This window comes from Paenibacillus oralis (assembly GCF_003863965.1).
GTDB classification, from domain to species: domain Bacteria; phylum Bacillota; class Bacilli; order Paenibacillales; family Paenibacillaceae; genus Fontibacillus; species Fontibacillus oralis.
The window spans coordinates 5,998,084-6,055,754 of the sequence record NZ_RRCN01000001.1 but is presented as its reverse complement, the minus strand read 5'-3'; the positions used below and the strand labels follow the sequence as shown (position 1 = coordinate 6,055,754).

The following is a 57,671-nucleotide window of genomic DNA, read 5'->3' as shown; positions in this document are numbered from 1 at the left end:
CGGGCGTTCAAGAACACGACGGGGTATTCCGTCATCGAATATTTCAACAAAATCAAGGTGGATAAAGCCAAGGAGCTGCTTGCCGAGGGGAACAAAAAAGTGAAGGAAGTTGCCCGGGAGCTTGGGTTTGCGGATGAATTCTACTTCAGCCGGATTTTTAAGCGGACGGAGGGGATCAGCCCTTCGGAATATTGTGGCAAAATCGTTCATGGAGTATAAGATTATACATGGCAAAAAGCGAGTTCTTTAGTTAAGATAATCCTGCAAGATTTTTCATTGTACGTGTGTGGAATATCAGGTTATCTCGTGGAAAGAAGGCTTTGCTTTATGCCGATTTGGAAAAGAAATTTGCTTGTTTGCTGGTTCGGCATGTTCGTGACGGGGATTGGCTTGAGCCAGCTCGCCCCGATTTTGCCGCTGTACATCAAGCAGCTTGGCGTTGGCAACGCCGGGGAGATCGCGCAATTCTCCGGACTTGCTTTCGGGATTACGTTTATCGTGTCGGCGATTTTTTCGCCGATCTGGGGGCTGGCCGCCGACAAATACGGACGAAAACCGATGCTGCTGCGGGCTAGCCTAGGCATGGCGATCGTGATCGGGTGTATGGGATTTGCGCCGAATGTGTACGTGCTGATCGGACTTCGCCTGCTGCAGGGGGTGATCACGGGTTACGGCACCGCCTGTACGACGCTGATCGCCACCCAGACGGATAAGGAGCACGCGGGGTTTGCCCTGGGCACGCTGTCCACGGCCAACATTGCCGGGTCTTTGCTGGGGCCGACGATCGGCGGATTTATCGGTGAAAACTTCGGGATGCAAAACGACTTTTTTCTCATTGGCGCGCTGATGCTGATCGCCTTTTTGCTGACGCTTTTTTTCGTCAAAGAGGATTTTGTCCGGACGGAGAACAAGGTCCCGGGGATGAAGGAAATCTGGAGCGGGATTCCCGAAAAAAGCTTGACGTTGACCTTGTTTGTCACTTTTTTCATCTTAAGCGTGGCTTTATATTCGGTCGAGCCGATCATTACGGTGTACATTGAGCAGATTTCCCAAACTTCCAGCCATGTGGCGCTGATCGCCGGGGTCGCTTTTTCGGCTTCGGGTCTGGCCAATATCCTGACCGCCCCGCAGCTAGGCAAGCTGTCCGACCGGGTGGGGGCGCACAAAGTGATCCTGGCGGCGCTGATTGCGGCCGGTATCCTGTTCATCCCCCAAGCCTTCGTCACGAACCCCTGGCAGCTGACGGGACTGCGGTTTTTGCTTGGGATCGCGGCGGCAGGGCTAGGCCCGTCGGTCAATACGCTGTTCAAAAAAATCACGCCGGATGCCCTGACGGGCCGGGTGTTCGGGTTCAGTATGGCGGCCGGATACCTGGGCGTGTTCGCCGGTTCGGTGTTGGGCGGACAGATCGCGGCCTGGCTGGGTGCCGAATACGTATTCATCATGACGAGCGTTTTGCTGTTAATCAATGCGGTTTGGGTATATTTTAAAGTGTACCGGACCATGAACCGGGCCGGAATGACGGGTGTCCCGAAATAAGCAAAAGATAGGAGAGCGTGGATAATCATATGGCGGAAGCAAAAGTGACGGAAGTTCATGTTGAGAAAACGGCGCTGGTGGTGATCGACCTGCAGGAGGGTATTGCCCACCCCGGGCGTCAGAGCGCGCCTTATACGAGCGGACAGGTGATTCAAAACGCCAGCAAGCTGGCGCGCGCGTTTGCTGAGAAGGGCGGTTTTGTCGTGCTGGTCAGAGTGTCGTTCTTGGACGGCAAAGATGCACTGAAGCCGCAGACGGATATGAGCCTAAGCCCGGCGCAATATCCCGAGGGCTGGGACCGGATCGTGCCCGAACTGGCCGGCGTGAAAAACGCCCATCTTGTGACCAAACGGCAGTGGGGCGCGTTCCACGGCACGGACCTGGATCTGCAGCTGCGCCGCCGGGGCATCGATACAATCGTGCTGTGCGGAATCTCCACCTCGATCGGCGTGGACACCACGGCCAGAGAGGCGTTCCAGCATGGCTATCAGCAGATCTTCGCCGAAGATGCCATGACGGCATCGACGCAGGAAGAGCATGATTACGTCTGCAAGTACATTTTCCCGCGGATCGGCAAGGTACGGACGAGTGAAGAGATCGTTGAGGCGATGAAATAAGGAAGAAAATAAACAGCTGAAAAGCAAACAGCAGGTCGTATGGTGCGGTTTGCTTTTCATTTTTTCGATGCAATCAGCTGATCCCCCCACTTTACTTTAAAAATAGCGGCATTTTATGTTCTTATTGTCTGGAGCCAGGCATGTTCATCCCCATTAGCGGCATTTTGTGTCCTTATTTTCCTATGAATGGCCCGGAACGCGGGCATTTTCTTGTGATTCGGGAAAATAACGACATCATTTTCCTCTATTTCGCTCAAAATGGGGGATATGGCCGAAATAGCGGCATTTTTTGTCTTTATGTTTCGCTTGGGTTTTCCCCAGCAGGCCGGCTATTCGTCCGGGATATAATGTCGAAGTTTTGGAGGACGCTATTCGCGTCGCTGAACGACAAGGGGAAGAAAACAGGGATTTCATAAAAGTATTTGGCTCGGAGGAAAGCTGAGAGATAAAAAAGCCATAGCCCGCAATTGCGGGTTATGGTTTTTTACTGAGCTTTTAGCCGATTGATTTCCAGTTCGTGTTGAGAAACTTTAAAGTGAATAAATGTAACATCCTTTTGAACATTGTCTAGTTTAGTATTCATAATTTTCAGCATGGCTAAAGTATCATCAGGTTGGTCGGAGGCAAGTAGATCAAACTTGTTATGCAAGCTTTTGATATCTTGTTTGACTTCGGTCATATCCGACTTTAGGCCGGATACATTCTGCTTAACGTTAACGAGCTCTTGCTTTATGCCGGAAACTTCTTGCTTAACGCCGGATAAGTCTTCCTTCATTACGGCCATTTCTTGCTTTAAACCAGTCATTTCCTGTTTGATGTCGGTCATATTCTCTTGAAGTGGCTTAAGTTTGGCGTCCAACACGGTCTCAAGCAATTGGACTATTTGTCCTGCATCCATAGTCGAACAACTCCTTTAGGAGTATTATATCAGTTGATGCATGAACCTGTAAGCGATAGATTGTGATCATTTTGAAAAGAATCCACTTTATCCGTTAAGCATTTTAGTACATCGGTTAGACCGATGGAGGAGTATCAACACCCAAAAAATAAGCCGGCCATTTAACATGACCGGCTGTTTAAACCCCATTGTTACACAAGCACTGCTGTTCCGCTAACGGCAACCATAAGCATTCCTTCGCGGACGACTTCATAATCAATGTCTACTCCAATAATGCCTGTTGCTCCCAGACGCGAAGCTTGCTGTCTCATTTCTTCGAACGCGGTATCCCGCGCTTCCTGCAGCTTGCCTTCGTAAGCGCCCGAACGCCCTCCGACAACGTCAGTAATCGAGGCGAGAAAATCTCTGAACACATTGGCGCCCATGATTACTTCGCCGGTTACGATGCCTAGATACTGTCTTACGGGATAACCTTCAATCGTTGATGTTGTGGTCATAATCATACCGTTCATCCTCCTAAAAGAACTTTTACCAGTTTGTTACGCAGGCGGGTCGATTCAGTTTCAAAGTAAACCCTCATCAATTGTATAATGCAGATTAAGCATATTCAAATCTATATAAGGAGGAACAGCTCCTATCCGAAAAGCACATCTTCCGCTGAAGTCGTTCCCCGGCACAGTTCCATGAACGTCTCCGCGATTTGGACGGCATCCTCGTACCCCAGATTTCCTGAACTCGCCACGAGGATGGGATATTCACGGTTTTTCCGATCGCCGCGCATGTCCCAGATATAGTGGTTGCCGCTGCCGTCCATGGCAAAAGGGACCGCTCCGGGCATATACTCGGGAAATTCATAAGCCAGAAGCATACTCCTTACCTCATCGGCGTCAAAAAATTGAAAATAGCGCTCCCCGTTTTCGAATTCGCCGCCATTGGAAAAACGCAGAAAATCGAGGTAATCAGCGGGCAGGGGTTTGTTGGGAATAGACCAAAGCGCCGGATCAAACGGCCGGTACAGCGCATGCAGCGGATTTGACACTGGAAATGGATTGCGCTGATTTTCCCGGATCTCCGCAATTTCCCGCTCTGTGAGCGGCTGGTGCCAACCGGCCTGGAAACGATCCGGCTCCGCACTGCTCAGGCCCGCATGTTTTCGGTAACACACTTCAAAAACCGCTTCCCAATTCATCTCGATTCTCGTCCTTTCCTTGCTTTGGCAGCACTGCCGCCCGTCCTGATTAGAATTAATGGAATCGTACCATAGCGGGATTGAATCTGCTAGGTTTTGATCAAAACAATATGTGTATAATAAGGGGGATGAAATCAACCGAGGGAGCATGCTGTTCCTGTTTGATATTCAAATGATAGCATGTATCGGTGATCACGAACTGCTCAAAATCACCACACTGTCCGAAAAAATGAGTTTGGTCAATTACAGGCCGGTGCACCGGTTATTCTAAGATGAAGCATGAGCGAAGTTAGTGCATTCAACCCTCGATTCTTTATAGGGTGGTGTGGTAAAATAGAGGGAATAGTAAATAATAGGAGTTCAAAATATGCAAAAAAAGTTCAATAAGAAATATTGGATTCTTCTTCCTCCTTTTTTTGTAGCTGGAATACTCCTTGTAATTTATTTACCTCAAAAATTTAAGCCCCTAGCATTGGTCGTTTCTCTCTTATTTTGGGCCACATATTATACTTGGACCTATATGGCGAAGAATAACGAAGTGCAAAAAAGTAAGTAAGCAAAAATTGAAAACCTCATTGGTAACAGGGTAGTCTCATAAGAGTCATTGAAAATGGCTCAGGGATTGCCCTTTTTCTATAAATTAGCTACTTTTGAGGCAGCACCCGAATATCTAAAAATGATTAATCCGAAAAAATTGTTCCGATCCTGCTACAAAACATAAAAAAGGTTCGTCTTTCTAATAGCTGCAGCTGAAAGGAGGCAAATACGAAATGAGTATTCCGGAATCCTCGGCATTCCGTAACATATTTTTTGCGCATTATCCAACCGTACACAGAAAACTGACCGCCCTCGTGCGTGATGAAGCCGCCGCCGACGATTTGGCGCAGGAGGTATTCCTCAGGCTGTACAGGAACCCGCCGGACAACCCGGAAGCCTTGGGGGCATGGCTGCACCGGGTGCTGACAAGAATCGGATACGATTACCTGGAGAAAAAAGCAAGAGAGAGAAAGCTGCAAAACAAGCAGGAAATGATGTACGAAGGGGAGGCCGCTCCTGAATCCGGAGAAGAGGCGCTTATGCGCCAAATGGATCAGGAAGAAGTCCGGGCCTGGCTGGACAGACTTCCCGAACGGGACCGCCAGGCGCTGCTTCTCCGCTATTCGGGCTACAGCTACGCGGAGATCGCACAGGAGCTCGATGTCAGGCAGCCGCTGATCGGCAGTCTGCTGCAAAGAGCGACACGCAAGCTGCAGGCCACGGCCACCAAGGCCATGGCCCGGCAGGATTAACCATCAGAAAGGATTGAAAAAATATGACGAGCAATCCGCATAATTCCGGAGAGGATAAAAGAACACACGAAGCTTGGGAAAGGCTGCAAGTGAAACTGGGAGCGGAGCCGGTAAACGACAAATGGGAGACATGGGACACGCAGGGGAAGCAGGACGGTCTGAAGCTAGCGGATTCTCTTCCGGCGCCAGCGGTTTCGGACGCAGCTTCCAATGAGGCATCTCAGCTGACAACAGAAGCTCCGGCTCCGGCTCCGGCAAAAGCCTCCCGCCGCCGGGCAAGCCGTGCCCGCAAGTGGGGAGCGGCCGCAGTGGCAGCCGTCATCTTCGGCGCTGTTCTTGCCACCCCTATGGGAAATAACGCGCTCGCGGCGATTTTGAACCAATTCCGGGTGCAGGAGATCGCAACGGTTGACAGCGATACGCTCGAAAGCCTGTTTTATCAGCTGGCTCCGGGCGAAACGCTCAGCAAGGACAATACATTTGGGCAATTTTCAACCACGGGAGGAACCGTTCAAGGGGAATTTACCCGTGAGCAAGCGGTTTCCCGGCTGGGGTATCAGCTTTTGTCCCCTGATCTGACAGGCGGCGAAGAGAAAGTCTACATTAGCCCTTCAAACGAAATCACAATGAAGATGAATGTCAAAGAGTTGAATCAGGCCATGCAGCGTGTAGGCGCAACGAAGCTGCTGCCGGAATCGCTTGATGGAAAAGCGATCACCTTAACCCTTCATGAAAGTGTGAATTACGATTTGAATACAGATCAGGGGAAATGGGCATCCCTGGCACAGATGCAGGCGCCGGAAATTACGGTGGATCCGTCTGTTGATGTGGAAGAAGCTTTAGAGGCTGTGCTGCAGCTGCCGATTTTGCCTGCCGATCTGAAAAACCAGCTGCAGCAGACCCGCATCCTGTCAGGATCGATTCCAATGCCGTATATCGTTGATAGAAGCGCCAAAACCGATGAACTCACAATTGGCGGCACCAAGGTGCTTGTTGAAGAACGCGAGTACAGCAGCATGACAGACACTACGGCTATCTGGATTAAAGACGGACAGCTGTTTCGCTTTGAAGGCGGTTCTGCCTACGCAACGGAAGCCGACTTCATGAACAAATTGAAGGAGCTGGTTGGGGCATGACGGAGGCGGCTATCGACGCTAACGGGTTGACCAAGGAATACAGCAACGGGCGCGGCTGCCGAAATGTCACCATCACGGTAGGAAAAGGGGAAGCCTTTGGCTTCCTCGGTCCTAACGGTGCGGGTAAAAGCACGTTCGTGAAAATGCTGGTTGGACTGATCCATCCGACGGCCGGCGAGGCGAGCATCATGGGCGCGCCCATTGGTACGCTTGAGGCGAAGCGGCAAATCGGATATTTGCCCGAGCTGTACCGGTATCAGGAATGGCTGACCGGCGAAGAAGTTGTCCGGCTGCACGCGCGGCTCTGCGGCTTGGACAAGCAGGAGACGAACCGGAGAGTCCCTGAGCTGCTGCACAGGGTGGGTGTGGGCAACCGGGGGAAGGACCGGGTTAAGCACTATTCCAAAGGCATGCAGCAGCGGCTAGGCCTGGCTTGCGCTCTCGTGAACGATCCGGCGGTAGTTTTCCTGGACGAGCCGTCGTCCGCCATGGATCCTGTCGGCAGAATGCATGTCCGCGCGATCCTCGAAGAACTGAAGCAGCAGGGGAAAACGATTTTCTTGAACTCCCATCTGCTGGAGGATGTGGAAGTGCTGTGCGACCGCATGGCGCTCTTGAATAATGGGCAGGTGCTCCGTCATGGACGGGTATCCGAAGTACTTCAGAAGCGAGTCTGCTGGCGTTTTAAAGTCGGCGGATTTTCGCCTTTTTTGCTGTCCTGGCTTCATGAAACGACAGGCTTCAGCTTTCGGGCTGCTGCCGGTGATAAAGGCGAAGCCGGCATGACCGGCGCCGGAAGTGCGGGTGATACTGTGTGGCTTGAAGCGGAGCTGGAGAGCGAAGAACAGGCAGGCTGGGTAAATACACTGCTGATCGGACAAGGGATGACGCTGTATGAAGTCACCAAAGTCCGTGAACGCCTGGAAGAGTGGTTCATGGAAGCTGTTGCCGGGCTCAATCACAGGGGGGAACAGGAATGAGAATAATTTGGGTTATGACCTGGAAGGAGCTGCTGCGCAAACGGGTCCTGCTGCTGACATTTTTAATGACAGCCGTATTTCTGATCGGATTTTGGTTTATTGCCGGAGCCATCGGGGACAGGGGAACTATAAACGCAAATAATAACGAAGGACTAATCCAGCAATATACGACCGGGATGTTCATTCTGATGCTCGGTTTTTTCTTCGCCAGCTTTGTGCTCGCCTTTTTGGCTATTTTCAGTTCGTTTTCCGCGATTGCCGGCGAGGCCGAGCAGGGGGTGATGCAGGCGATGCTGCCGCGGCCGATTCCGAGGTGGAAATGGTATACGGGCCGCTGGCTCGGTTACGTTTCTCTGGGCGTGTTTTATGCCCTGATTCTATATAGCCTGATTTTATGGATCACCGATATCCATGCCGCAATTCCGCGTGACCCGGTCGTACTGATTCAGTCTTTCCTGCTTTTTGCCTCGGTTGTTCCTTTGCTCGTTACCGTGTCCATGTTTGGCTCAGGCTACCTGTCCTCCGTTGCGAACGGTGTGGTGATGACGATGCTCTATGGGGCAGGCTGGCTTGGCGGTATGATCGGCAAAATCGCCGGTTCGCTCCATCTGGAGCCGCAGCCATTGCAAACCTTGAACAATGTGTCAGGTGTTCTGCAGCTGATTATGCCGGCCGACGCGCTGCAGCGGAAAATGCAGGTGGTGCTGTTCAGCTTCGAGGATATCAGCGGACTTATACCGATGGGCGATACTGGACCGTTCGGTATCGGCGAGATTCCCTCGACAGCCTTTTTGGTCTACTCGTTACTTTACACCGTTTTGCTCTTTTGCCTTGGGCTACGCCGTTTTGTCCGCAAGGATTTATAACTCAACTTTCGGTGCGACCGGCCACTTTATGAATAAGCTCCAGGAGTTGTTCGTTTTTTATGGGAAGAAGGACGGGCAAGTGGAATCAACTGTAAAAGTGCATTCTGTTTTCCTTGAAATGCCATTTTAGAGCGATTGAAATGCAAAAGTACATCTCATTTAGGGCTATACGATAAAAAAGTAACTTTTGACCGGAAATGAACTGCACTTTTGCATTTGAACCACCAGTTTGAAGGAGTTTCGACAAAAACCGCATGCACTTTTGCATTTCGTGGGATTTCCCCCTCTTCCTTATACTACGTAACGTGGCAGGGAGGAAAGGAAATAAATTAGCTGTTCCCAAAAGGGACGGACATATGAAAAGAAGCACCGTTAACCTGTAGCAACCAGGTCTCGGTGCTATTCTTATGCGTAACCGCAATTATGCTATAATAACGGAAAAGTAAGCGAGGTTATGCTGTGGTGTCCACCGGTTATTCGAACTATAGGGAGAATTAGGGTTGGGGGACTAATACAGAGATTAAATGACAAAGGAGGCGGTAACCGCTCATCTACAGGAGAAGACGAGAGAGGAAGAGTGGGAATTATGATCTTCAATAAAGATCGGATGGACAAAGATCACGTACTCAAAGAGTTAGATTCGCTGGGATATTCGGACAGGATGAAAAGAATAGCACTCCTGGGTCGTCATCATAAGGAGGATAATGCGTATTCAAATTTACTCTTGTCCTTGCTGGAAGGCGGCAGTGCCTATGAGGCGCAGCTTGCCTTAACCGGTGCGAGTGTTGTTAACGATGCCGATATCGTTCTACTTGCCTTAAAGCACCCTAAGGCGGGTGTAAGGAATCGGGCGGCAGGCCTATTAGCTAAAGTGGTTACAGCTCGGGATATCGATATTGAACGTGAAATCGTAACGATGTCGCATGATTGCCGTCACAAACTGCTGCGCAGTATCGCAGATACATACCGTCAAGATTGGGCAGAGCGCCTGTTGCCCCTCGTATTTACCCGCTGGGGAGGGAAAGAGGCCTCGCTTTTACTATCCGCATGTGGTGAGGAGACGGTTCGCAACCGGCTTACGGAATTAGGGTATGCCCTACGAAATTGGCGGACATTAACGAAACGTCACCCTGACCTCGTTGCAGTGTATTTTCAAACATCTTTAAAAAGTGCGCCACTTCGGGAAAAGGGTAATGTGTGGTGGAGGTTCTCTTCCGCTATTGAGGTGCTTAGTATTTTAAGACCCAATCTCGTTCTGGAATGTGCCCTGAAGCATGGCCCGATGGATACGATCCATCCTGTGCTGAAACAGCAATTGGGCAGTTTAGTTCAAGTCAATTCCGATGCCGTATTTGAGCTGCTGACGCGAGAGGGATCACGAAGCGATCTAATGGCTCATGGCGTACCGGAAGGTGTTCTGAAAAGAAAAAGCTTATTATCCATAGATCAATGGACGAAGCTAGCCACCTTGCTCGCGGATCATCCCCTGCATGTGGCAGCGTTGCTTGATACCCTTGCACCGTCCCTTCGTGGGATGATTTTTGAGGCTGCCTATGAGGAAGATAAACGCAAGTTGCGCATTTTCCCGGAGCAATTATTGGATGTATTGCCGCATAAGTTGCGCGACAGGGAAGCAGCCCGTATGCTGGGTTTTCGAGAAATAAATGATCATCGGGACAAGATGTTAAGCATTGCAGCGCGTCGTTTGATTATCCATTCAAGAGAGAAGTTGGAACAAGAAACCTATGTGTCCAATGCAGACGACCGTGCCATGGCCTATGCCCAACTGATTAAGAGTACAGCCCTATCCCGGCGCGGGATGGATGAGACTTTGCTGTTTTTGACGCGGATCAAAAATGATCAGGATGTTGTGCGTGGCGCTGTAATGGCCGAGCTCTCCAACTGCCCAACGCCTATCTTTAAAGAGGATCACGTTGGCGAGCTAACTTTGCTGGTCGACAGTGTGATTGAAGCCAGGGACACTTCTTATGGGACAAGGGCCGCTATGGAGAAATTAGCTTTTGCCCTTCTGCGAGATCATGCGCCCGAGCCGGGGAGCGGGCTTTTTAAGTTCGCTTTGAGAACGTTTGAAAGACTGGCTAAGCGAGATGGACAGTTTATGTTGCCCTCCATGAAGTGGGAAAACTTACCGGATAGCGCGGCAGAAATATTATTTGATGCGATTTATTCCTTGGGCGTGGAGGCCAATAAGCGAGAAAACTACAATTTTGTACTGCAAATGGCGGGCTCGTTCGGAAAAAAGGGGCATCGTCTGCCTAAGCTTCAACTTCTGTTGGAGGAACCGGTAAAGGCGAAATCGGTGTCCCCACAAGCCATTCGCCATTGGCTCGCCCCTTATCAAACGCGGGACAAAAGGGTCAAAGAATTGTTGGCCAGGGATAAATCGTTTATTTCGTTTAACGAAGTATTTATGCATCTGCACCAAAAACGCCAAGAATGGCTGGATCCGTTTATCTCGGGGGCTGTAATTAAAGGAAATCACTTGTCAGGTAAAACCATTTATCTTGTCCCCGCTATAGATGGTTTTCATCGGTGGTTGCCGCGTCAGCAAAAGGCGTTAGGCGCTCTGCTGGAAAGAGTTGCATTAGATGCAAAACGCAGTTATTATGAACGCTCGACTGCGATTAGGAGTTTGGCAAGAATGCCCGATTTCTGCTCCGCTAAGCTGCTGGAGCTGTTACAGGATGAGGAAGTGCCAGTAGTGGAGGCTGCACTTTATGCACATTCTCTATTAGAAGAACCCGAGAAGGCACTCCCCATTCTATTGGACCATTTAGATGGAGACCGGGCTCGTGTGGCCATGTACGCCATCCCCAGATGCATTCGCAGAGTAAAGCCGGTTTTATTGACTTCCATGCTTACAGAACTCTTAAACCGGGATAAATTGAAAATTACAGTCAGAAAAGAGGCCATTCGCCTGCTGGGCGCTTACAAAAGCGGTGATAGTATGTCGCTGCTGATTCGTGAATTTGAGAAACCCAATGTACATAAGGATGTTATTATCGCCATAGGCCATGCCGCCAGACAATGGCTTGATGATGAGAGTAGCTGGGCCATTATGAGATCCATGGCTTCTTCCCTACACAGCGATATCGCAAGAAGTTTGCTTAACCAATATCCCGATGAGCTTCCTATAGATGCTCGCCCGAGGTATCTACAATTGGTTGTTGAAGTAGCAGGTCATGCTGATGCGGCTGTGGGAAGAGATGCTTTCCATTCGATGACTCGTTGGGCCCATGGAAGTGAAGAGATCATCGCGGCTACCGCTGCAAGGGCAATCGTTAATCTGGAGGATAGCTCCAGATGGAAGGCTGCAATGGATGCCTTCATTGTGGTTTGCCGTGATGGCAAGGTGAATGAACAGGTAATAGGGATTTACAAACAATTGGCTGGCACTGAGGTTAAGGATGAGTGGAATGCCGCTGCCGAGAGGGATCTTCCGCATCGCCAACGTCTACTGAGATTGACAGATAAACTAACCTCCTTACCCCAAAACGCACGGCGAGCGCTTGCTCCATTATATTTGGGGATTATTGACTGCCTTGGGCCAAATGAAACCATGAAGCAAACTGTAATCAATTTGTATTTGGCGGTAATCGATTGGAACCACGTAGAGGAAGCCGTTGCTTATCTAAACCGTGTTATTCATTGTTTGACCAGACAGCCGCATCTGTTGAACTATACTTACAGGCAGGTTGCTCAAGATTTGAAAGCCAGCAAGGGGCATTGGAGACCGGAAGCGGTATTGGAAATTGTGGATACTATGGGGGCTGAGGATTGTTTTGAGTCTCTGTATATTGGGCTTTCTTTGCTTGAGGTTGCTGGAACGGCGTTATTGTGGAGTCCGGACTGTGCCAACCGTTTAAAGGCCTATCGGAATCATGAGAATGCGGCGATTTGCTCACTTGCCTTGGACATTTGGACAGCCATCGAGTAACACTAGGTGCGAATTCCCAAGCTCACATGATTTCCTAGAGCCAATCCCAGGATTAGCGGAAATAAACTTTGTGATATAATAACGACCAGCAATGCGAAACTAGAATAACAGGCAGGGATGCATATGAAATTGGAGCGGTTGATCTCCATCATCTACAAGCTGCTGAATCACGAAGTTTTGTCTGCCTCCATGCTGGCTGAAGAATTTCAAGTTTCCCAAAGAACCATCTATCGGGATATCGATGTGATCTGTGCTGCGGGTTTCCCGGTTGTATCGTATCAGGGAACGAATGGCGGATACGGCATAATGGACGGATATAAAATGGATAAAAGCCTGCTCGGTTCTTACGATGTCAACGCCCTGATTACCGTGCTCAGGAGCCTTTCCACCGTGTTTGAAGACGAGCGTGCGCAGGGGACCATCGAACGGCTGCAGACGATTGGACCGGAGCATCGGGCCACGAATCTGTCCGTGGATTTGGAAACCCGCCAAACGGAGCCCGATGCGCTTCGACACTTACGCACGGCCGTTACCCGGCGAAATATCGTCCGCTTTGATTATATCAATGCAAACAATGAACGCACGACTCGTGATATGGAACCGCTGCGGCTTCATTTTAAACATCGTAATTGGTACGTTTATGGGTTTTGCCGAACACGGCGGGATTATCGGGAGTTCCGGCTATCCCGGATGTTGAACTTGTTTCTGACTCAGGAAACTTTTGAGCCGCATGACGAGATGCCGAATGAGGCTGCTAATTCAAACAAAAGATGGCAAGGCCGGTTGGAGGAAGTGGTGATCCGGGTGGGGCCGGAGGCTTTGGCGGAAGTCATGGATCAGTTTGGCCAGGCTGATAAGCAATTTCATGACGATGGGAGCATGACGCTGCGAATTCCTGTTTATCAGCCGCTCGGCGCACGATGGCTTTGGGCGATTCTGCTGAGTTTCGGCAGCGGGGCCGAAGTCCTCGAACCCCCTGAACTGCGAAGCATCCTAAAAGAACAGCTTCAAAATGCGCTCAAAAATTATGAAGAAGTATGACACGCTGTTGTCATACTTCTTCTTTTATTATGGTATCAGAAACTACTTCAAATCTATTGAAATCAAAAGGAGACGATACGAATGACGAACCATCCAGTAGAAATGTATAACTACCATGCCTGGGCCAACCAAACGATTATGGGGAGAATCAAGGAACTCCCGTCCTCTGTGCTGCGTCAAGAAGTGAACACCTCATTTCCCACGATCGCCCATGCCCTTAGTCATATCTATGCGGTGGATAAGACGTGGTATATGGTTCTAACTGGCACGGAAATGCCGGAGGCGCTGCAAACATGTTTGCCACTCCATGAGACCATCCTGGATTCTGTGGATGAATACGCCAAAGCCTTCGATGAGTTGGCTGAACAATACAAAGCATGGTTGCGAAGCCAGGCTGACTTGGAGCAAACGATTCTGCTTGACAACCCGTATGCCGGAATCCGTCAAACACGCTTATCGGAAATTGTGCTGCAAGTGGTCAATCACGGAACCTATCACAGGGGCAATGTTTCTACCATGTTGCGTCAGCTCGGTCACGCATCCACCATGAACGACTATGCTCTTTTTTGGTATCAGGAACCCGCTAAGTAATTGCTGTCACAGCCTAGTCCTCTTGAGATGACTGGGCTTAATCGCTAAGATGGTTATACAAGGAGAATGTATTTTATCTATGGAAATTGAAAGTCTTATTCCAGTAAAATCGAGAGAAGATTTAAGGATTTGGCTACAGGAGAATGGTAAGACTGAAAAATCCTGTTGGGTAGTCGTCTGTATGTTGCCAACTCCAGGCACGCTCTTATATTTGGAAGCGGTCGAGGAAGCTTTGTGTTTTGGCTGGATCGATGGAATCAAAAAGAAAATATCCAAAACTGAGCTGGCGCAGAGACTGTCTCCCAGAAGCAAAAAAAGTTCATGGACTGAATTAAATAAAGAACGTGTCCGCCGCCTCGAAAAGTTGGGGTTGATGACAGACGAAGGAAGAAAGGTGCTTCCTGATATGGATCACGATTCTTTTAAAATAGATCCGGCTATAGAAAAAAGGCTAAAAGATGACGAGCAGGTCTATGAGAATTTTTTGGCATTTCCGGCCCTTTATCAAAGAGTTCGAATTGACACGATACAGAGCTATAAAAATGATAGCAAATTATTTAAGAGCAGATTAGACAAATTTATAACATACACGAAGGAAAATAAAATGTACGGTCAATGGCATGATCATGGGCGCCTGCTGGATGATTAAGATACGCTAGGTTTTGATCTTGCCAGGGGCTGTAGAGGTGGAGAGTTAATGTTTGATTTTGGCCGTGTTGGAGAAGACCCAAGAATCAATGGGTTAATAGGATTAGATATATTGATTCCCGGCCGTTTTATTGTTGATCTTCCTCGTATGCAGATTTATTCTTCGACCTCAAACAATGGACAGGACGATTCCATTCTTTCTAAATAAAAAGCAAAGGCGACGTAAGGTTTGGTCGTCTTTTTCTTTTTGCCGTAAAATGATCTAATGTACCGTGTGTGTTGACCTTGTTTGGTTGTAAAAAAGAAATTAAAGCAGTGATAATATGAGGGAATAGCATGGATACAAATCGGCGTTAGCTGGCTGATCCCAAGAATCCCCTGCCTTTAGGCAAAAGGGAGTTGGTAAGGAGGTTATCGTTGAAATACTTTACCAAACAAATGTATGAGCAAATGCAGATACGCGGTTATCTCGTTTATCCGGAAACGGAACAGGATTTGGAAGAAGATAAGGCTTGGTATCTGGAGAACGGCAGGGATTATGAGGAAGAGGAGTATCAAAAGTTTTGTAAGAGAAATTCTAATTGATTCTTAGTCCGGAGTTGCATTAGACAAGCGGGTGGAAGGAAGCCTAAATAGAATAAAGGAGTATTCCCATGACCAAGGTGTTAGTTGTTGACGATGAAGCGAGCATTTCTGACGCCGTCGCTTATGCGCTCAGGCGGGAGGGGTATACGGTGGAAACGGCGGCGGACGGGCAGGAGGCGCTGGCCCGTGTCGATGTGTTCCAGCCGGACGTGATGGTGCTTGATGTGATGATGCCGAAGCTAAGCGGATACGAGGTATGCCGCAAGCTTGAGGTGCGGGAGTCGCGGCCGGCGGTCCTTCTGTTAACGGTAAAAAACGATATCGTCGATAAGGTGCTTGGCCTCGAGCTCGGCGCGGACGACTACATGACCAAGCCATTTGACATGCGGGAAATCATCGCCCGGGTCAAAGCTTTGTCGCGCCGCGGGCCGATGGCGAAGGAGCGGTCCGCCGAGGCTGGGGGGCAAGTGCGGTTGGCCGGCTTGACGATCAACCTGCTCAGCCGCACGGTGCACGCGGATGATCCGGCGGCGGAGTTCGAGCTGACGCCCAAGGAGTTTGACCTGCTGGCTTTATTGGCGCAGCATCCGGAGCGGGTTTATTCCCGGGAGGCGCTGCTGGAGCAGGTGTGGGACATGGACTTTGCCGGCGGAACGCGGACAGTCGATATGCATGTGCAGCGGCTGCGCAAGAAGCTGGGGCGTTGGCACGAGGTGATCCAGACCGTGTACGGCATCGGCTATAAAAGCACGGAGAAAATCCCATGAAGCGGCGAACCTGGCGGTTTGGCCTAAAGTGGAAGGCCGCTGTGCTGCTGGCCCTGCTGCTGGCTTCCGTCATCGTGGTGCTCAGCCTGCTGGTGCTTGCCGGCATCCGGGAGGACCAGCGGTTACGGTTGGAGCAGTCGCTCGCCCGGGAGGCGGAGGCCGCGAATTTGCGGGTGCGCCAGGAGTCGATGACAAGCGGCGCGAAGACTCCGGGTGATTTGTTGACGCAAAGCGGCCAACGGCTGGCCGTTGATCTCGGCGCTCAAAGCAGCCTGCCCGTGACTCTCTATAAACCGGACGGAACGCTCGCCGGCACCTCGCTGCCGTTCCAGCCGAAGGCGGACGTGCAGGATGCCTTGGCCTATACGGCGCAAGGGAAGGCGGCGTATATCACCAAAGGGGAGCAATTGCTGTATTTGGCGCCGCTGTACCTTGCCAATGATGAGCGGATCGGGACGATTCAGTTCCACGTGTCGCTGGCGGAGCAGCATGCTTTTTACGATCGGATAAGAAATTTGTTTTGGGTCACCGGCGTTTTGGTACTGGCGGGCGGGTTTCTGCTTGGCTACCTCTACGTGTGGCGGCAGGCCCATGTGATCGGCCGGTTAAACGGCGCCGCCCGGCGGATTGGGGAGGGAGGGTTTCTTTCCGCCCCCACGGTGCGCCGGAACGATGAGCTCGGCGAGCTGGCGCAGGGCATTTACGAGATGAGCGAAAGAATTTCCGCGTCCCTCAGCCAATTGACCGCCGAAAAAAGCAAACTGCTCGAGGCGATAGCCCGCTTGCGGGAGCTGGAGCAGCAGCAAAAGCTGTTTATCGGAAACATCAGCCATGAGTTAAAAACCCCGCTGACCTCGATTCTCGCTTATGCCGACCTGCTGGAAATGTATCGGGACGACCCGGCGCTTCTGGAGGAAGCGCGGGGGCGGATCGCCCAGGAGGCGGAGCGGCTGTACGGGCTCGTCGAGAAGGCGCTGAAGTTGTCCGCGATGGATGTGTATGAGTTTGAGACCCGTGCGCAATCCATAGATGTAAAGCCGCTGCTGCAAGAGGCGGCCGCCCGCCTCCAAGCCAAGGCGGAGGGATACGGCATCGAACTTGTAACAGCGCTGGAGGAAGGCACGGTGTGGGCTGATCCGGAAAATCTGATGCATATGATGCTGAATTTGCTGGACAACGGGATAAAATACAACAAGCCGGGCGGCAAGGTGTTCCTTTCCAACGAGGCGGCACGGGGGGCGAAGGGACAAGGCCGGATGAAGATCACGGTCCGGGATACCGGGATCGGTATTCCGGCGGAGGAACGCAGCAGAATCTTCGATCCTTTTTATACGGTCAGCAGCGACCGGTCCAGAGCCCACGGGGGAACGGGACTGGGACTTCCGCTCGTGCGCGGCCTTGCCGAAAAGCAGCATGGTACGGTTGAGCTCGCCGAAACGGGGCCGGAGGGCTCCGTGTTTGTGATCACGCTGCTAATGCAGCGGCCGGAACGGCCGGAGACTATAACCGCCGACGTAAGCCCAGACTTGGAATAGAGTCCGGGCTTGTTTTTTTGCAGTTTACAGGATCGTTACAAGTCGGATATTTTTCGGAGATATTCTCTTTCTATACTTAAGTCAACAGGGCAAGCCAAGGCGGACCGATTCAATTCAACCGGTCTTTGAGCAAAGCGCCTGTGGCAGGAACGCGGGAGGTACCTGTGATGAGACACAACATTGGGACGTATGGCATCAAGTTTATGACGGCAATGGCGTTGTCCTTCGCCTTGACGGCTTGCCAATCGGCTGGGGGCCGGCTGACCGTAGTCGATCCTGTCGCAAGTGGATCCGGAGAGCAGGCGGGTCAGGACGTAGCGCCTCCCTCTGAAGGTAAACGGAAACTGACCGTCGTAGAGTCACCGATTCAGCCGTCCGGCCGGGAGGTGTCGGTAACCCGCACCCACCGGATGGAGGCGGCCAGCATTGAGGCCTGGCTATCGGAGGACGAGATCAGCATCCAGACGACCAAGCTGGTGAAACCGGGAACCGCCACGGAGGATCCGCAATATGAGTATGAGGCTTCGATCGTGAATATCAACACCGGCCAAAGCCGCGAAAATACCGGGGAAGGAGGAGCACAGGTGGACGGATACATGCTCGTTAAAGAAAACAATTCACCGGGCGGCCGGTACAGCTTCATCCAGAAATGGAAGGACAAATACACAGCAGACAATTTCGTGAAAAACCGCGCTACTGGCCAAACGATTCAGATCAAAGGCGATAACTATTTGGAACTAGGCGGTTGGCTGAACGAAGAGACGTATATTCTGGCGGCCGGCTCCATGAGCGGGCGCGGAGAAATCCGCCAAGTCTCGGCGGTGGACGGGAAGGTGACCAAGGTTCCGCTGGAGGATCGGGATGTCGAGACGTTTACGCAATTTGGCGTCAGTCATGGCCGGATTTATTATACCGACAACCGTCAGGTGCTGAAGGTGTTTGAACCAGGGCAAGCGACGCCGGTTAGCCTGATACAAGATGTTTGGAATTTTGAAATCTCGCCGGACAGCAAATATATTTCCGTATCCACGGTTGCCCAGTTGGGCGGGGGCCGGGGCAGCGAGCTGTTGATTTACGATTCCGCCGGCAGTCTCCAGGGTTCGCTCATCGGCAAAGGCGACCTGATCTCCGATATTTCCTGGTCCCCGGATTCCGCGAAGCTGGCGTTTGATGTCTACACCGAGGAGACGACGGGCATGAACGGGGTGTACATTTTCGACACCTATTCGGGTATGGTTTCGCCGCTTGCGCCGTATTATGCGTCCGCCGAGCCGGTCCCCCATCCCGTTTACCCGTTAACTTGGAGCCCGTCCGGCCAGCGGCTGGGAATTACGGTGGACGACCCGAAATCGCTTATCGTCACGCAGGTTATCGATTTTAAATAGAACAGAGAGGATTGGATACAATGAACAACATGAAAAAATCAATCATAGCTATGGCCGTGCTGGGCATGACCGTTACGGGCGCAGCCGGCGTATATGCAGGAACGCAGCTGCAGAAAATTACGGCGTATCTGAATCATCAAATCGGTATCCAGGTGGATGGTAAAGCCTATTCTCTGACCGACCATCAAGGCCGCAAATTAACGCCGATCACCTATAACAACACAACGTATCTGCCGGTGCGGACGATCGCCGAGGTGCTGAATATCCCGGTTTCTTATAACGCTGAAAAGCATCAGGTGCAAATCGGCGGCGGAAATTCCGAAGAAAGCGGTACAAACATAAGCTTGACTAAGGTGAACTACACGAAAGCTCAACTCAAGGAGATCACCGATGCGTTTGCGAAATTTGAATCCTTCGAGACGCCTTATGCACCTATGCAAATGGTTAAAGGAGATGCTTTCAAGTCGGTCGGCGCCTCGGATGACGGGGTGAACCTCATCTTCAACCACATGACCGTAAATGTTTCTCCCCGGGATTATGCTTATCTTTACGAAGGTAAGACGGTATCCTTGGCGGGCGGAGTTGAAGCGAAATGGTATACGCCGGATGAGACGCCTAACTTAAGCTTCAAGCTGGACGACCGTTTCGTTACGCTGAGCTCGCCGGATCATACCTTAAGCCAGGCGCAGCTCGAGCAGGTCGCCGTTACGGTAGGTAAGCTGAAATAAATAGATGGCCGAAATGATAGTTCAAAGGCGACTCAGTCCGGAGTTGCCCTTTTTATTTTTCCGCTGACAAAAAAGTTCAGTTCGACAGGTTTCCAGATTATAGTATAATGGCTAATGTGGCAAAAGAACTCTGGTTATGAGGTGTTTGGTTCGTGTTGGACAAATTAATAGATTATTTAATGTTTTCTCCCGTTTGGTCATTGGCTATGGTTATTGCATTTATGGCCCTCGTTTGGCTTTATAAAGAATTTAAAGGCATGATGGAAGAGAACAATCGGGCCAAGTTGTCGCTGATTCTAAAGCGGATGGAATTGTACGCCGGGGTTGAGGCCGCGATCGCGCAGGCGATCAACAAACCGGAGGATTCGCAGGCCAAGCTGCATTTGTACGTAAAGTTAGGAGAAGCGAGCTCGTATTTTACAGGGGAGACCCGCCAAGTTCTGAGGGATTATTATTCGGGGGAAGATGATTTTGTCCTTGCCACCCTGCTATCCCTCATCCAAAAGGAGATCGACCGTTTAGATCGAGTCAAGGAAAAACTGTCTCCATTAACGATGCCTACGGATGTGGTCGAGACGGTCTCCAAATTGTTCAGCCCGCTTAAACCGATTATTTTCATGTTTGCCGTGGGCGTGGTTGCATTTTTTTACTTAGCGGCGTTTCTGGTGCAGGACACCACGTTAAGCAGAATGGCCGTGACCGCCGCCTATATTTCCCTTCTATTTAGCATGATGCTGGTGGCCGCCATCATTTCATTGTTGATGGAAGGCCATTCAAGAATGGTTCCATTTAATTACGTTCGGAGTGTGGAAGCCGTCGTGATGCTTTTGGCGCCGATCGTATCGCTCTTTTTCCTCTGGCTGGCGATTCCTATGTTGCTTTTGCAGATTTTATCGTTCGTCTTGTTTGCGGTCAGCCAGCGGAAGGAAAAATACAACGTGACTTAAGACAAGAAGAGGATGCTGTAACCATGCAAAAGTTTATTGTTATCGGCGCGGGGATTTTAGGCGCTTCTACGGCCTATCAATTGGCTAAAAGGGGAGCGGAAGTGGTCATTGTCGACCGGAATGACCCGGGACAGGCGACCGCTGCCGCTGCCGGGATCATTTGCCCGTGGATATCGCAGCGGCGCAACCAAGCCTGGTACCAGCTGGCCAAGGAGGGAGCACGGTTTTACCCACCCTTGATCGCAGAGCTGGAGCAGGGCGGGGAGAACGAAACCGGTTACGCCCGTGTGGGGGCGCTTCGGTTGCATAAGGAGATTGAAAAGCTTGTCCAACTGGAAAAGCTTGCTGTAAAACGCAGGCAGGATGCCCCGGAAATCGGCGAGATCACGCTGCTCAATCCCGGTGAGGTGAAGCGGTTGTTTCCTCCGCTGGCGGACGACTATGCCGCTCTGCATATCAGCGGCGCATCCCGCGTCGACGGGCGCGCCCTGCGGGATGCGCTGCTGCGCGCCGCGATCGGACATGGCGCCACGCTGCTGAACGGGGAGGCCGCGATCCGATTCGCCGGTGCCGCCGCAACCGGAGTGCAAGTTGAGGACCAAACGATCGAATCGGACGCGGTCCTGGTCTGCGCAGGAGCTTGGGCCAATTCACTGCTGAAGCCATTGGGCGTGGATTTTAAAGTGACCTATCAAAAGGCGCAGATCGTTCATTTGGCATTGCCGGATGCGGACACGGGGCATTGGCCTGTCGTTATTCCGCCCGGCGATCAGTATATATTGGCCTTTGACGGTCACCGGATTGTGATCGGCGCCACCCATGAAAACGATCCGCAGGGCTTCGACACGCGTGTCACGGCGGGCGGTTTGCAGGAGGTTTTGAATAAGGGGCTGGAGCATGCTCCCGGGCTCGCGGAAGGCAGCTTTGTTGAGGCGAGGGTCGGTTTTCGCCCGTTCACCCCGGGCTTTCTCCCGGTGATCGGCGCTTTGCCCGGTTGGGCAGGCATATTCGTCGCCAATGGCTTGGGGGCGTCGGGGCTAACGATGGGACCGTATATCGGGTTTCAACTAGCCAAGCTGGTTCTTGGAATGGATATCGACATCGATTTGGCGAATTACAAAGTGGAGGGGGCCCTGGGCCGATAAGCAATCGGGCAGGCTAAGGAGCCCCTTCATAAAAATAGCGGAACTTTATGGTCTTATTATTCCGTAAGCGAACAAGTTCATCACAATAACGGATTTTTATGGCCTTATTTTCCAACTAATGGTGCAAAAAGGGGTCACCCTCCTGCGTTTTTAAAAAATAGCGACATAAATTTCCCCTATTTCTATCAAAATGGGTGATGTCGCCGGAATAGCGACATTTTTTTCCTTTTTGTTTCGCTCGGGTTTTCAAACAGGCCAGCCTTTTCTCTGTTTCCCGGGCGAGTTATTCCTTCATGTATTCACTTTATAGGATGCCCATATGAATGATGTCGGGGCAAATGGTTTCACAGTAGATACCAAGAATTGAGAATTTTGCGATAATTAACAAAATGGATATTTTCTCCCACACACAACCGTCAAATTTCGTGATAAACTAACGCTATGTCTCGCTACAGCGTCGCTGCAGTGTTCGGTTATACTTTTCATATTGGAATCCGGAGGAGAAAATGAAAACATTAATACTCAAGTGGAATCAAGTGAGTCTGGTAAATCGAATTTTTCTGGGAATCCTCGTTGGGATTGTTTTGGCTTTGTCCGTTCCCGGCGCAACGGGGATTGCTATTTTCGGTACCTTGTTCGTATCCGCCTTAAAGGCGGTTGCTCCCGTATTGGTCTTGCTTCTCGTTATGGCCGCCATATCCAATCATAAAAAGGGCAGCCAAACGAACATGAAATCGATTCTCGTCCTGTATGGATTAAGCACATTTTTGGCGGGATTGATCGCGGTTGTGGCCAGTTTTATTTTTCCGGTAGGTTTGTCGCTCGTGAGCGGCAGCGGAGACCTGACTCCGCCCGGCGGCATTGTCGAAGTGCTGAAGGACTTGCTGTTCAAAGTGGTGGACAACCCGGTAAAAGCCTTGATTGAGGCCAACTATATCGGCATCCTGGCTTGGGCGATCCTGCTTGGCGTGGCGTTAAAGGGCGCCGGAGATCATACGAAAAACCTGCTCACCCAATTCTCGGACGCCGTATCGCAAATCGTCAGATGGGTCATTCAATTGGCGCCGTTTGGGATCATGGGACTTGTTTATGACACCATTACGGCAAATGGTCTTTCGTCCTTGCTTAATTACGGGAAGCTGCTACTCGTGCTGATTGGATGCATGTTGTTTATGGCGCTGGTGGTGAATCCGCTGATCGTCTACCTGAATATCCGCAGGAATCCGTATCCCCTCGTGTTTAGCTGTTTGAAGGAAAGCGGGATTACGGCATTCTTCACGAGAAGTTCCGCGGCCAACATTCCGGTCAATATGCGATTATGCGAAAAATTGGGGCTGGATAAAGACACGTATTCGGTGTCCATTCCCTTGGGCGCTACAATAAATATGGCGGGGGCGGCGGTGACGATTTCCGTCTTAACGCTTGCGGCAGTTCATACGCTGGGCATTCAAGTGGATTTTGGCACGGCGCTGATTCTTAGCGTACTCTCCGCCATATCTGCCGCAGGCGCCTCCGGCGTGGCCGGGGGATCGCTGTTGCTTGTACCTCTGGCCTGCAGCTTATTCGGCATTTCAAACGATATTGCCATGCAAGTCGTTGGGGTGGGTTTCATCATCGGCGTATTGCAGGACTCTTTCGAAACGGCGCTCAACTCATCTTCCGATGTGCTGTTCACCGCGACGGCGGAATATGCCAAAAAGCGCAAAGAAGGCATGAAAACAATGGGAAAATATCTGGACAAAAAAGCAGGGGCCTAAGCTGGGCTCCTGCTTTTTGGTTGATACGAGCGGGCGATTAGGCGAACAGGTCCTGCAGCGAAACGCGCAGGCCCTCGTATAGCTGGGATTCCGCATACTGGTTGCCGGGTTTCGAATAATAGGTTACATCCGCGATCTCGCCGTCAGTCAGAGTAAACACCGTCACTTGCTCCTTCATCGGATCGACGATCCAATATTCCTTCACTCCGCATTTTCGGTATAATTCGAGCTTCCGGATCAAATCTTTGCTTCGCGTGGAAGGAGACAGCACCTCAACAGCCAGTTCCGGCGTGCCCATATATTTGCCGCGCTCGTTGATTTGATCTTTGTCGCAAATGACAACCAGATCCGGCTGAACGACACAAGTATTCATTTTTGACTTCATCAGCGTGATGTCAAAAGGAGATGTCAGCGGTGTACAGGGTTTTCCTTTAAACCAAAGATAAAACGTACCGTGTAGTTCATTTACAGCCTGTTGGTGCTTGTACGAAGGAGAGGCAAGGTTATACACGACACCGTCGATGAGCTCGAAATGCTGTTCCGCCATCTCGGTCAGTTCGAGAAACTCCTCATAAGTCACCCAATCGCCGCTTTCGTATCTGGCCGCTTCCTCCTTCAGGAAGGGATCATCATCCTCCCCGGCGAACGCCGTCAATTTGGCCACATCCCTGCCGTTCTTCGTCACGATGATTTCCTCACCCGCCTCCGCAAACTTTAAATACTTCCCGAATTTGTTTTGCATATCGGTGGAAGAAACGCGCATAAGGCTCACCTCGAATTAGCTATTTTATGTATTTATTTTAGCTAATTTTAGGGTGATTTTCAATGAAAAATAGCTAATTTTAAACGGGAGCTTTCGCGAGAAACTGCTCCTCGAGGATATCCCAGTTGGGAGTAGAGACGTTGGACCTGTTCTTCCACACGCGGAATACGCTGCTTAAAGCGGCTATTTCGTAGTCGGAACCATCGACCAGCCGGCTGGCCGGCAGCAGGTGATATATTTTTAAAATCAGGCGCAACAGCAAGGGATGTTTACGGATAAATGAAGCTTGACCGGCCGGTACCAGGGGATAACCCTGGGCTTCCAGCACGCGAAAGCCTTCGTCCATGGCCGCGACGATCTGCCGCAGCAGCTTGCCGTCCCCGGCGATTTTCCTCATCCGGCGATCATGGATGATGACGGCGTAAGTGAGCGCCAGAATGGGGACGATATGGTTTTTCAACCAGGCGTCGATGTTATCGTGGTAGGCGAGCTTGTATTTCACATTCGCAAACGCCAGGTCAAGCTCGGCCTTAAAGGGGATCGGACCGTCCAATCCGCCAAGCACCATCTGCCCGCTGCCGCTGCGGATACAGACGGTTTTTCCGTTTTCTTTGGTTCCGGCGCTAATTTGGAATCCAAAGGCGATATTTTTGGGCGTATTGCTATGCTCTTTTAGGTAATTTTGCATGTCGCGGGCGTCCGTGTTATTGCCAACGATAATGATGTTGCTGCTCCGGTTATCGGCCAAAATCGGCAGGACTGCCGGAAAATCCGAATATTTCATGACAACAAAGATAAGATCGTAAATATCGTCCGCTTCCAGCGTCCGAATGACGCGGACCTGATCCACCGTCGTTTTCCGCTGAAAGTAATGGCGGATGACGAGGCCATCCCGCTCCAATTCCTCCGCCCGTTTTCCTCTCGCCAATATAGCCGTCTGGTTGCCCCCGCGCACAAGAACATGGGCCAAATAACTTCCTAAGACTCCTGCTCCGTAAACCAATACTCTCATGTTTCGCTCCTCACCTTCAAAATGAATGAACATTTGTTGAAAAAATAACATTTGTTGATTACAATTACCTTAACATCCATTGAAATCCCGCAGCAATCGGTAATATTTTTGATTCTGTTGAGTATTCAACAAATGCTATCGGAAATGTCTAAAAAGAGGAGCAAAGAGAGTGATGGACAGACGAATCGCAAAAACGAGGCAGGCCATTATGGAAGCTTTTGTCATGTTGATGGGGGAAAAAAGCTTTGAAAAGATCACGATTCAGGAAATCGCGGACAGGGCCGACGTGAACCGGGGGACTGTCTATTTGCATTTCACGGATAAATACGATCTGCTCGATCAATGCATCGAAACGTATTTGCAGCTATTGTATGAAACCTGCCTGCCCGGCGGGGATCCAGACGAGGTGTCCGCCAAAGCTTTACTGCTGCGTACGTTTGAATTTTTGCAGCGCCATGCCTCCATTTACTCCACGCTGATGACGAGCAAAGGGGTTCCCGTATTCCGAAACCGGATGAAATCGATGATGGAGCAGGGGATCGAGGAGATCATCAAAAATTGCGGCATCGGCCCGGGGATCAGCCCGGAGATTCTTGTCCAGTTTCTCGCGGTAGCGGTTGCCGGTCTGATGGAATGGTGGATGGTCCAGTCAATGCCTTACACTCCGGAAGAAATGGTGGAGCAATTGTTGCTGATCCTAGAGCGGAATTTGATTTTGCCGGAACAGGTGGACGGGTTTAAGCCGAAGGTGTAATTTTTCGCCGATTCGGGAACTTTCCTTGCCTTCAGGGAGTCTGTTTGGGTAAAGGGGAGGAGAATGACTTGAGGGAGATGCAACTGGAGCATCTTGCGGAGATGAGCGTGTCGGGGATTCGGATGCTGATGGAAACGTACGGGGAGGACGTTTGGAACTATGCTTACGTCATCACCGGGAATACGCATACGGCGGATGATGTCGCGCAGGATGTGTTTATTAAAGCGTATCAACATTATGCCTCTTTTCGCGGGGAGGCTTCCGTCAAAACTTGGTTGCTTAAAATCACGCGAAATACCGCACTTTCCTATCAAAGACGGGCATTTTTGCGCAAAGTGGTGCTGCTTGGCGAACGTTCGCCGGATGATGGGCCAAGCGGTACAGCGTCTTCACTGTCTTCGCCATCTGCCGAATCGCAATATTTGGAGCGGGAAGCGGCGGACGAATTGTGGCGGCAAGTATTGAAGCTGCCCGGCAATTTTCGCGACCCGCTGGTGTTGAGTGTGCACCATCAGTTGTCCATGGATGAAATATCCGTGATTACGGGCCTTACGCCGGGCACGGTGAAGTCAAGGATTCACAGGGCCAAAAAGAAGCTTGCCGCCGAATGGAAAGGAGCGAACGATCATGCATGAATGGAAGCCGGAGTGGGAACAAAGATTGGCCAGACCGCCTTTTAAGCAGCGGCGTTTTAGGCCCGATATGATGGAGCGGGTCGAGCGGCGGCTGCAATCGGCGGAAAAGAAACGGTCTCGAAAAGCATGGATTCAAGCTTTCACGGTGATCGTTCCGGCCTTGCTTCTGGTGCTGGGCGGAGGCATTTGGTTCGGCAGCCGGGTGGAGCCTGTGCCGGTTCCGTCCAACAATGGCCCGGGTCCAGTCACCCAGGGAGGAGGGACGTTTCGCTCCGGTTTTGAGCCTGGGCAAGGTGGGGATTTCGACTGGTGGAATTCCGCGCAAAACGCGGCCAAAAAGGATAGCGACCGGACGATCGTGACGTTGGCCAAAGCGCTTTTGCAGCGGCAGCTTGGCGTGTGGGGCGGCCCGACGCCGGACATTTGGGAAAATTCGGAGGTCAAACAGGCGCTGGAACGTTATGACGTGTCCAGTCCTTGGGTGTATGAAGTGTACGTCGATTCGATCCGTGCCGCGGATGCGCAAACCGTGTACTCGCTCCGTTTGGGGCTGCGGGATTCGATTCCCACGGTATATCAAGAAATGATTGACGTTTACATCCGCGTCGATACGCAAAAAATCTCACGCATCGAGCAAGTAAGTACGGACGAAACCGGGTCTCCGCCGGATGAAGGAGAGGCTGACCATGGCGAAGGAGAAACCGTTTTGTTGAAAGAGGATTCCGCACTTGATTTGAAGATTACGGGAGCCTTGCATAAGGAGGAGGGGAAGGTTCGTCCGATCCGTGTCCAATATGGTGATGCGGACAAAACGTTTGACGGCTGGAGCAACGTAAGTAATGAGTCCTATTATCCGAATGTTGCGGTATTGCAGGCAGGCAATGGAGACGAGAAGATGCTGGCTGTCATCTTGACGACCGGATACGGAACCGGGGTTCACGAATCGGCGCTGAAGCTGCTCAGAAACGATTTAACGGAAGTATCCGCTGCGGATCCGGTACTGGTGGCGGAATCCGAGCTGGAATCGAGCATGACGGCAGAAGCGGGCAAGCGTACGTATCAATTTACGCTGGGCGGCGAAACGCGCAGGTTCGATTACCAGGAAGAGGACGCCGGATTTTGGCTGGATCAGCCGGCACTCGGCAGCATTGTCCGATATTCCGTAGAAGGAAATACTTTGTATGCATCGGTGCCGATCCAGGTGTCGCCGGCCGAATTCCCGGTGTCGATCCAGCTGCGTTACAAATATGACGGGGCCGTGTTTACCGTGGCGGAGGCGGCGTTCGAGGATAACTTTTGAGTGTACGCCATATATTGTATAATGAAGCGAGACCCACAGCTTTTTCCATTTTTTCAGGTCATTCATTGATCATTGAGTAGCGATAGAAAATCAAGCATAAAGGGTGATTGAAACGTGAAGAAGATCATTAACAAGCCGGAGACACTGGTCCGGGACATGGGGCGGGGTCTCGCGCTTGCCCATCCCGAACTGGAATTCGACAGCAAGTACAAAATTGTGAAGAAAAAACAACGAAACCACGACAAAGTCACTTTGATCAGCGGCGGGGGCAGCGGGCATGAACCGGCCCATGCCGGATTCGTCGGGCGGGGGATGCTCGATGTGGCGGTTTGCGGCGATGTGTTCGCCTCCCCGTCGCAGATCCAGGTTTATCAGGCAATCAAAGCTTCCGCGGGGAGCAAGGGCGTTCTGCTGATCATCAAAAACTACAGCGGCGATATGATGAATTTCAAAAATGCGGCTCATCTCGCGGCAGAAGATGGCATCCTGGTCGATTATGTGAAAGTGGACGACGATATCGCGGTGGAGGACAGCCTGTACACGGTCGGACGCCGCGGCGTGGCCGGTACCGTGCTTGTGCACAAAATCGCCGGCGCCGCCGCCGAAGCGGGGCTGGAGCTGGCCGAAGTGAAGGCGGCCGCGCAAAAGGCGATCAAACGCACGCGCACCATCGGCTTCGCCTTGACGTCATGCACGGTACCGGCCAAGGGCACGCCGACCTTTGAGCTCGGGGAGGATGAGATCGAATATGGCGTCGGCATTCACGGCGAGCCGGGTATTCGCCGGGAGAAAATCGCTTCGGCCGACGAATTGGCGCGCAAGATGGTTGACGACTTGTACCGCGACATGAACCTGGATAGCGGCTCCGGCGAGGAGTTGGCGGTGCTCGTGAACGGATTCGGCGCTTCGCCGCTGCAGGAGCTATATGTGCTGGCGAACGCGGTCGTCCGCAAGATCCGCGGCCGGGGCCAGTCGATTTTTACATTGTTTGCCGGCAACTATATGACCAGCATCGATATGGCCGGCGCTTCGGTCACGATCATGCGGCTGGACGAGCAGTTGAAGCGGTACCTGGAAGCGGAATGCGATACGCCGGCGCTGCAGGTGCGCGGACCGTTCGCGCCGCTGCCGGCCGAAGCGGAGACGGACGCGGCGGAACAGCGCGAGCCTTCTTTCCGCTGCGAGACCGATCCGGCGGATGCGGAGGTCGGAAACGACGCATTTACGCTTCGCAATATCATTTATCTGACGGATAAAATGAGCGAAATTATTATCGGGCATGAAGTTGCGTTCTGCGAGCTTGATGCGCACGCCGGCGACGGCGATTTCGGGATGAGCGTCGCCAAAGGGTTCAAGCAATTGAAGCGGGAGTGGCCGGAGATTATCGAGCATCACGCGGGCACGATCGGCGGCTTCCTGGAGGCCTGCTCGCTGGTCATTATGGAGCATTGCGGCGGCGCATCCGGCCCGATTTGGGGCTCGGCGTTCCGCGCGGCCGGCAAATACGCCGCCGACCGCACGGCCCTCTCGGCCGCGGAGTTCGCGGCCATGATGCAGGCGGCCGTGGGAGGCATCCAGGCCACCGGCGAACGCTCTTTTGGCCGCGGCGCGGTCGTCGGCGACAAGACGCTGATCGACGCGCTGGTTCCGTTCGCGGATTCGTGGGAGCGGAGCGCGGCGGCCGGCAACGATCTGAAGAGCGCGGCGGCCAAGGCGGCGGAAGCGGCGGTAGAGGGGGCGAAGCGCACCGAGGCTATCGTCGCCCGCATGGGGCGGGCCGGCGCCGTCGGCGAGCGCAGCCTCGGGTACCCGGATGCCGGCGCCTACGCGCTTGGCGTCATCTTCACGGAGCTGGCGCGCGCTATGCGGTGAGCGGAGTTGCGGCGCACTTCCGCGCATTTCCGTGCACTCTGGCGGGCTAGGATGCTTGGCGTGCGAACGAACATCCGCCTTTTGCTAACATCAAAAGTGAAGCTGGGGGTAATTTTGCTTGAAGGAGGTTGTAGTTAATGCGCGAAACCTGTGTTCCGTCTGGCGTGGCGCTAAAAGACACTGGCTTTGGATACACGTTGTCCGTAATCGGCGGTAAATATAAAATGATCATCCTGTATTGGCTGGCCGAAAACAAGGTGATGCGGCATAATGAACTGAAACGAAGTATCGGGAATATTCCCTTTAAAACGCTGAGCGTTATGCTAAAAGAAATGGAGGCCGACGGCCTTATTCAGCGCGAGGAGTTTCCCCAAGTCCCGCCAAAAGTTGAATATTCCTTAACGGAACGCGGCCGTTCTCTCCTCCCGCTGTTAAATATGATGTGCGAGTGGGGAGAGGAGAACAGCTTGAACGGCTTGCCGGCTACCGGAACGACAGACGTTTCGGCTGGGCCTGCAAAATAGCGGAACTTTATGTACTTATGATCCGGAGCCAGGCGTGTTCATCCTCATTAGCGGCATTTTTTGTCCTTATATTTTTCGCTGGATCCGCAAAAAGGGCAAAAATTCCACACAGTCAGAGACCGCCGGTACGAACTTCCCCGGCGGTCTTTTCTCATAGGCTGTCGATAAAATTCAGGTAGTCGCGCGCGCTTTTTTCTAGTTCGCTTAAAGGCGGCTCATGTTCTGCACCGGGCTCATTTCCGCCGGGTTCATTTTCTTGGCCATAAAACGCAAAAAACGAACCATAGTCCGCATCGCAGTATAGGAAGGTCGTTTCAAAAGGAACTAGTAATTGTTCAAGGGTGTGACGATATCTCCCGTCTTTACTGTAATCTTCTTTTCTGATTCCGGCGGACACGGCTAAGGCAATTTTGCGATTCTTTAATTTATCGCCTCCTTTTGAACCGTAAGCCCATCCATACGTAAAAACATCGTCAAGCCATTGTTTAAGGAGAGGCGGGCAATTAAACCAATAAATAGGGAACTGCAACACAAGATTGCTATGCGATTCGATGAGCTGTTGTTCTTTTTGCGGATCAATGTCTCCGTTAGGGTAAACCTTATACAATTCGTGTACGGTATATTTCTCCGGGTATTTGCGGAGTTCTTCTGCCCATCGTTTATTGATGACGGATTCCGCCATGCTGGGGTGGGTTACGATAACCAGAGTTTTCAAAGCTTTGTCCTCCTATAAGCATGATTTCATTCTTGAGTATAATGGGCGCGCTGCAAATTTGTAAGTATGCACTTTTAGTACAGGTACTTACCTTGAGGTAAGTGTCAAAGGGCTTTTCTCCATCCATCTGCGCGCCGATTTCTGGATTGAACCATAGTTTGTCCCCGGGAAATTTTGTATAATAAAAAGTAGCATGCTTATTACAGATTTTATCTGAAAAATTTAGGAGATTAAGAGTATGAAAAAATTAAAGGTTCCTGCATTATTTCTCACAGCAGCTATGTTGTTTCTTACTTTCGTGGCGTCAGCATCTGCTATTACGGAAAATGATGATCAAGTTGCAAATGGTCCGACGGATGTAATTCTGATCAATGGTGTTCATCTATCGGGCGGCAGCGGGTATACCGGCTCGTTTACAACCGCACCGGAAAACGGTAAAAATATGGAGGTTTGGGTGAAAAATAACTCCACTTCATCTGTTTACTTAGTAATCAGCCGCAATGGAGTCGAGTTGCTATCCGATTATGAATTAGGGTCGGGTAAACAACAAACGGTAAGTTATCAAGAGCTCGTCGCAGACGGCTTAAGCGGAGATTGGGAAATTTACACTTATAATAGAACTGGGGCCAAATACGATCTAAACGTTAATGCAAGGCAGTTTTAATTGAGTTTCATTTTATCCGTTTCAGCCCTAACATGATAAAATAAGAGTAATCGTATTTCTATTAAGTAAATCCTAGAACAAGGAGGGTTTGCAATGCGATGGCAAGAAGTACGCGAGCTGTTTCCAGATCAATTTGTTTTGTTGTCTATTCTCGATTTTCGGAAGGAAGATGGGAAGAAAATCATAACGGATATGGCTCCGATTCGGGTTATACCGGAAAGGGAGGCTAACAGGGAATTCTTTAACGTAGGGCCGCAGCAGCTTGTTTATCATACTTCTAATGAGGAGTGCGTCATTCATCTGCGTACAGATCCTTTGGTCAGGATGCGGCGTAACCTATGAAGATTCATGATAATGGAAATCTTCTGACGATTAACCTTTCTGTAACTTATCGCGGAAATACGATACAGATAGAAGATGTTATCTTGGATACCGGCTCATCCCACACCATATTCAGTCCCGATACTATGGAACAGATCGGAGTTACCTATGAAAATGGAGACCCTGTTTACGAAGCTTATGGAATAGGTGGGACCGTACCGTTTTATACCAAGATCATGGATGAGCTTATGATTGATTCCTTGAAAATCAAACAGATTGAAGTAGATATAGGAATGTTACCTAACTCTCATAAGGGCTTGCTTGGTTTGGATATTTTGAAGACGAACGGTTTTATTGTGGATTTGGACAAGTTGGAATTAAGATTGCCTGAGAGGGCGGATTGATTGTTTCTAAAACGAAAAGCCGGTGCGCGACTTGGTTGCGCACCGGCTTTTCGCAGTTCGCTCAGCATGGTTCCCATCTCTAGGGTGAAAAGTCCCGAACGGGGGCTGGCGAGCGCCTATCGTTGACCCGAAGTATACAAATGTCAAGTAAAACCAGGAAGCAATAACAGGTTTTACTATATAATCAAACGAGCAGGAAATTATTTGGATGAAAACTTTTTTTTGGAAGGGCTGATAACGATGACAGATTCACTGCGGTTGCGCAAGCTGGGCAACTCCGATTTAATGTTGTCGCCGCTTGGGCTTGGCTGCTGGCAGTTCAGCAACGGAAAGGGAGTGGTCGGGAAATTTTGGCCGGCGCTAAGCAAGGAGGAGATAGGGCAAATCATACAGACCAGCTTGGAAGGCGGGATCAAATGGTTTGATACCGCCGAAGCATATGGTGGGGGACAGTCTGAAGAACTGCTGGCCGGCGCGCTCGGGGAGCTAGGCGGGACGCTCGCGCAGCAGGCGCAGCGTACTGGAAAATCTTTACGATCCGGAAGAAGTGTTTGGCCTTTTTGACCAAATCTTGGCGGTGGAAAATTTGTTGGCTGCCAAGCGGCCGGAGCTGGCTGCTCAAGAGCCGGCGGCAGTTTCCTTGTCTCCTTCATAAGGAAATCAACTTAAAGTAAGCCGGAGCGCCACGCGCCCCGGCTTTTTGCCTATTTACGGTACAACATATATATTCGGTTTCGTGACAGGACCCATGCCGTTGCCGAGGAAAAATCCGGGATGCGGCGGCTGGTTGTAGGCGACATTTTGCCAGGCGATGCTGAGCCGGTACACCGGATCGTGCATCAGGGTGTAAATTTTGTAGTTGGTGATATCCGTGGTAGTATAAATCCGCAGCGCGGTGTTATCGGATTTGCGCCAGATCACTTCCTCGCGCCAGTCGCCAAGCAGATCGGCCTGCAGGGTTGGCGTGGCCTTGGTGCCATTGTTGGAAGCAACGCTGGATCCGGTTAGCAAATTGTACATGGAGTTATTGTTGTAATTCCATTTGTCGATCTTGACGCCGTCGAGCAGTTCCCGGGACAGATCGCCGTCCCACCAAATGCCGAAGTTAATCGAAGGCGTGGAGCTGCTGATTTTCTTGCCGGTAATCGAGTACAAGCCAACTCCGCCGCTGGCCCATACTTCTTCTCCGGGATAATTCGGATCGATGTCGGCGGACATGCCCCGCCCGGTATCCTTGCCGGTATGAACGCCCCACAGCACTTGCCCGGTCGCGGCGTCCCACACGGCGGCCCCGTAAGGCGCGCTGGTATTTTCCATGACCTTAAAAACCTCCAGGCCGGAACGGTTCGGATTTAAATCCCCCACATGCAGCGCGTCTCCATGCCCCAATCCCGTGTTATACAGCTTGGCTCCGTTATCGTCGATGGTTAAGGCGCCGTAAATGATCTCATCTCTGCCGTCGCCGTCCACGTCGGCCACGCTTAAGCTGTGGTTGCCCTGGCCGGCCGTTCCCGGGTTGGTGGAGCTGTTGCTGTCAAACGTCCACTTCCGGGTTAAGGTGCTGCCGTTCCAGTTATAGGCGACCACGACCGTGCGCGTGTAATAACCCCGCGCCATAATGATGCTCGGATGAACGCCGTCCAAATAAGCCACTCCGGCGAGAAAACGGTCGACGCGGTTGCCGTAGTTGTCGCCCCAACTAGATACGTTGCCTCTTGGCGGAACATAGTCGATGGTGCTTAAAGCTTTGCCCGTCTGTCCGTTAAATACGGTCAGATATTCGGGTCCCGACAAAATGTATCCGCTCGAGTTGCGGTAGTCCGCACTGGCGCTGCCGATCGTCACGCCAGTTCCGTCAACGGTGCCGTCCGCAGTTTTGCAAACGACTTCGGCTTTGCCGTCCCCGTTGAAATCGTATACGAGAAACTGCGTGTAGTGAGCGCCGGCGCGGATATTTTTGCCCAGGTCGATCCGCCATAGGCGCGTGCCGTTTAGCTTGTATGCATCGAGGTAGACGTTGCCCGTGTATCCGCTTTGCGAGTTGTCTTTGGAGTTGGACGGGTCCCATTTCAGCACAATTTCGTATTCCCCGTCCCCATCCAGGTCCCCGACGCTTGCGTCATTGGCGCTATACGTGTAGCTGACGCCGTCCGGGGTCGTGCCGCCGGCCGGAATCTGGATCGGTACGTCCAAATAATTGTTCGCCCACACGCTGGCCGCCGGGGAGGCCGCTTGCTCCGTTCCGTTGACGATGGCCCTGACCGTATACGAAGAGGAAGTCGTGCCCGCTGAGTCCAAATAGTTCGTGCTGTTCGTAATCGGGCTGGAATTCACCTTGGTTCCGTTCCGGTACAGATTAAACGAAACCGACAGCTCCTCGGTCCCGAGCAGCCGCCAGCTCACAAACACCCCGCCGCTGACTTTCACCGCCACCAGTCCCCGGCTGAGTTTTTCCGCTTGCCTGGGGGCTGCGGCCGACGCGGTGGAAAGGGGCAGACACGCGGACCAAACGAAGGAGAGAACGACAAGTATACCAAGTACAAGATGCCAGACTGGATGTAACCGCTTACTCAATTAAAAAACCTCCTTTTACTATTTTTAAAATAAAAGTAATGTTGCAACAAAGATGTCATATTTTACAGTATCATAAATTCTGCTCGTATTGAATAGTTCCATGGTCTTCCAGGCGAAAATTTGGCGAACGCCTGTTTGCGAATGACATTGCGGGCGGGGGGAGATAGATTGGCGGGGGCGTTTCCAACACTGCAATATCGTACTATACGGCCATGAAGCGGAGGGTGTATCATGCATTAAAATACTGCATGGAGGTAACCTGATGAGCTTCATTTCTTTTCTGATGTACTGCGTTATTGCCACCTTTACGCCGGGGCCGACGAATATTGCTATCTTATCGATAGCCCATCATGCTAGACTTAAAGAGTCATTTCAATATATATGGGGGGCGGCTGTCGCCTTTTCCATGCTGCTTGCCGCCTCCGCCGTTTTAAACGGGGTGCTTGCGACCATCGTGCCGAAGATTTTGCTGGTCATGCAGATTATAGGGTGCATGTATATGCTCTATCTTGCCTATCAAGTGTACAAAATGAATCTGTCGGGGAATACGGCTGCACAAGCGGCTACGTTCAGGTCGGGATTTGTGATGCAATTCGTAAATCCCAAAACCTGGTTATTTACAATGACAGTGATTCCGAGCTATGTTATGCCCTATTACAAGTCTTCGCTAATTATATTTGCCTTTGTCCTGGCGATAACGGTGATTGCTTTTTTAGCATTTGTCACGTGGGCGTTTTTTGGCAGGATGCTTCATCGTTTTTTGCAAAAATATCAAAAGGCTGCCAACATTATTTTAGCCGTTTTATTGGTTTTTTCAGCCATTGAGATATTGGGGATATGGAGATAGAACGAGGTGAATAGGGATGAACACATTCGTATATAAGAAAGCGGCGGGGATCACCGCGCTGTCCGCAAGTATGTCCGATTTCGAATATGTGAAGCACAGCCATGAAGAATATGCGATGGGCGTTACTTTGCGCGGCGTCCAACAGTACAATTTGGATGGAAGCTTTCAGTCGTCCTATCGGGACGGAGTGATGCTTTTTCATCCGGAACAGGTGCATGATGGGAGGTCCCAAGATAGGACGGGCATTGATTATGTCATGGTGTACATCCAACCGAATTTATTTATGGAGCTTGCCGGGTTGAAGGAGATCGTCAAGTTTTCTTCTCCAATCGTTTATAATCGCGGGCTGAAGCAAAGCATATTGAACCTGGTCCGGGCGGTTTTTGCCCATAAAGACGAATCGCTGTGCTATGAGCTTCTTGCAGCGCTTGCGGATCATTTTTCCGAAATTGAAATGCGCGCCATGTTCGGTAAACAGGATAGCTTGATGACCCGAGCCAAGGAAATGATTTACGCCAATTTGGACCATGTGCTGAAACTCGATGAGTTATGCGGAGAACTGGGGCTGACCAAATTCCAGTTTATCCGGGCGTTTAAAGCGAACACGGGCATCTCCCCGTACCGGTTCTTTTTGAACAGCAAATTGGAGCACGCCAAGCGTATCATCGAAAGAAACAAGGATATCTACGCGGCGGTCGCCGCCTGCGGGTTTGTGGATTTATCGCATTTGAACAAGCATTTTAAACGCGTATACGGCATAACGGCTATGGAATATATGTCAAATATCAGGTAGATCGTGGTCATTGACGCTTGCGGGTCGTTTGGAGTGCAGTTGACCAGGGCTTGCCCCTGATTTAAGATAGAACCAACAAATCGGGGGAAAAGGAGAGAAACGGCATGACGGCATTCGCTAGACCTCCTTGTTAATCCGCATTCGCCTGGCCGGCCCGAGCGCCTCCAATCTAATGGATCGAACCGGTACCCATTAGATACGAAAGAGGTGCTTCGAGGTGAATTACACGGTAAATCTGAAAGTACTTTATGGGATTCGATTTTTTTCCGCCCTCATTCCGGCTTATGTGATCGAACGGCTGTACTGGGAACAGCGCGGTATGACCATTCCCATGGTAATCTATGCCGAAATCGTCTACGCTTTGACGGTCGTTCTGCTGGAGGTTCCGTCAGGCGTGCTGTCCGACAGATGGGGCCGCAAAAAAATGCTCGTGGCGAGCGCCATCCTGATCTGCTGTGAATTTCTGATTTTGCTGTTTGCGACGGAATTTTGGCATTTCGCGGTTGCCGTGTTTCTGGCGGGGCTCGCCCGTTCGGCCAGCAGTGGTTCGGAGAACGCTCTGCTGTATGATTCCCTGCTGCGGCAAGGCGAGGCGGCTTCATTCGAAAAACGGCTCGGCCGCCTGAACGCTTGCGACTTCGTTTCCGCCATGCTGGCCGCCTTGTGCGGCAGCCTGCTTGCCGGGAGATTCGGCCTGGAGCTGAACTACTGGATTTCGCTCGGAAGCGCGCTGGCCGCGCTGTTGCTTACTTTGCTGCTGGTTGAACCGGCGGTGAAGGCCGATGACCAACCCGTACCAGTTGAGGCCGAATCGGCGGGTGAGGCGATCCCATTCAAGAGGTACATCACGGATTCCCTGCGTTTCTTCCGGCAAAATCCGGGCGTCAGCCTGGTCATTTGCTCCGGGATGGTCACAGGGACGGCCATGGTGTACATTTATGAATTTTGGCAATTGTATGTGGACCGCTTAGGGATGCCGCTTGCTTATTTCGGCGCGCTGTCCGCCTCGATCATGCTGCTCCAGCTGCCCGGCAGTCTGCTGGCTCATGCGCTGATTGCCCGCTTCAGCCCGCAAACGCTGATCATAACCGTGCTGGCGGTTCAAGCGACCGGCTTTTCCTATGCCGCCGTCAATCAGGACTACACCGGGCTCGCGGCGATGCTCCTCACCTGCCTGTTCGCCGGCATCATGGAACCGCTCGCTTCCGGTTACCTGCACCACCGGATCGATTCCGGGAAACGCGCGACGATGGATTCGTTCCAATCGCTGGGGGAGAAGCTGGTTACGATATTGGCGGGACTTGGGTTCGGCTACTTGTCCGTCCGGTATGACGTGTTTGGCGGGTATGGCTTTATGGCGGTGATGTGCGGCGTGTTTTTGATCGGATTTATTGCGGCGTCACGTAAAATCATAAGGTAAAGAGCAGAGCCCGGGCCGATAAATATCGGTTCCGGGCTGTATGCTATACTATCATATGATTGATCACAACATCAAATGGCATTCCATAGCTCATTAAGAGGTGTAATCGGATGAAAAAGGAACTGACCTCAATCAAGCAAACGCGGCTGAACACCATTTTGGATGAAGCGACCAAGCTCTTGGTCGAGAAGCCAAACGCTTCCATGCATGAAATTGCCGAATCGGCCGGGATCGGCGTCGCAACGTTGCATCGGTATGTGGAGAGCCGGGAGCAATTGATGATTTACTTGGGATTTCGCGCGATTAAGGTCGTCAACGAGACGATGAAAGACATTCGGTTGGATGAGGAGAACTGTGAGAGCTATATCCCGGAGCTGATTGAAGCCCTAATTCCGCTCGGGGACAAAATTTATTTCCTGGCCCATGACGCCGCCATCAATTATCATCCGGAGATCGAGGAAGAGTATTGGAAGCTGCAAGAGCCGGTACTGCGTACGGTCGGTTTACTGCAGCAGAAAGGGTATTTTCGCCAGGATGTAGATAAGAACTGGATTGTCAATGTCCTGTATTCACTTCTGTTCCTCACATGGCAGCAGGTCGTAGAAGGGAATATCGCCAGAAAATCCGCTGTCGCGATAGTTGTGGATACGTTTTACCACGGTTTTAAGGCGAAGGACTAATTTTTGTTGGAAATTTCGTAATAAGCAGCTTATAAAGCTTGCGGAGCCTGTTCGAAAAATCGGATAGGCTCTTTTTTTCATGAAGAAAGTTGACTGTCGCTTATTTATGATATATTTTTATATCAAATGATATAATTATGTATCACATTTAAATTCAAATCATCAAAAAGCGGGGGGGATGAGCATGTTCATTCAAAATGCGATGGGAACAATCAACATTTCAAAGGAAGCAATCACCATCATAAAGGCTGATGCCGGGTCCGCGGTTGGCGCCAGGCTGAATCAAATGGCATTGGAATATATGGCTTACCCGCTAGCCGGGTCCGAGAAGAAAAGCATCGTTGCCGGTACGTTTCGCAAGCTGTGGAAGGGGCAGGGGAACCGCTTTAGTCATCAATATGCTTTTGAAGCCACGGCCAGCGGACAGACACTCGGAATAATCACCTGTTATCCGGTCCCGCTGTTAAAACGCCTTACTTGGCCAACCATTAAACAACTGCTTATACATCGGAAGCTGGGACTGATTGGTTATAATCTTCGGCATTTCAAATCACTTTATTCAATGATCACCATGAAAGAAGGGGAAGATGACGAATTCCATATTGGAACCATCGCCGCTTTGCCGGAAAGCAGAGGCCTCGGGATAGGTTCGCGGCTTCTCGCGTTTGCGGAGGAACAAGCCGTTTTGCAAGGCTTCACTAAATGTTCCCTGACCGTAAGGAAGGAAAACGAACTTGCCCTTAAATTGTATAAGCGTATTGGCTATCGAATTACAGGGGAAATCAACAAGCCGGCTTTGTCGTTATTTAGAATGGCTAAAGTGCTCGTATGAGGGCATGAAGAGCCGGAATCGGGCAGCATACCCGGTAAAAAAACTCGAGCAGAGGATCATTTGTCCTTTGCTCGATTCATTCTCGTATTTCTTATCGAAAAACGTTCTGGCACTAGCTGGTGCGCCGAACCATCAGTTCCGTCGGGAACACTTCTTCCACAGGTTCGAGGCGCTGGCCGTCGGATTCAATGGATTCGATCATCAGCTTGGAAGCGGCCTCGGCCAATTCGTTGATGGGGTGCCGGATCGTCGATAGGCTCAGCAGCTCGGAGACGGTCGGCATATCGTCGACGCCCAGAACGGCAAGCTGATCCGGAATAGAAAGGCCCAAATCCTTGCAAGCCTTTAACGCCCCGATGGCGGAGATGTCGTTCAAACAGAACAGCGCTTGCGGCAGCTGGTTGCTTTTGGCCAAGTTCGTCACCGTCTCATATCCGAAAGTTTCCGTCATATCGCCCGTTATGACAGTCGGCAGCTTGCCGTTTTGCTGTAAAGTCTCGCTGGCTCCGTTGAGCCGATCGTCGAATCCGGGAACATGGCCGTGCGGATAAGTCAAAATGACCAGCTTGTCATAGCCGCGGGATAACAAATGGTTCACCCCGGTTTGGCCGCTCTGATAGTCGTTGACGCGCAGCACATGCGCTCCGTAGGATAAGTTGTGGCGTCCTACCGTAATGACCGGCACGTTGAGGTCCATTAATTTGGGCATGAATTTTTCCGTGTCAAGGGTCGCTTTGACGATGATTCCGTCGACCATCTGAATATTCATGAAAATTTCTTCAAAGTCCAGCAGGATAATTTTATATCCCAAGGCCTTTAACTGCTGCTTGATGACTTTGGCAAAATGGAGGAAGTATAAGTCCTCAAAGTAACCGTCTCCGTCATAGGTGCTGTCGGACAAGACGAGCCCAATGGTATGCATTCTGCCGGTAATTAGACTTTTGGCAACCGGGTTCACTTGGTAACCTAATTTCTCGATGGAGAGACTGATTTTTTCCTTGGTCTCCGCGCCCATCTTCTGAAAGTTGCCGTTTAGAAAATGGGAGACCGTCGCGGGCGATACGCCCGCGTCTTTTGCGACTTGAACTAAAGTAACCCTTTTTTTTGCCATTTTTAAACCTCTGCTTCTATTTGAATTACGAAGATTTCGCCCAGATTAGCGCGGACGTCTTTCCAATACGCCGGGCAGGGCGGGAAACGCTTGGTGCGGCTCGGTCTGGTACCAGTAACATACGGAACTTATGTCATCGCTTCTTTCGAACAACGCTTTGCCGTCATGCCCGATCTGTTGAACGGTGACCCGCAAATCCTCTTCAAACAAAATGGGGTCAAGTATATGCCAACGATAGAAGCCGCGCATCGGACAAGCCGCTCCATCGTAAATATGCGCTCTTGTCGTATCTTTTACGGCAAAATACGGGAAACCCATAAATGGGGTGGAGTACGTCTGCTCCTCAACCGGGTTGCCGTTGTCGTACTTCACGAAACCCCAGGCGCCGCCGAAGTAATCCTCGGTCCCCGTGCCGCAGATCGTCGGCCAATCCCGGTCGCCGTCGAGATAAAATTTCACTTCCCCTTCGCCGTACCAGTATCGGGACAGGGAGGTCCAGGCCATATAAGTGCCAACATATTTCCCTCTTCCTTTAATTCCATCTACAATTGTATAATCCTGCTTAAGATTGGTCGGATTTTCCCGGCGGAACTGGGCGTGAAAATATTCCGTATCCTCCGGAAGCTCATCGACCAGCATATAATCAAATTGGTAGAAAAACGCTTCGATCTCTTGGGGATGCTCATTCGTTACCGTTACTTTGGCGGATTTTTGGAAAGGCATCGCAAAGTAACTGTTCATGCCGCCGACCGGGTTGACTACAATCGGCATGGAGTTGACGACCGCTCTGGCCCCGAAGCCATTGCAGAAGAAATCGCCCAGCGGAACTTCCACGGATGGCGATTCTTCACCGTCCCAATACATTCGCAGCACCAGGTCGCGCAACACGAACCAGCCGGCTTCGGTCTGGTCGGTCACGGTCATCCAGATGTGCTGGATGATGCCGGGGCCTTCGATATCAACGAGCGTGGCGGTTTCGCCCTGAGCCAGCGGGATAAAGGCTTTGCCCTTCCGGGCGACGCCCAAGGGGCCGGCGGCTTTCCCGCCTTCGCCTTTCAGGCCGCGCGGATTTTCCGCCGTGATCGCTCTGCTTTGTCCTTTGATTCTGCCAAAAAGTTGGTTCATCGATTGCATGGTTGATCTCTCTCCTTATCTTTTTATCCGCTTATCCTTTAACCGCTCCGTCGGACACGCCGGCCATCACGTATTTGTTCAGGAACAAGTATGTGATGATGATCGGGATGATACTGATGCTGATGGCCGCAAACGTCTGGCCCCAATCCGTCGCGCCAAACGCCCCGATGAATTCCTGAAGCCCGACGGCGATCGTTTTGTATTGCTTGTCGTTCGTAAAGGTGTTGGAAAAAATAAAATCGTTCCAAATGAAAATGAAGTTGATCGAGGCGACCGTAACCGTCGTGTTGATGGTCAGCGGTGAAATGATTTTATAAAACACTTGATAAATGTTGCATCCGTCGATGACGGCGGCTTCGATCAATTCATTCGGCACATAGCTGTAAAAACTGGTGAAAATCAAAATCGACAACGGCAGGGCAAAGCCGACTTGCGGCAGGATCAGCGCCAGATACGAGTTCAGCAGCCCGAAATCTTTGTACATAATAAACAGCGGGATCAAAGTGACCTGAATCGGAATCATGATCCCGACCGTAAAGAACAACAGCAGCTTCGAATTTAGCTTGAAATTCATTTTGACGAGGGCAAAGCCCGCCGTTGCGCTGAGGAAGATGATCAGCACCAGACAGCTGAAGGTGACGATGGCGGTGTTTTTGATATACAGCAGCAGGTCACTTTCCCGAAATACGTCGGCATAGTTGGCAAACGACCATACCGTCGGCAGCGAAAACGGCTTTGTCGTCAATTCGATGCTCGATTTGAAGCTGGACAACATCAGCCAGACCACCGGATAGATTTGCACGATCAGGATTGCGATCACAATAAAATACAGCAGGAAGGACAAAGCCGTTTTTTTGGATTTCATGGGTTACGCTTCTCCTTTCCTGGAGTTAAATATGGCCCGGATGATCAGGACGGCAAGCAGGCTTTCGATGACGATAAATACGGCGATCGCGCTGCCGTAACCGTATTGGATGGTGGAGAATGCTTTTTTGTACATATAAGTTGTGACCAGTTCGGTTGTCGAACCCGGGACACCGATGATATACGGGATATCGAAACCCCGCAGCGCCCCGGTGGTGCACATGATGAGGGCCAGGCTCAGCACATGCTTGATGCTCGGCAATTTGATATAACGGATCAATTGCCAGCCGTTCACGCCATCGATGGTGGCGGCCTCCTCGACTTCTTTCGGAATCGCGATCAGCGCCGCGTAAAAGATGACCATGTACATCCCCGTAAAACGCCAGCCTTCGGGAATGGATACGGCGATCAGCGCGGTGTGCGGATCGGATAACCAGGCGTTTTGCAGATGGCCGAGGCCGATCCATCCCAGGAACATGTTGAGCAGGCCCAGCGGCTGCAGGGAATAGAAGTTCCGGAACATCTGGGCGATGGCGACGGTGACCACAACGGCCGGTAAATAATACAACGTTCTGAAAATGCCGGCTCCTTTTTGGACGTAAGAGAGCAATAGCGCGAAAAACAGCCCGATGAACACTTGCATCAGTACGACGATCACGACATACACCAGGTTGTTTTGCACGGAATTCCAGAAGTAAGGGTCATGGAACATCTTGATATAATTGCCCAGCCCAATATATTTGGCGTCCTTGATTCCGTTCCAATCTTGAAACCCGTAGTTCAGCGACTGAATGATCGGGACAAAGACGGTTCCCAAATAAAACAGCAGGGCGGGCGTGATAAATACGAGCCAAGCCTTCTTGTCTTTGAGTACATTCATGTGGAATCTCTCCATTGATTCAGATTGACAAACTTAGGGTGAAAGTTGCCCACCCGGACCTTGGGCGGACCGGGCGGGGGCAGTTTGTCTGAACGCAGGCGTCTAGTTGCCGGCGTTTTGGGCGATGGTGTCGTCGACTTGTTTGGCGAACTCCTCCGGCGTCATGGCTCCCATGGCCAATTTCATGATCAAATCGCTCATGACGGAGTTCGTGTTGGCGTCCAGCAGCGTATCCCAAGGTTTGGCAAATTCCGAACCGTAGTTGTCCATATCCTTTTTGATGCGCAGGAACAGTTCGGAGAACTTGGACTCGTCTTCAATCGTAAATTTGAGCGGAGACATTTGCTGTTTAGCCACGTAAACGTCGCTGTAATTTTTCAAGACGTAACTCAGGAAATCCTTGGCGGTCCCGTCGAACTTGCTGGCCGTGGCGGCCAGGCCGATGCCGCTGTTTCCGAAATACTCGTTATCCGGCGTTTTGGCGCCTGCCATGGTCGGCAGATAGAAATAATCAACATTCCCTTTCATGTTATCCGGCAGATTTTCGTCCACGAAGGACGGAATTTCCCAAGTGCCCATCCGGTACATAGCTGCTTCGCCGTTAAGGAACATGTTTTTGGCCGTCGTGTAATCCGTTGTGGCGAACCCTTGTTGGAAGTATTGGCCGATATTGGCGACGAAATTCGCCGCTTGCATGCCGGTTTCGTCGCTCATTTTGGCCTTGCCCTGGCTCAGATTCCGGGCAAATTCGTTTCCGGTGGCGCGGAACGGAATCATCGCCGCATAGCGCAGTACAGGCCAGACATCGACGCCGTCCACGGCGATCGGGGTAATGCCTTTGTCTTTAAGCGCCTTGCTGGCCGCGAGCATATCGTCGATCGTTTTTGGCACGGTCAGGTTATTTTCCGCGAAAATTTTCTTGTTGTACCAAGTCATCTCCAGATGGTATTCCAAGGGGAGAAGGTACAGACGTCCGTCGGGCAGCTCCTGGTATTTCAGCGCCGGTTCGTAGAACTGATCGTACAAGCCTTGCTCCTCCAAAAACTGCTTCATGTCGACCAGCATGCCGGCATCCGCCAGTTCCTGAGCGTACGGATCGGCGTCCGTATCGATAAATTCCGGTACTTCACCGGACGCGATGAGCGTTCTCAGCTTGGTCAGATAGGAAGGTCTGTCCGCCGTCACTTGAATATCCAGTTTGAACCCGGGATGATCTTCCGCATAGCGGTCCGCCAGCTCCCGAACGGTTTGAATGATCGCCCCGTTCTCCGGCCGGGCCGTCAGCCAGGTAATCGTTTTGCCTGAGGCCGCCTCGGATGAATTCCCCTGATTCTGCGCGGCGCTCCCGGCGTTTTTGCCCGCCGAGCCGCCGCAGCCGGCGAGAGCGGTTGCAAGCAATGCGGAGATGACGATAAGAGAGAAGACCTTTAACCTGTTTCTGCTACTTGCCATTTTAATACCCCTCCATTTTTAATTTGGTTCAACCTAATCATCAGTGCTTGACAGTCAAGCCGGCAACAGACCGTGGCCTGGAGCGAGACTCGCTATCCGGAGGCTTTGCACGATTATCCCGTTTGACCAGGTAACTTGACTTCCTGAACCAAAGGGATGATCGTGCAAAGTGGTTTGGAGAGACAACACCCCCCTTTATCCGTCATCATTTATTTTGTCAAGCACTGATTTTGGTCTTGAGCCTAACGTTTTGAACTTTAACCGCGCCTTCGTTCGCGAAAAAACCGAGATGTCCGGTTTTGAAGTTGTAGATCCGTGTGGTCATCGCGACCATGCCGTTGACGTAAAGGCACAAAATATCGTCCTCCAAAATCAGCTTGATGCTGATCCGGTTGTGCTCCGCGAAGCGGAATGGACGCTCCAATTCAATCATTTGCGGTTTATCGCCGGCAATTTGCCATTGAAAGAAACCGGGTTCGGTTCGCGGCCACATATCGAAGGCGATCCGGTTATGGAACGGATCGAATTTAATGAAATAACCCGTGTCCAGCGCTTTGTCGGTGCGCAGCGCGATGCCGAAGTCTTTCGCTTCTTTCCAGTCCGTAAACTCGGCTTCGATCAGGACTTGGGAGGGCAGTTCATTAAAAACGCGGTAAGCCAGCCCGTCGGGAGATTCCAGTTCAAAGCCGCTTTGGCTTTCGGCATGGCGGCAGTTTTTCTCCGCTTCAGGAACGATGTCCGTCTCGCTATTAAAATGCTCATAGATCGCTTGCGGCATCCTCACCAGCAAATCGCCGTTATCGCTTTGATAAACCTCATGCACAACCAGGGTACCGGCCCATTCCCAATCGCCGTAATCGTTTGCCCCCCGCTTGGAAGGCACCCAGCCGAAAGCGTATCTTTGCCGGCCGTCCGAGGCCGTTTTCGCCGCGTAAAATCCTCTGCCGTCAAAGGTGTCCGGGATCGGGGAAGTGTACACGCCCTCGATGGTTTTGCTTTTTTTGTAATGCGTTACGAACTTTTCGCTGAACGTCGAGTAGACCAGGTAATGCCAGTCTCCCATTTGAAAATAATCGGGACATTCCAAAGTAATGTACTTGTCCGGACTGTAAAACGGCTCCCGGTATTGCCAGTGCGCGAGATCGCCGGAAGTGAGGAGGGCAATGCACCCGCCTTTCTTTTCTGAGGAATTCATCAGCCTTGAGGTGACCAGCATCCAGTACTCTTGCCGTTCTTCGTTGAAAAACACGAACGGATCGCGCCAATCGAATTTCTCATAAATCAGGCCGTCTCCATAAAGCTTGAAATTTGCATCCTTGGTCCAATGGATTCCGTCGGTTCCGGTGGCCTTTAATACAACTTGCAAGGGCTTACCGTTCACACAAAATTCGGGGTTGGGATTATGCCCGGTGTAGAAAAGGTGATACATGCCGTTTTGGTCCTTGATTACGGAACCGGTATAGGCGTTGCGGTCGGGTTCGGTTTCGCCGCCGTTTGGCAAAGCCACGCCGTGATCCTCAAAATCCAGGCCGTTTTTGGTGGTGATCAGGTTCCACGTTGTATGGTTCCCATAATCGCCGCCGGCTCTTTGGTCATGGAGATAATAGAGTTTGTACTCTCCATGGTCATAGAACGGGATCACATCGCCGACCCATCCGTCTTGCGGTTTGTAAAATACTTTTTTCATCTTGTCATCTCCATTTGGTAAAACGTTTTACAAACTCATAATAACATAAGTTTTAAAGTTGTCAACGTTTACATTTGCTAAATTAATAGTAATTATATAAATTACAATCAGGATTTTGAAATCGGTATAGTAAAACGTTTGTCAAAATAGTAAAATAAATGTGAAAGCACTTACGGTTTTAAGAGGAGGAGTTTAAGTATGCGAATTGGCGCTATTGAAGCGGGAGGCACAAAATTCATCTGCGGGGTCGGGAATGAAAAGGGGGAAATTCTGGACCGGATCAGTTTTCCGACGGAGGCGCCGGAAAAAACGCTGGAGCAAGCGGTTTCGTATTTTCGCGGCAAAGGTGTTGAGGCGATCGGAATCGGGTCTTTCGGGCCGATTGATCTGGATCGTTCCAGTCCCACTTTCGGACGGGTGACCACGACGCCGAAACCGGGATGGTCAGGCTTTGACATCGTCGGGTACATGAAAGACAATTACCCGGTACCGATCGGTTTCGATACCGACGTGAACGCCGCGGTTTTTGGTGAGGTGAAGTGGGGAGCGGCTAAAGGATTGGATAGCTGCGTTTACTATACGGTAGGGACCGGCGTCGGCGTCGGAGTGTACACGGAAGGCAAACTGGTTCACGGACTGGTCCATCCGGAAGGGGGACATGTTTTGATCCGGCGGCACCCGGAGGATAGCTTCGGTGGTTTGTGTTCTTACCATGGCGATTGCCTGGAGGGCATGGCCAGCGGACCCGCGCTGGAGAAACGCTGGGGAGTGAAAGGAAGCGAACTGCCGGGCGATCATCAGGCTTGGGAGATGGAAGCTTATTATCTGGCGCAGACTCTTTCGGGGGTTATTCTGCTGCTATCACCGAAAAAAGTGATTCTTGGCGGCGGGGTCATGCATCAGAAGCAATTGTTCCCGCTCATCCGCAAGGAGGTTACCCAAATCTTAAACGGATATGTCGCTTCACCGGCGATCCTTGACGGTATGGACAACTATATCGTACCGCCGGGCCTTAGCGACAATGCCGGATTGTGCGGGGCGTTGGCGCTTGGCATCGAGGCTGCCGGTTTGTCGGCATGAGTTCACGATATTTTCGCCGTATCAGTTGGTTCTAACTTGATCACGGAAGGGGAGGAATATGATGTTCCATGTGCTGGTAGCGGATGACGAGCCGCGGCATCGCCGCGGGATTGCCGACATGATCAAGACGCTGCGGCCGGACTACCGAATCTTTATGGCCAAGGATGGGGAGGAGGCCTTGCGCGTCGCCCTGGACAACCGGATTGATATGATATTTACGGATATTCGCATGCCCAATATGGACGGTCTGACGATGATCGGGCATTTAAAAGCGCGGAGCGAACCGATGAAAATCGTCATCCTGAGCGTGTACGGCCATTTCGATTATGCCAGACAGGCCCTTAAGCTCGGCGCGTTCGATTACCTGCTCAAACCGCTGGAACTGAGTGATATGGCAGAGATGCTGGACAAGCTGGACGCCGCCATCGAGCAAGAGCGGATGCGCCATCAAGATGGAGTAAGCCTGCAGGAGCAGCTGAGTTCGGCCATTCCAGTGTACGAACAGCATCTGCTTAGCCGCTGGGTGCGGTCGGCGGCGAATGAAGACGAGCTGCGGGAGATTGAACGTTTGATCCCGCAGGGACAGGTCGGATTTGTATGGATCTCCAAGTTTTCCAAATCCGAGGTCGAACAGATGTATCAAGGCGAGGAATTCGCTGAAGTCAAAACCAGCTTCAAGAGCTGGATGCGCCAGGTCACCGAGCCGATCGGCCCGGCCATTTCCTTTTACCTGGAGGGAGACGAGCCTATGCTTGTCTCCGTCATTGCGCCTTCGCATTCCCTGGAATGGCTGATGAAAAAGGAAATTGAACGGTTAACTCAATTTATCGAACAGGTTCGCATGGAATTCGAACTTACCGTATCCATCGGCGTAGGCGACGGGGTTAATGATCTGCGCCGCGAAGCGCCCCGTTCCTTCGCACAAGCGTTGAATGCGCTGGACTTTACGTTTTATTGCGGGAACGGGAAACTTGTCATCCATAGTGAAATCGCTTACACCCTGCAAAAGCCGTCTTTGCCATGGGTTCCCGACGATTTCGGCATTGCGGACGCGGTGGCGGGCGGGAATCGGGACAAGGCGCGGGAGGCGTTGGACTTGCTGGTGCGGCGGCTTCTGGAAAGCGGCTATCCTGCTCCCGCCCAGTTCAAGCGCAGCATTTTGTATGTGCTGGTCAACCTCGTTAAGGCCAATGAAGCGGTATTGCGAAGGGAGGAGGCGGGCAATATCGTGTCCGAGATGGAATTTCGGATTCCCTCCTGTTCCACGCTGGATGAACTCCAGGTGAAAGCGGCTGATTATGTGAACCGGATCATCGACGGGATCGCGGACCGGAAAAACCATAAAAACGAGCGGATTATCGAGCTGTGCCGCACTTATCTGGCGGAGCATTACATGGAGGATCTCGCGCTCGAAACGGTGGCCAGGCGGTTCTTTTTCAGCCCAGCCTATTTCAGCAGCTTCTTTAAAGCGCATACGTCGATGACGTTTACCGAATATTTGCTGCGGCTCCGAATGGAGAAAGCCAAGGAAATGCTGAAGGACGGGAGCCGGAAAATTTCCGAGATTGCCCTAAACGTGGGCTTCAGGGACGCGGGTTATTTTACCCGGATCTTCAAGCGGGAAACCGGCTTTTCCCCGGAGGAATTCCGCAAGAAAGACCTGCTGTAGGTGGCGCCATGAGACTGAAAAACAAGCTGATTTTATCCTACATCGTTTTGATTACGCTGCCTCTGGCCACCTTGGGGACGGGAGCCTTTTATGCAAGCAAAAATATCATGCTTAAGCTGGCCCGCGATAACGTAACGGAAATCGTTCAAAAAAACAACCAAATCATCGACGAACGGCTGAAAATCATCGAGGACGACAGCCTCTCCCTGATGGTGGAGTGCGACTTGTTTCAAATTTTCGACGGCCCCGCCCCGGCCGAAAGCGAACTGCTGCAGACGAATAAACGGGTCACGCAAATTTTGAACCGTTATTTTTCGCCATCCCGGGATCTGTATTCGGTGGAGCTTGTGACCCGGGCTTTCGTTTACGGAAGCAAGGCGCGCAATACGTATCCGCCGGATCATTTTTACGAATCCGAGCTGTACAAGCGGGCGGCGGAGCAAAAGGGGCGTCTGGCCTGGATTCCGACCTATGAGTACAGCCGGATGCACCAATTGCCGGATTTGGCCGGCGCCGACATCGATTACCGCTATTTATTTACCGCCGTCCGGCAGATGAATCCTTCCTGCGTTCGTAATGACGCGATCGTGCGGGCTGGGGAAGGTACGGAGAAGCCGATTCTCGTGATGAATTTCCGGGACGATGTTTATGCCGATATTTTCCGGGATAGCGTTCCGATCGATGGCGCGGCATTTTTGGTGGCCAGCGCAGACGGCACGATCATTTCCCATGCGAATGCTGAGTTTATCGGGAGCAAACCGTCTTTACCCTGGCTGGCCGAAGTGCGGAGCCGCGGCAGCGGAGCTTCCTACGTTACGGTGGACGGGAAACGGATGATCGCCTGTTACGCGGTGTCCGGAATCACGGGCTGGACCTCGGTCGTGCTGATTCCTCCCGGCGCGCTGACGAAGGATATCGGACAAACGATCACCTTTTTTATCATCACGTTGGGCGCTTCGCTGCTGCTGCTTTCACTGTTGTTCGCCTATTTGATTTCCATGCGGATTTCTTCACCGGTCAGCAAGCTGCTGCTTGCGATCAAGCGGGTTGGGGGCGGCGATTTCAACGCCAAAATCAAGGTGGAAGGGAAAGACGAGCTGGGGCATGTGCTGATGAAATTCAACAGCATGAACGAGAAAGTGAAGCAGCTGATTGAAGAAAATTATGTCGTCAAACTAAGGGAGCGCGAAACGGAAATCATGGCGCTGAATGTCCAGCTTAACCCCCATTTTCTGTACAATACGTTGAATATCATCAACTGGATGGCCGTTTACGGAGAGAAAGAGCAGGTCAGCAAAATGCTGGTCAGCTTGTCGCGGATGCTGCATTATACGACGGACAACCGCAAGGATTCGATGCCGCTTTCCGCAGATATCGGGTGGCTAAAGGATTATATCGTCATCATGTCCAACCGTTACGAACACCGTTTCCGGGTCGACTTCGACATCGCGCCGGAGCTGATGGAAGCCAGCGTGCCGAAGCTGTTTCTGCAACCGCTGGTGGAAAATGCGATCATCCACGGGTTCGGGGATATGGAGAGCGGCGGACTGATTACGATCTACGGGCGCCGGCAGGGGGACGATATCGAGTTCTGCGTGGAGGACAACGGCTGCGGGATTATGCCGGAACGCCTCAAGGAGGTGCTGGCCGAAGACTCCGCCAACATCGGGATCAAAAACGTCGATAAGCGGGTCAAGCTGCTCTACGGCAGCCGTTACGGCATCGGCATCGAATCCGTTCCCGAGCTGGGGACGCGGGTAAAGCTGGTTATCCCGTATCGAAAGCCTTAAAGAGGATGTTCAAAAAGCGTCTTCCCATGACGAAGTAGTTTCAGGGAGCGGAATCGACGTCGAATCTTGAATTGATCGAAAAATCGTCCAGGAAACGAAAAAACGTCCCATAGGTTTTCGGGAGCGGCGATTCTACAATAAAAACAAGCGACTGCAGCGCTTACATTTTTAAGCGGGGGGATCAGCACATGCAAGCAAAATCCGGCAAATTAAAAACGCTGTTTGTTTTCCTAACCATTCTGGCGCTTTTTGTAACCGCTTGCGGAACGGGGGGAAGCGGTTCGCCAGCGAACCAGGGACAACAAGGCGGCGAGAACAACAAGGCGGACGGCGGGAAAAACGGAGAAAAAGTAACGCTGAAGTTCACGTTCTGGGGCAGCCCGGAGGAAAAGAAAGCGGTGGAATCGGCGATCAAAGCCTTCGAGCAGAAACATCCGAACATCACCATCAACCCGATCCATATTCCGGGCACGGATTTTCTGCAGAAGCTCAACGCCATGGTCGCCGGCAACGAGGCGCCGGATATCAGCTATTCGGCCGCCTGGAAGCTGAAAATGGGCGAGGAGGGTCTGATTTACAACTTCTTTGATTTAATGAAAGATGATCCGAGCATCAAGAAAGAGGATTACCTGGAGTATGCCTGGTGGAACTGGGACAAGGATAAAAGCGCCGGACCGTATCAGGCGTCCGTCGTCCCTTCCTTGATGTACAACGCGGATATGTTCAAGGAAGCGGGAGTGGAACTGCCGCCTACCAAGGCGGAGGAAGCGTGGACCTGGGACGAGTTCGTGGACGCGGCCAAAAAGCTGACGCTCGACCGGAACGGCAAGCATCCGGACGATCCGGGCTTCGATCCGAAGAACATCAAGCAATACGGCGTTAAACTCAGCCTCGGCTGGTCGTCTTATATGCCAATGGTTCTCTCCAACGGCGGGGATTATCTGACGGCGGACGGCAAGGAATTCGGGTTGTCCAAACCGGAGGCGACCGAAGCGCTGCAGAGAATAGCCGATTTAATTAACGTGCACCACGTCTCGCCATCGCCGGTGCAGGCCAGCAGCATTCCCGCTCCGGCGACCGCGCTGCAGTCCAAAAAAGTGGCGATGGTCATCGACGGCAGCTGGAACCACCTCGATTTGAGCAAAACCAACATTAACTGGGGCGTCGGCGTGCTGCCGGTCATCAAGGACTACAAAACGTTTTTCCTTGGCGGCTCGCTGATCATCTTCAAAAGTTCGCAGCACCCTAAGGAGGCGTGGGAGTTCTCCAAATTCCTCACCGATCCGCAAAACGTACTCGACTTGCACCAAGGTTTGTGGATGCCGCAGCTCAATAAATGGTACGAGGATCCGCAGCTGATCGACGAGTGGGCGAACGAAGAGCTGCCCGGAAGACCGGCTGGTTTCCAGGATGCCGTGATGCGCTCCACCTATGAGCATGCCGAGCCGTCGCCGGAAAACAACGTCAAAAACTTCGTGGAAATCGACGCCGCGGTATCGGCCGCGCTCGATCAAGTGTGGCTTGGCGAGAAAACGGCCGAAGCGGCGATGAAAGAAGTGGAGACGAAAGTGAAGCCGCTGGTACAGGGCACCTACTTGAAATAACGAAGCGCTGTGCGAAAGCGCCGTCGCCGTAAAGCACGTTGCCAGCGGCGGCGGCCTCCGCCAGGGCGTTTCGACGGAGGGGGATTTGCTTGTGGAAACCATCTCTTCCCGGAGCGGGAATCGGTTGCGGAACAAGCGCCATACAAAGCGAAAAGACCTTTACGGCTGGCTGTTTGCCATGCCGGCGATTCTGGGCCTGCTGATCTTCACGCTGGGCCCGATGCTTTACAGCCTGTACATGAGCTTTACCGACTACACCGGATCGAATTCACCGACCTTTACGGGTCTCGACAATTATAAACGAATGTTCAGCGGCGAGGATCAATATTTTTACAAATCGCTGGCCGTTACTTTTTATTTCGTGATCCTTAGCGTACCGACCGGCATCATCTACTCCTTTTTGCTGGCGATACTGCTGAATCAGAACGTGAAAGGCAAAGCGGTCTTCCGCACGATCTTTTATTTGCCGTCGATCGTGCCGATCATCGCGATCTCGTTTATTTGGCTGTGGCTGCTTAATCCCGATCTCGGCCTCGCCAACGAACTGCTGCGCTCGCTGGGCCTGCCGGGAAGCCAATGGATTTTCGGCGAGAAAACGGTCGTGCCTTCTCTGGCTTTAATGAACCTGTGGACGACGGGCGGGACGATGATTATTTTTCTCGCGGGCCTGCAGGATATTCCCAGATCGCTGTACGAAGCGATCGAGATGGACGGCGGAACGCGGCTCGATAAGCTGCGCCATATTACGATTCCGCTGATGACGCCGACGATTTTTTTCAACCTGATCATGGGCATCATCAACGGCTTTCAAGTGTTCTCGCAGGCTTATGTCATGACCAACGGCGGGCCCAATAACGCCAGCTTGTTCTATGTGTTTTATTTGTACCGGGAAGCGTTTCAGTTCTCGCGGATGGGGAGCGCCAGCGCAATCGCCTGGGTGCTGTTCGCCATCATTATGATTTTGACCTACGTCGTGTTCAGGACATCGAACAAATGGGTTTATTACGAGGGGGATGGCGCGCGATGAGAGCCAAGGCTTGGTTTGAAAAAGGACTGATCTACCTGGTGCTGGCGGCCGGGGGAATCTTTAGCCTGCTGCCGCTGGTATGGCTCGTCCGCAGTTCGCTGATGAATATGGGGCAAATTTTCGAGCTGCCGCCGGTGTGGATTCCCAATCCCGTGCAATTTTCCAATTACAGCGAGGCGCTGACGATCCTGCCTTTTGGCCGGTATTTCGTGAACACCGCGATCATCGTCGTCTTTTCGGTGCTGGGCGTCATCGTAACCAGCTCGATCAGCGCCTACAGCTTCGCGCGGATGGCCTGGAAAGGCAGGAATCTGGTGTTCAGCCTGCTGCTGTCCAGCATGATGCTGCCGTACGCGGTCACCTTGATCCCAACGTTTATCGGCTGGAGCAAAGTGGGTTTAACCAATTCCTTTATCCCGCTGATCGCTCCGGCTTGGTTTGGCGGCGGCGCGTTCAACATTTTTCTGCTGCGCCAGTTCTACCTCAGCATCCCCCGCGATCTGGATGAAGCGGCTTACGTGGACGGTGCCGGCCATTTACGGATATTCTGGTCGATCATCCTGCCGCTCACCAAACCCGCGCTGATTGTCGTCGGTTTGTTTTCGTTTTTGGCGGCGTGGAACGATTTTCTCGGTCCGCTTGTTTATTTGAACGACGAAACCAAATATACGCTGGCTCTCGGTCTGCAGCAGTTTAAAGGCATGTATTCGGCGGAGTGGCATCTGATGATGGCGGCGGCCACCGTGGTGCTGCTGCCGGCGATAATCGTATTTTTCATCGGGCAGCGATATTTCATCGAAGGGATTACGTTAACGGGGATTAAGGCTTGAATTGACTTTAAATGAGTGGGAGGAAGCGGTATGAACCAGTTATACTTGCGCAAAGAAGGGACATCCCGGCGGCTGTCGAGCTGGGATCAAACGGGCGGCAACAGGGACTTCATTGTGATTGGGGCCGGGCAAACGGCGGCGATTGCGGAAATCGCCGGTTCGGGCGTGATTCAGCATATTTGGATGACCATCGCGGCGAAAAACAAATACGCGTTCCGCAAAGTATTGATCCGCATGTTTTGGGATGATGAGCAGGAACCGAGCGTGGACTCGCCGGTCGGCGACTTCTTCGGCGTCGGTCACGGCGTGGCCAGCCACTATGTGTCCGCGCCACTCAATATGATTACGACTCAAGGCGTGATTGAAGACAAAGCGGCGATGAACTGCTTTTTTGAAATGCCGTTCCGCAAAAGGGCGCGGATCGAAATCGTCAATGAGTGCGAGGACGAGATGATCTTGTACTTTTACGTGGACTATGTGGAAAAAGAGGTGCCGGACGACAGCTTCTATTTCCACGCCTCGTGGCGCAGGGAGAATCCGACGCAGGGCTTGGTGGACTTGGCCGCGCTGAAAGCGGAACACGATCAGCAGGACAAGGCCAATTATGCCGACCAAAAAGTATATGAGCTGAAAAATCTGACCGGAGACGACAATTACGTGCTGCTGGATGCGGTGGGCGAAGGCCACTATGTGGGCTGCAACTTAAGCATCGACCACCTCAATCCGATGCCGGGCTTTAGTTGGCCGGGGGAGGGGGACGATATGTTCTTCATCGACGGCGAACCGTGGCCGCCCCGCCTGCACGGGACGGGAACGGAGGATTATTTCTGCGCTGCCTGGGGCTATCCCGCCGGAAAGTATTATGCTCCGTACCACGGCTTGTCGCTGTACGCGCCGATCCGGGAAAACGGCGATGCGTGGAAAGAGAGCAACACGATTTCGTTTAACGATTATTCCGGCAAAATGACGCAATACCGCTTTCATATCGTCGATCCGATCATCTTCCGCAAGTCGCTCCGCTTCAGCATCGAGCACGGGCACGGAAACGCTCAATCGAACGACTATGCGTCGGTCGCTTACTGGTATCAGCGCGAGCCGCACAAGGCGTTTCCGCAGATGCTGCCAGTAGCGCAGCGCCTGCCGATTCCGGAGAAGGAAAGCGCCAGGTTGTTTTACCGCACGTTCTAAGTTAAAAGTTAAAAGCAGCGGCAAGCCGGGAAATGCCCGGACTTGCCGCTGTTTTTTTCGGTATGCGGTTGCCGCCGCGGGTGTGTCGGAGTGAGATTATACTTCGAGTTCAACTTAGAAGTCGGTGCTTGTTTGAGCGGTGGATCGAGGATCAGCCTTCATCATTCCGGACGGCATCTGCGCTAACGGTTGTAGTCGCGCTTATTTAGCCGAAAAGGCGGGGATTCCATTTCTACGGTTGTGAGCGTGCTTATTCCGATGAAAAAAGGGGCAAAACCCCGTAAAAAGGCAAAATAAGCTCCAGGACACCCGTTACATTTTAAATCCCCTTGATTTTGCCGAAATAGCAGCGATGGCAACCGTTAGAAAGATGACACGCTTGAGCGGTTCCGCCTAACTGATCACCCAGCTCCGTTTTCTGTTTAAGCCAAACTTTGGTCATCCAATGTATCGTATAGAACGTAGGCCGTTATGATAAACGACTTGTTTTCCCCGGGAAAATTAGCGTTCTGCAGCGCTTTCCTTCATTATTTAGTAAGGGGGGAGCTTAGGATATAGGAGAATTTTTTGAAAATGGGATTTTTTATAGCGCTTTCATTGCGGCATTCCTTCTCCTTAACGCTGTTGTCAGTGCATAAGGCCATGATACAATTTGGTTTACAAACCAAGTCAAGAGAAAGAGGTGGTTCCCATGCTCGACCAAAACGGGATTAACGGTAATCTCGTAAGAACGGACTTAAACAGCACCCGCGCCAAAACGTTGGGCGATTATTTGAAATCGCGCCGGGCCCGGCTGCAGCCGGAACAGGCGGGCTTGCCAAGATCGCACGGCCAGCGCCGGACGCCGGGCTTGCGGCGTGAGGAGGTCGCGATTTTGGCGGGCGTTAGCGCAACCTATTACACATGGCTGGAGCAGGGGCGGGAAGTTGCCGTGTCCCGGGATGTGATCGAAAGCATCGGCAAGGCGCTCAGGCTGAGCCCGGATGAGCATATGCATTTGCTCGAGCTGTGGAATGCCAACGAGCCTGAAGCGGTGACGAAGATTACGACGGAAGTAAAACCGCAGTGGAAAGAAATTGTAGGTGCGATGGCTTTTCCTTGTTTTATCAGCAATGACCGGGCCGAACTGCTGGTCTGGAACCGTGCGGTCGATGAGTGCATAGCGGATTTTTCGTCGCGGCCGGAGGGGCAGCGGAATATGATGACTATGCTGTTCACCGATCCGGAGATGCGAAAAGGCCTGATCAACTGGGAAGAGATGGCGGCGCATTCGGTGGCGATTTTCCGCACTTCCTATGACAAATATGCGCATGACCCGTGGTTCGCGCAGTTCGTGGCCGAGCTCTCCAAGGAATCCGCTGAATTTGCGGACCTTTGGCAGCTGCATCGTGTGGAAGTGAAGAGAGTGACCCGGGTTTTTTACCGTAGATCTGACGAAAATCAAGTTCTTGTTTACGATATCAATTCGTTAGAATTTACGACGGATCATCCCGATCTGCACCTATGCATTTACACCCCGGTGTCAGCCTGGTAGTGCCATTACTAGTAAAAGCGTACTGTGGCTGCTCCTTGAACCGCGTTTTAGAATAAGATCATGTTTTAATGATCCATATTTAAAGCTGCGGAAAAGAGGGGATTAAGCTG

General features: G+C 51.7%; 54 protein-coding genes and 1 pseudogene (1 of these 55 running past the window's edge). 42 read left to right on the top strand and 13 right to left on the bottom strand.

Annotation, left to right across the window (positions count from 1 at the left end):
- The 3 genes from EHV15_RS27005 to EHV15_RS26995 form a co-directional block, all read left to right on the top strand.
- Positions 1-219, top strand: the final stretch of a protein-coding gene (locus tag EHV15_RS27005) for a helix-turn-helix transcriptional regulator (protein ID WP_128633950.1). 612 nt of this gene lie to the left of the window's left edge; the window shows 219 of its 831 coding nt (coding positions 613-831); its start codon lies beyond the left edge, outside the window; it ends in the stop codon at positions 217-219.
- Between the two features lie 108 nt (positions 220-327).
- Positions 328-1,539 (top strand): multidrug efflux MFS transporter, encoded by a 1,212-nt coding sequence (locus EHV15_RS27000; protein ID WP_128633949.1) that lies wholly within the window; start codon positions 328-330, stop codon positions 1,537-1,539.
- 29 nt (positions 1,540-1,568) lie between these two features.
- On the top strand, positions 1,569-2,156 hold the full coding sequence (locus EHV15_RS26995; protein ID WP_128635560.1) for a hydrolase: 588 nt from the start codon (positions 1,569-1,571) through the stop codon (positions 2,154-2,156).
- Positions 2,157-2,640: 484 nt separating this feature from the next.
- Here EHV15_RS26995 and EHV15_RS26990 read toward each other — a convergent pair whose 3' ends face one another.
- The 3 genes from EHV15_RS26990 to EHV15_RS26980 all read right to left on the bottom strand — a co-directional run bounded on the left by EHV15_RS26990 (position 2,641) and on the right by EHV15_RS26980 (position 4,243).
- Entirely contained in the window at positions 2,641-3,054 is a 414-nt protein-coding gene (locus EHV15_RS26990; protein ID WP_128633948.1) for a coiled-coil domain-containing protein, read from the bottom strand.
- Between the two features lie 191 nt (positions 3,055-3,245).
- Positions 3,246-3,557 carry a YbjQ family protein gene (locus EHV15_RS26985; RefSeq protein WP_128633947.1) on the bottom strand — a complete coding sequence of 104 codons (312 nt, stop codon included), beginning with the start codon at positions 3,555-3,557 and terminating at the stop codon, positions 3,246-3,248.
- Between the two features lie 131 nt (positions 3,558-3,688).
- Entirely contained in the window at positions 3,689-4,243 is a 555-nt protein-coding gene (locus tag EHV15_RS26980; protein ID WP_128633946.1) for an SMI1/KNR4 family protein, read from the bottom strand.
- Between the two features lie 770 nt (positions 4,244-5,013).
- Between EHV15_RS26980 and EHV15_RS26970 the strand changes: the two genes are divergently transcribed.
- The 17 genes from EHV15_RS26970 to sstT all read left to right on the top strand — a co-directional run bounded on the left by EHV15_RS26970 (position 5,014) and on the right by sstT (position 23,601).
- Positions 5,014-5,532: a sigma-70 family RNA polymerase sigma factor gene (locus tag EHV15_RS26970; protein ID WP_128633944.1), complete on the top strand. Its 519-nt coding sequence runs from the start codon at positions 5,014-5,016 to the stop codon at positions 5,530-5,532.
- Positions 5,533-5,621: 89 nt separating this feature from the next.
- The gene (locus tag EHV15_RS26965; protein WP_178075974.1) at positions 5,622-6,668 is read left to right on the top strand and encodes a hypothetical protein; all 1,047 of its coding nucleotides are present in this window, start codon (positions 5,622-5,624) and stop codon (positions 6,666-6,668) included.
- A complete protein-coding gene (locus tag EHV15_RS26960) occupies positions 6,665-7,648 on the top strand; it encodes an ABC transporter ATP-binding protein (RefSeq protein ID WP_128633942.1) in 984 nt (327 codons plus the stop codon). The genes EHV15_RS26965 and EHV15_RS26960 overlap by 4 nt, the downstream gene beginning before the upstream one ends.
- Complete coding sequence (locus EHV15_RS26955; RefSeq protein WP_128633941.1) at positions 7,645-8,514, top strand: ABC transporter permease subunit; 870 nt, start codon at positions 7,645-7,647, stop codon at positions 8,512-8,514. Before EHV15_RS26960 ends, EHV15_RS26955 begins: the two co-directional genes overlap by 4 nt.
- A 586-nt stretch (positions 8,515-9,100) precedes the next feature.
- Positions 9,101-12,472, top strand: a complete 3,372-nt coding sequence (locus tag EHV15_RS26950; protein WP_128633940.1) for a HEAT repeat domain-containing protein — start codon at positions 9,101-9,103, stop codon at positions 12,470-12,472.
- 123 nt (positions 12,473-12,595) lie between these two features.
- On the top strand, positions 12,596-13,513 hold the full coding sequence (locus tag EHV15_RS26945) for a helix-turn-helix transcriptional regulator (protein WP_128633939.1): 918 nt from the start codon (positions 12,596-12,598) through the stop codon (positions 13,511-13,513).
- 81 nt (positions 13,514-13,594) lie between these two features.
- Positions 13,595-14,104: a DinB family protein gene (locus tag EHV15_RS26940; RefSeq protein ID WP_128633938.1), complete on the top strand. Its 510-nt coding sequence runs from the start codon at positions 13,595-13,597 to the stop codon at positions 14,102-14,104.
- A gap of 79 nt (positions 14,105-14,183) precedes the next feature.
- Entirely contained in the window at positions 14,184-14,753 is a 570-nt protein-coding gene (locus EHV15_RS26935; RefSeq protein WP_128633937.1) for a YdeI/OmpD-associated family protein, read from the top strand.
- 48 nt (positions 14,754-14,801) lie between these two features.
- Complete coding sequence (locus tag EHV15_RS36690; protein ID WP_178075973.1) at positions 14,802-14,960, top strand: hypothetical protein; 159 nt, start codon at positions 14,802-14,804, stop codon at positions 14,958-14,960.
- 209 nt (positions 14,961-15,169) lie between these two features.
- A complete protein-coding gene (locus EHV15_RS36685; protein WP_178075972.1) occupies positions 15,170-15,337 on the top strand; it encodes a DUF4085 family protein in 168 nt (55 codons plus the stop codon).
- Positions 15,338-15,405: 68 nt separating this feature from the next.
- Positions 15,406-16,104, top strand: a complete 699-nt coding sequence (locus EHV15_RS26930; protein WP_128633936.1) for a response regulator transcription factor — start codon at positions 15,406-15,408, stop codon at positions 16,102-16,104.
- Entirely contained in the window at positions 16,101-17,639 is a 1,539-nt protein-coding gene (locus EHV15_RS26925; protein ID WP_128633935.1) for a sensor histidine kinase, read from the top strand. The genes EHV15_RS26930 and EHV15_RS26925 overlap by 4 nt, the downstream gene beginning before the upstream one ends.
- 167 nt (positions 17,640-17,806) lie before the next feature.
- Positions 17,807-19,024 carry a WD40 repeat domain-containing protein gene (locus EHV15_RS26920; protein WP_128633934.1) on the top strand — a complete coding sequence of 406 codons (1,218 nt, stop codon included), beginning with the start codon at positions 17,807-17,809 and terminating at the stop codon, positions 19,022-19,024.
- A 20-nt stretch (positions 19,025-19,044) separates the two neighbouring features.
- A complete protein-coding gene (locus EHV15_RS26915; protein ID WP_128633933.1) occupies positions 19,045-19,752 on the top strand; it encodes a stalk domain-containing protein in 708 nt (235 codons plus the stop codon).
- A 155-nt stretch (positions 19,753-19,907) separates the two neighbouring features.
- Entirely contained in the window at positions 19,908-20,699 is a 792-nt protein-coding gene (locus EHV15_RS26910; protein WP_128633932.1) for a hypothetical protein, read from the top strand.
- 23 nt (positions 20,700-20,722) lie between these two features.
- Positions 20,723-21,844, top strand: a complete 1,122-nt coding sequence (locus tag EHV15_RS26905; RefSeq protein WP_128633931.1) for an NAD(P)/FAD-dependent oxidoreductase — start codon at positions 20,723-20,725, stop codon at positions 21,842-21,844.
- A gap of 506 nt (positions 21,845-22,350) precedes the next feature.
- Positions 22,351-23,601: a serine/threonine transporter SstT gene (sstT, locus tag EHV15_RS26900; RefSeq protein WP_128633930.1), complete on the top strand. Its 1,251-nt coding sequence runs from the start codon at positions 22,351-22,353 to the stop codon at positions 23,599-23,601.
- 37 nt (positions 23,602-23,638) lie between these two features.
- On the opposite strand, the gene EHV15_RS26895 is transcribed toward sstT, so the two are convergent.
- Both EHV15_RS26895 and EHV15_RS26890 read right to left on the bottom strand, forming a co-directional pair.
- Positions 23,639-24,364, bottom strand: a complete 726-nt coding sequence (locus EHV15_RS26895) for a type II toxin-antitoxin system prevent-host-death family antitoxin (protein ID WP_128633929.1) — start codon at positions 24,362-24,364, stop codon at positions 23,639-23,641.
- Between the two features lie 79 nt (positions 24,365-24,443).
- On the bottom strand, positions 24,444-25,376 hold the full coding sequence (locus EHV15_RS26890) for a ketopantoate reductase family protein (protein ID WP_128633928.1): 933 nt from the start codon (positions 25,374-25,376) through the stop codon (positions 24,444-24,446).
- Between the two features lie 172 nt (positions 25,377-25,548).
- On the opposite strand from EHV15_RS26890, the gene EHV15_RS26885 reads away from it, so the two are divergent.
- The 5 genes from EHV15_RS26885 to EHV15_RS26865 all read left to right on the top strand — a co-directional run bounded on the left by EHV15_RS26885 (position 25,549) and on the right by EHV15_RS26865 (position 30,461).
- Positions 25,549-26,130, top strand: coding sequence for a TetR/AcrR family transcriptional regulator (locus EHV15_RS26885; protein ID WP_128633927.1), 582 nt, complete (start codon positions 25,549-25,551; stop codon positions 26,128-26,130).
- Between the two features lie 77 nt (positions 26,131-26,207).
- Complete coding sequence (locus EHV15_RS26880) at positions 26,208-26,765, top strand: RNA polymerase sigma factor (protein WP_342774092.1); 558 nt, start codon at positions 26,208-26,210, stop codon at positions 26,763-26,765.
- A complete protein-coding gene (locus tag EHV15_RS26875) occupies positions 26,758-28,065 on the top strand; it encodes a hypothetical protein (RefSeq protein ID WP_128633925.1) in 1,308 nt (435 codons plus the stop codon). Before EHV15_RS26880 ends, EHV15_RS26875 begins: the two co-directional genes overlap by 8 nt.
- A 114-nt stretch (positions 28,066-28,179) precedes the next feature.
- Complete coding sequence (dhaK, locus tag EHV15_RS26870) at positions 28,180-29,937, top strand: dihydroxyacetone kinase subunit DhaK (protein WP_128633924.1); 1,758 nt, start codon at positions 28,180-28,182, stop codon at positions 29,935-29,937.
- A gap of 137 nt (positions 29,938-30,074) precedes the next feature.
- Entirely contained in the window at positions 30,075-30,461 is a 387-nt protein-coding gene (locus EHV15_RS26865) for a winged helix-turn-helix transcriptional regulator (protein WP_128633923.1), read from the top strand.
- 151 nt (positions 30,462-30,612) lie between these two features.
- On the opposite strand, the gene EHV15_RS26860 is transcribed toward EHV15_RS26865, so the two are convergent.
- Positions 30,613-31,176 (bottom strand): NAD(P)H-dependent oxidoreductase, encoded by a 564-nt coding sequence (locus EHV15_RS26860; RefSeq protein WP_128633922.1) that lies wholly within the window; start codon positions 31,174-31,176, stop codon positions 30,613-30,615.
- A 238-nt stretch (positions 31,177-31,414) separates the two neighbouring features.
- Here EHV15_RS26860 and EHV15_RS26855 point away from each other — a divergent pair, with 238 nt between their 5' ends.
- The 4 genes and pseudogenes from EHV15_RS26855 to EHV15_RS26840 form a co-directional block, all read left to right on the top strand.
- Positions 31,415-31,840, top strand: a complete 426-nt coding sequence (locus EHV15_RS26855; RefSeq protein ID WP_128633921.1) for a hypothetical protein — start codon at positions 31,415-31,417, stop codon at positions 31,838-31,840.
- A gap of 93 nt (positions 31,841-31,933) precedes the next feature.
- Positions 31,934-32,182 (top strand): hypothetical protein, encoded by a 249-nt coding sequence (locus EHV15_RS26850; RefSeq protein WP_128633920.1) that lies wholly within the window; start codon positions 31,934-31,936, stop codon positions 32,180-32,182.
- Positions 32,179-32,565 (top strand): retropepsin-like aspartic protease, encoded by a 387-nt coding sequence (locus EHV15_RS26845; protein ID WP_128633919.1) that lies wholly within the window; start codon positions 32,179-32,181, stop codon positions 32,563-32,565. The genes EHV15_RS26850 and EHV15_RS26845 overlap by 4 nt, the downstream gene beginning before the upstream one ends.
- Positions 32,566-32,805: 240 nt before the next feature.
- Positions 32,806-33,078: pseudogene (locus EHV15_RS26840) on the top strand (aldo/keto reductase); the annotation flags it as partial.
- Between the two features lie 195 nt (positions 33,079-33,273).
- Here EHV15_RS26840 and EHV15_RS26835 read toward each other — a convergent pair.
- A complete protein-coding gene (locus tag EHV15_RS26835) occupies positions 33,274-35,097 on the bottom strand; it encodes a rhamnogalacturonan lyase (protein WP_178076081.1) in 1,824 nt (607 codons plus the stop codon).
- 304 nt (positions 35,098-35,401) lie between these two features.
- On the opposite strand from EHV15_RS26835, the gene EHV15_RS26830 reads away from it, so the two are divergent.
- From EHV15_RS26830 to EHV15_RS26810, 5 genes are all read left to right on the top strand, one after another.
- Positions 35,402-35,986 carry a LysE family translocator gene (locus tag EHV15_RS26830; RefSeq protein ID WP_128633918.1) on the top strand — a complete coding sequence of 195 codons (585 nt, stop codon included), beginning with the start codon at positions 35,402-35,404 and terminating at the stop codon, positions 35,984-35,986.
- 16 nt (positions 35,987-36,002) lie between these two features.
- On the top strand, positions 36,003-36,779 hold the full coding sequence (locus tag EHV15_RS26825) for an AraC family transcriptional regulator (protein WP_128633917.1): 777 nt from the start codon (positions 36,003-36,005) through the stop codon (positions 36,777-36,779).
- Positions 36,780-36,996: 217 nt separating this feature from the next.
- Entirely contained in the window at positions 36,997-38,199 is a 1,203-nt protein-coding gene (locus EHV15_RS26820; RefSeq protein WP_128633916.1) for an MFS transporter, read from the top strand.
- A 110-nt stretch (positions 38,200-38,309) separates the two neighbouring features.
- Complete coding sequence (locus EHV15_RS26815) at positions 38,310-38,879, top strand: TetR/AcrR family transcriptional regulator (RefSeq protein WP_128633915.1); 570 nt, start codon at positions 38,310-38,312, stop codon at positions 38,877-38,879.
- Positions 38,880-39,063: 184 nt separating this feature from the next.
- Entirely contained in the window at positions 39,064-39,711 is a 648-nt protein-coding gene (locus EHV15_RS26810) for a GNAT family N-acetyltransferase (protein ID WP_246061797.1), read from the top strand.
- Positions 39,712-39,823: 112 nt separating this feature from the next.
- Here EHV15_RS26810 and EHV15_RS26805 read toward each other — a convergent pair whose 3' ends face one another.
- From EHV15_RS26805 to EHV15_RS26780, 6 genes are all read right to left on the bottom strand, one after another.
- Positions 39,824-40,822 (bottom strand): LacI family DNA-binding transcriptional regulator, encoded by a 999-nt coding sequence (locus tag EHV15_RS26805; RefSeq protein WP_128633914.1) that lies wholly within the window; start codon positions 40,820-40,822, stop codon positions 39,824-39,826.
- Between the two features lie 45 nt (positions 40,823-40,867).
- A complete protein-coding gene (locus EHV15_RS26800) occupies positions 40,868-41,956 on the bottom strand; it encodes a glycoside hydrolase family 172 protein (protein WP_128633913.1) in 1,089 nt (362 codons plus the stop codon).
- A 31-nt stretch (positions 41,957-41,987) separates the two neighbouring features.
- Complete coding sequence (locus tag EHV15_RS26795) at positions 41,988-42,821, bottom strand: carbohydrate ABC transporter permease (RefSeq protein ID WP_036623573.1); 834 nt, start codon at positions 42,819-42,821, stop codon at positions 41,988-41,990.
- A 3-nt stretch (positions 42,822-42,824) separates the two neighbouring features.
- Positions 42,825-43,700 carry a carbohydrate ABC transporter permease gene (locus EHV15_RS26790; protein WP_128633912.1) on the bottom strand — a complete coding sequence of 292 codons (876 nt, stop codon included), beginning with the start codon at positions 43,698-43,700 and terminating at the stop codon, positions 42,825-42,827.
- Positions 43,701-43,802: 102 nt separating this feature from the next.
- Entirely contained in the window at positions 43,803-45,152 is a 1,350-nt protein-coding gene (locus EHV15_RS26785) for an ABC transporter substrate-binding protein (RefSeq protein ID WP_128633911.1), read from the bottom strand.
- Between the two features lie 217 nt (positions 45,153-45,369).
- The gene (locus EHV15_RS26780; RefSeq protein ID WP_128633910.1) at positions 45,370-46,839 is read right to left on the bottom strand and encodes a glycoside hydrolase family 32 protein; all 1,470 of its coding nucleotides are present in this window, start codon (positions 46,837-46,839) and stop codon (positions 45,370-45,372) included.
- A 198-nt stretch (positions 46,840-47,037) separates the two neighbouring features.
- Between EHV15_RS26780 and EHV15_RS26775 the strand changes: the two genes are divergently transcribed.
- From EHV15_RS26775 to EHV15_RS26740, 8 genes are all read left to right on the top strand, one after another.
- The gene (locus EHV15_RS26775; RefSeq protein WP_128633909.1) at positions 47,038-47,919 is read left to right on the top strand and encodes an ROK family protein; all 882 of its coding nucleotides are present in this window, start codon (positions 47,038-47,040) and stop codon (positions 47,917-47,919) included.
- Positions 47,920-47,977: 58 nt separating this feature from the next.
- Positions 47,978-49,588, top strand: coding sequence for a response regulator transcription factor (locus tag EHV15_RS26770; protein ID WP_246061796.1), 1,611 nt, complete (start codon positions 47,978-47,980; stop codon positions 49,586-49,588).
- A gap of 8 nt (positions 49,589-49,596) precedes the next feature.
- Positions 49,597-51,378 (top strand): cache domain-containing sensor histidine kinase, encoded by a 1,782-nt coding sequence (locus EHV15_RS26765; RefSeq protein ID WP_128633908.1) that lies wholly within the window; start codon positions 49,597-49,599, stop codon positions 51,376-51,378.
- A 188-nt stretch (positions 51,379-51,566) separates the two neighbouring features.
- Positions 51,567-52,982 carry an ABC transporter substrate-binding protein gene (locus EHV15_RS26760; protein WP_124333492.1) on the top strand — a complete coding sequence of 472 codons (1,416 nt, stop codon included), beginning with the start codon at positions 51,567-51,569 and terminating at the stop codon, positions 52,980-52,982.
- Between the two features lie 91 nt (positions 52,983-53,073).
- Positions 53,074-54,009 carry a carbohydrate ABC transporter permease gene (locus EHV15_RS26755; protein WP_124333493.1) on the top strand — a complete coding sequence of 312 codons (936 nt, stop codon included), beginning with the start codon at positions 53,074-53,076 and terminating at the stop codon, positions 54,007-54,009.
- Entirely contained in the window at positions 54,006-54,839 is an 834-nt protein-coding gene (locus EHV15_RS26750; protein WP_036623557.1) for a carbohydrate ABC transporter permease, read from the top strand. The genes EHV15_RS26755 and EHV15_RS26750 overlap by 4 nt, the downstream gene beginning before the upstream one ends.
- Positions 54,840-54,869: 30 nt before the next feature.
- Entirely contained in the window at positions 54,870-56,027 is a 1,158-nt protein-coding gene (locus EHV15_RS26745) for a glycoside hydrolase family 172 protein (RefSeq protein ID WP_128633907.1), read from the top strand.
- Positions 56,028-56,718: 691 nt separating this feature from the next.
- Entirely contained in the window at positions 56,719-57,561 is an 843-nt protein-coding gene (locus EHV15_RS26740; protein WP_128633906.1) for a helix-turn-helix transcriptional regulator, read from the top strand.
- The last annotated feature ends 110 nt before the right edge of the window (positions 57,562-57,671 follow it).

Bases quoted from the DNA above. Each gene is read 5' to 3' on its own strand.
- EHV15_RS27000 (WP_128633949.1), top strand. From the start codon at position 328: ATGCCGATTTGGAAAAGAAATTTGCTTGTTTGCTGGTTCGGCATGTTC.
- EHV15_RS26995 (WP_128635560.1), top strand. From the start codon at position 1,569: ATGGCGGAAGCAAAAGTGACGGAAGTTCATGTTGAGAAAACGGCGCTG.
- EHV15_RS26990 (WP_128633948.1), bottom strand. From the start codon at position 3,054: ATGGATGCAGGACAAATAGTCCAATTGCTTGAGACCGTGTTGGACGCC.
- EHV15_RS26985 (WP_128633947.1), bottom strand. From the start codon at position 3,557: ATGATTATGACCACAACATCAACGATTGAAGGTTATCCCGTAAGACAG.
- EHV15_RS26980 (WP_128633946.1), bottom strand. From the start codon at position 4,243: ATGAATTGGGAAGCGGTTTTTGAAGTGTGTTACCGAAAACATGCGGGC.
- EHV15_RS26970 (WP_128633944.1), top strand. From the start codon at position 5,014: ATGAGTATTCCGGAATCCTCGGCATTCCGTAACATATTTTTTGCGCAT.
- EHV15_RS26960 (WP_128633942.1), top strand. From the start codon at position 6,665: ATGACGGAGGCGGCTATCGACGCTAACGGGTTGACCAAGGAATACAGC.
- EHV15_RS26955 (WP_128633941.1), top strand. From the start codon at position 7,645: ATGAGAATAATTTGGGTTATGACCTGGAAGGAGCTGCTGCGCAAACGG.
- EHV15_RS26950 (WP_128633940.1), top strand. From the start codon at position 9,101: ATGATCTTCAATAAAGATCGGATGGACAAAGATCACGTACTCAAAGAG.
- EHV15_RS26945 (WP_128633939.1), top strand. From the start codon at position 12,596: ATGAAATTGGAGCGGTTGATCTCCATCATCTACAAGCTGCTGAATCAC.
- EHV15_RS26940 (WP_128633938.1), top strand. From the start codon at position 13,595: ATGACGAACCATCCAGTAGAAATGTATAACTACCATGCCTGGGCCAAC.
- EHV15_RS26935 (WP_128633937.1), top strand. From the start codon at position 14,184: ATGGAAATTGAAAGTCTTATTCCAGTAAAATCGAGAGAAGATTTAAGG.
- EHV15_RS36690 (WP_178075973.1), top strand. From the start codon at position 14,802: ATGTTTGATTTTGGCCGTGTTGGAGAAGACCCAAGAATCAATGGGTTA.
- EHV15_RS26930 (WP_128633936.1), top strand. From the start codon at position 15,406: ATGACCAAGGTGTTAGTTGTTGACGATGAAGCGAGCATTTCTGACGCC.
- EHV15_RS26925 (WP_128633935.1), top strand. From the start codon at position 16,101: ATGAAGCGGCGAACCTGGCGGTTTGGCCTAAAGTGGAAGGCCGCTGTG.
- EHV15_RS26920 (WP_128633934.1), top strand. From the start codon at position 17,807: ATGAGACACAACATTGGGACGTATGGCATCAAGTTTATGACGGCAATG.
- EHV15_RS26915 (WP_128633933.1), top strand. From the start codon at position 19,045: ATGAACAACATGAAAAAATCAATCATAGCTATGGCCGTGCTGGGCATG.
- EHV15_RS26905 (WP_128633931.1), top strand. From the start codon at position 20,723: ATGCAAAAGTTTATTGTTATCGGCGCGGGGATTTTAGGCGCTTCTACG.
- sstT (WP_128633930.1), top strand. From the start codon at position 22,351: ATGAAAACATTAATACTCAAGTGGAATCAAGTGAGTCTGGTAAATCGA.
- EHV15_RS26895 (WP_128633929.1), bottom strand. From the start codon at position 24,364: ATGCGCGTTTCTTCCACCGATATGCAAAACAAATTCGGGAAGTATTTA.
- EHV15_RS26890 (WP_128633928.1), bottom strand. From the start codon at position 25,376: ATGAGAGTATTGGTTTACGGAGCAGGAGTCTTAGGAAGTTATTTGGCC.
- EHV15_RS26885 (WP_128633927.1), top strand. From the start codon at position 25,549: ATGGACAGACGAATCGCAAAAACGAGGCAGGCCATTATGGAAGCTTTT.
- EHV15_RS26880 (WP_342774092.1), top strand. From the start codon at position 26,208: ATGCAACTGGAGCATCTTGCGGAGATGAGCGTGTCGGGGATTCGGATG.
- EHV15_RS26875 (WP_128633925.1), top strand. From the start codon at position 26,758: ATGCATGAATGGAAGCCGGAGTGGGAACAAAGATTGGCCAGACCGCCT.
- EHV15_RS26865 (WP_128633923.1), top strand. From the start codon at position 30,075: ATGCGCGAAACCTGTGTTCCGTCTGGCGTGGCGCTAAAAGACACTGGC.
- EHV15_RS26855 (WP_128633921.1), top strand. From the start codon at position 31,415: ATGAAAAAATTAAAGGTTCCTGCATTATTTCTCACAGCAGCTATGTTG.
- EHV15_RS26850 (WP_128633920.1), top strand. From the start codon at position 31,934: ATGCGATGGCAAGAAGTACGCGAGCTGTTTCCAGATCAATTTGTTTTG.
- EHV15_RS26845 (WP_128633919.1), top strand. From the start codon at position 32,179: ATGAAGATTCATGATAATGGAAATCTTCTGACGATTAACCTTTCTGTA.
- EHV15_RS26830 (WP_128633918.1), top strand. From the start codon at position 35,402: ATGAGCTTCATTTCTTTTCTGATGTACTGCGTTATTGCCACCTTTACG.
- EHV15_RS26825 (WP_128633917.1), top strand. From the start codon at position 36,003: ATGAACACATTCGTATATAAGAAAGCGGCGGGGATCACCGCGCTGTCC.
- EHV15_RS26815 (WP_128633915.1), top strand. From the start codon at position 38,310: ATGAAAAAGGAACTGACCTCAATCAAGCAAACGCGGCTGAACACCATT.
- EHV15_RS26810 (WP_246061797.1), top strand. From the start codon at position 39,064: ATGTTCATTCAAAATGCGATGGGAACAATCAACATTTCAAAGGAAGCA.
- EHV15_RS26805 (WP_128633914.1), bottom strand. From the start codon at position 40,822: ATGGCAAAAAAAAGGGTTACTTTAGTTCAAGTCGCAAAAGACGCGGGC.
- EHV15_RS26800 (WP_128633913.1), bottom strand. From the start codon at position 41,956: ATGCAATCGATGAACCAACTTTTTGGCAGAATCAAAGGACAAAGCAGA.
- EHV15_RS26795 (WP_036623573.1), bottom strand. From the start codon at position 42,821: ATGAAATCCAAAAAAACGGCTTTGTCCTTCCTGCTGTATTTTATTGTG.
- EHV15_RS26790 (WP_128633912.1), bottom strand. From the start codon at position 43,700: ATGAATGTACTCAAAGACAAGAAGGCTTGGCTCGTATTTATCACGCCC.
- EHV15_RS26785 (WP_128633911.1), bottom strand. From the start codon at position 45,152: ATGGCAAGTAGCAGAAACAGGTTAAAGGTCTTCTCTCTTATCGTCATC.
- EHV15_RS26780 (WP_128633910.1), bottom strand. From the start codon at position 46,839: ATGAAAAAAGTATTTTACAAACCGCAAGACGGATGGGTCGGCGATGTG.
- EHV15_RS26775 (WP_128633909.1), top strand. From the start codon at position 47,038: ATGCGAATTGGCGCTATTGAAGCGGGAGGCACAAAATTCATCTGCGGG.
- EHV15_RS26770 (WP_246061796.1), top strand. From the start codon at position 47,978: ATGATGTTCCATGTGCTGGTAGCGGATGACGAGCCGCGGCATCGCCGC.
- EHV15_RS26765 (WP_128633908.1), top strand. From the start codon at position 49,597: ATGAGACTGAAAAACAAGCTGATTTTATCCTACATCGTTTTGATTACG.
- EHV15_RS26760 (WP_124333492.1), top strand. From the start codon at position 51,567: ATGCAAGCAAAATCCGGCAAATTAAAAACGCTGTTTGTTTTCCTAACC.
- EHV15_RS26750 (WP_036623557.1), top strand. From the start codon at position 54,006: ATGAGAGCCAAGGCTTGGTTTGAAAAAGGACTGATCTACCTGGTGCTG.
- EHV15_RS26745 (WP_128633907.1), top strand. From the start codon at position 54,870: ATGAACCAGTTATACTTGCGCAAAGAAGGGACATCCCGGCGGCTGTCG.
- EHV15_RS26740 (WP_128633906.1), top strand. From the start codon at position 56,719: ATGCTCGACCAAAACGGGATTAACGGTAATCTCGTAAGAACGGACTTA.